The following is a 57,671-nucleotide window of genomic DNA, read 5'->3' on the forward strand; positions in this document are numbered from 1 at the left end:
GGTTCCGCGGCGAGCAGGGTCGCCGCCAACGGCGCGGGCAACGGTACCGAGTGCCCGCCGGTGCGCGCCGCGCGGGCGTCCCGCTCGGCCAGCTGTCGCGCACTGATCAGCGCGCGCACCAGGTCGTCGCTTCCGCGCAGCACGCACGAGCTGGTGCCGACCGCCGCCGCCGCTCCGTGCCGCCGCGTGAAGAGGGCCTTGAGTACCTCCAGGTGGTGGTCAAACGCAGGTCCGTCGTCGACGCCACCAGGTCCGGTGCCGCCGTCCATTGTGATCAGCGCGTATGCGCCGTCGTCGTGCGCTCCGGCCACGCACGTCCCGTCCGCGCGCAGCCCAAGATCCTGCAGCGCGGCGACGGCCGGCTCGGCGCGGAAGCCGGCAGGCTCTGCCGCCACGATGGCCACCGCCCGTATCCGGCTCCCGGGCTCCAGCCCGAGCGAATGCGCCCAGGGGTCGAGAGCCTCGGCAGCGACCGTGGCGGTGATCAGTTCGCGGACGAGCGCGTTCTCCGACTGCCGGCGTGCTGATCGGGCGACCTCGACGGCGTGGACGCAGGCATCGAGCCGTTCGGCGAGCCGGCGCACCAGTCGTACGTCCCACCCGGTGCGGCTCGGATTCGCGAGGACCATGGTGTGACCCGACGAGGGCAGCACCGTGTGGATTACGGCAGCGGACGCCGAGATCCGGTCGAGAGGAACCGGCGGCCGCGCCGTGGCCCTGGCGAGGAACTCCATGTCCACCGTCGGCGCTCTGGTGAGGACGCACCCCTGCATCACCAGCCATGCCCGGACGTCACCGCCCGCGACGAAGGCGTCGAGTGCGTCGCGGAGGGTGTCGGCATCGGTGTCCGCCGGCTTCGCCACGGAGCTCGCATTCGGATCGAGCACCGTCCCGAGTCGCGAGAACGGGAGCGAACTGGGCAGCACGAACACGGGAATCGACTGGCGAACACATTCCGTCAGGAACTCCGGAGGAAGGTCCCAGTCGTCGTTGTCGACGATCACCGCGACGGCGCCTTCTGCACGGAGCGCGCCTGCCGTCGACTCCGGCGACGAGAGGGACGCCCACACCGCGGACGGAAGGTAGGCGATGCTGGACTCGCCGCAGCTGATCGGTGCGCTCGGGTCGATCTGGCGCAGCGTCTTCACGGGAACGTTGCGCATGCGCGCGACGGCGTCGGGTGTGAGGGCACGAAGGCCCGCAAGATCAGCGATGTCGCCAACCGTGGTCATGCGCCTCCTTACCCGTTCCGAATCGTGAGCCGATTATCGTGCACCGCGGCAATTCCTTCGACCGCGCACCCTCGCGCGGCGCCTGCGGATCTGATTCGGCCAGCGGAACTGCACGGTGATCGCGCGCCTGGAGTCGGGCTGCGGGACGGTCGGCCGAGCGGCGTAGTGTTTGGCAGCCACGGCCGAATGGTCCTGGAGGTACGCAAGTCCCAGGTGTCGACCCTGGCGGATCTCCTGCCGGAACAACGCCGCGAGAGAGCGTCTCATCGGGTTGCTACGGCGAATCCCGTGCGGTCTCCCATTGGGCCGCAGTGTGCTTCCGGACACCGATCGATCGTGAAAAACTTGGCGATGAAACAGGTTCGACGTGGCAATTTCATGCAAACGTAACTGTGATCCGTCGCAACCTGCCGCTCGGCTGCCCCTCTGGCCTGCGTAGGGATCAATTCGGTTCTCAATTCGAGAATCGACAGCGTCCACCTTCAAAGGTGCCTCCGAATTCGCTCACACGGCAGCCGTGTCGAATTCGCTCCTGGGACAGGACACTCGACGATCCCCTACGCGTCCGGGCTCACAACGCTTCGCCGCAGCCGCCGAGGGCTCCGGGCGGGTGTCCACCGGCCACGGGACCTCACCGGCAGGACCGAATACCGCAGCAGCGTTCACTCCAGGGCTTGGTGACCGCGTCGCCCACGAGCTCGCAAGCGCGTTCACCGGGGCGCGCGGTGTATTTCCTGGGCAGCATTGCGCGGATGGTCCCAGGATTCGACCCCTGCCCTCACTACGTCGTCGGCCACCCCTGCTGTGTCCGATCGAGCATGGTGAGGTAGGTATCGAGCTGGGCCGCGCCGGCGAGAAGGTTGCGGCTGCGCGTGGTCAGCCGGTCCTGCCAGGAGCCGAGGAAGGCGGCCAACGCGTCCGCCCCGCCCGCCGTGCGCAGCGACTCGAGGAACCGGGCGACCTGGGACAGCGGGTAGCCGCCCTGGCGCAGTTGCCGTGCGATCTCGGCGTCGCGCACGCAGTCCGGTCCGTATTCGCGATAGCCCGTTGCCCGGTCGCGGTCGGGGCGCAGGATGCCCTGGGTCTCCCAGGTGCGCAGCGTGGCCGGGTGCACGCCGAGTCGGCGGGCGAGTTCGCCCACAGTCAGCGGTCCACCGCGGACAGCAGTCGGTGCCGTGGTGGACAGGGCGCCCAGGGCCGTTGCGACCTCGGTGCGGGTGCCGCGTTCGGCGAGCAGCGCGACGTGCGCGGCGTCGATCAGCCGGTAGGCGGACTCGGTGTCGCCGCGGTTGACTGAACGCATGATGTCTGTTGCCTGCCGGTGCCCGTGGCCGCCGCGCAACGCGAGGAAGGCGCGTAGAGCCTGCGCGTGCAGGGGCGTGTAGCGCCGGTAGCCGGTCTCGCTGCGCTCGGTCGGCGGGAGGATGCCCGCGTCGTCGTAGTTGCGGATCGCCTGTGCGGACAACCCGTGTTCCCGGGCGAGGTCGATGGGTCGCAACGTGCACCTCCGATTGAGGCTTCTACCTCCGGATTCCTGGTCGGAATCGCAGAAGTTTCACCCGATTCTTCAACGATATCGTCGAGGGCAGTTCCTTCCGACAAGGGGTGTTCATGTCTACTGCCGCAGCACTGCGTGGAATCGGCCGCCAACTCGACGACCCGGCAAGCCTGGGCCGCGCCCTCGACGAACTGCTCGCCACGCGGCCCGAGCCGCCGACCCTGCTCGCCCTCGGCGAGCCGACCCACGGGATCGAGGCGTTCCCGTTTCTGCGCAACGAACTCCTCGGTCACCTCGTCGAACGGGGGTACCGGTCGATCGTGCTGGAGACCGATGTCTTCGCCGCGTCCGTCGTCGACGACTACGTGGCCGGGGGAACGGCGGAGATCGACACGGTGCTCGCGACCGGGTTCAGCCACGGGTTCGGCGCGGTGCCGGGCAACCGCGAACTCGTCGAATGGCTCCGCGCGCACAATGCCGGCCGCGCGGAGCAGGATCGGGTTCGCTTCCACGGCTTCGACGCGCCGTTGGAGTTCTCCGGGGCGCCGAGCCCGCGACGCGCACTGTCCTCGGCCAACGACTACCTGCCCGCGGCGCTGCGGCCCGCATCGGTCCGCGACCTCGACGCGCTGCTCGGCGAGGACGCGGACTGGACGAACCAGGCGGCCATGTTCGACCCGGCAGCGTCCGTCGGCGACTCCGATCGCGCTCGCGCCCTGCGCATTGTCGCCGACGACCTCGCCAGCGCCCTGCGCCGCGCGGCACCCGGCCTGCGCTCCGCCGACCCGACCGGCTACGACCACGCCGTCGCGCACGCGCGCACCGCCCAGGGCCTGCTGCGCTATCACGCCGCCATGGCCAGTCCCGCACCCGATCGCATCGCGACCTTGCTCAGCCTGCGCGCCGAGATGATGGCCGAGAACCTGCTCGCGATCGTTGCCCAGGAGCAGCGACGCGGGCCGAGTCTGGTGTTCGCGCACAACGTTCACCTCCAGCGTGCGCAGTCCCACATGCCGGTCGGCGAGAGCGAGGTGAGCTGGGGGAGCGCCGGCGCGCTCGTCGGGCTCACCCTCGGCGAGCGCTATGTGTTCCTGGCCACCGACGCCAACCCCGACAGCGATCCGGGCACCCTCCAGGGCGTGTTGGCCGAGGCGACCACCCGCCGCGCCCTGTTCCCGGCACCGGCCCTGCGCGCCGCGCTTGCCCCGTCGATGGGCACGGGCGAACCGATCGTGCCCGGCCACATCCCGCTGGGCCCGGCAGACCTGGACGGCGCCGACGCGGTCATCTTCGTCGCCGACACCGACGGAAGACGGCATCAGTACTGGTAGCCGCACTCGACGCGCAGGCCAAGGTCCGCGGAAGCCCCTCACCGAACGAGGACCGTCGCTCGAGATATGCTGCGCAACAAGGAATCTGGTGCGCAGACCGATATAGCGGGTTCGAATGGTGCGCACCCGTCACTCCTGGTACCCGCTCACGTTCGCCCGGGCGGCGGTAGAACACCACCGGACGGTCACCCCGGTCACGGGAGTGGCACGCCGGCCTCGTCTATCGCCAGCCACAGGCCGCCGAACTCCTCGACCTTGTGGCACAGCACCTGTCCGGGCTCCTCGTCGGCATAGAAGTACAGCGGGTGCCCGGCGTAGGTGACCTGAGCGGTCCCGTCGGAGCGCGACGTGGTGCCCAGCAGCCCCTGGTCGGCGTCACCGGCCGCAACGGGAGCACCGACGGTGAGCACCGGCGGCCACGCCACGGCACAGTCCCCGTAGCAGTCGGGGACCGTGCCTGCCTCCCGGTCGAAGATGTAGATCGCCTGGTCCCTCCGGTCGAAGAGCATTTCACCGATGGGACCGTTCGCCGTGGTGATCACCGTCGGCTCGCCGGCCGTGGTCACCGCAGGTTCCGACGCCGGGACGACATCGTAGGAGCTCTCGCCCGTCGCCCCACAGCCGGTGGCGACGAGCACCACGAGCGGGAGGAGCGCGCACCACACGGCCCCCGGCCCCCGCTCGCCGATCTGTGCCGGCATCACCGATGCTCGGGGTTCTCGAACGACGGATGACACCCGGCGTCCCACAGCGATCGCTGGTTGCCACCCACCGGAAAGCCGCCGGCCCGCACGAGCAGTGCGGCGGTGTGCATGAGGTTGTAGGTCATGAACGTGGTGTTGCGATTGGTGAAGTCGTTCTCCGGGCCGCCCGACCCCGGATCGAGGTACGAGGGACCCGGGCCGGCCTCCCCGATCCAGCCGGCGTCGGCCTGCGGCGGGATCACGTATCCGAGGTGCTGGAGGCTGTAGAGGATGTTCATCGCGCAGTGCTTGACGCCGTCCTCGTTGCCGGTGATCAGGCAACCGCCCGCGCGGCCGTAGTACGCGTACTGGCCGTGCTCGTTGAGCAGCGAGGAACAGCCGTAGAGACGTTCGACGACCTTCTTGGTGACCGACGAATTGTCACCCAGCCAGATGGGCCCGGCGATGACGAGGATGTGCGCGGCGAGGATCCGGTCGAACAACTGCGGCCATTCGTCGCTCGGCCATCCGTGCTCCGTCATGTCGGGGTACACGCCCGTCGCGATGTCGTGGTCGACGGCCCGGATCTGGTCCACCTTGACACCTTCGCGTTCCATCAACGCCACACTGCGATCGATCAACCCCTGCGTGTTGCTGGTCTCGGGCGATCGTTTGAGCGTGCAGTTGACGAACATGGCACGCAGTCCCTCGAACTGCGGCGGTCCGCCCGCGCCCTGCGACTCCTCGAACACCGGTTCGGCCATGGGTCCTCCCATACGAGATCCGCACGCCTACGATAGGCCGCGACGACACCCCGCGGAGGCGGTTCCGTGTCTCCTCTGCTGCCGGAGACCTACGGTAACGTTCGGAACATCGTTGCCCGGGGAAGGGATCGGTACCCGTGACCGACGAACTCGCGCAGCGAGGACGCGTCGTGAGCGTGCGACTCGAACCCGCGGGACCGAGCGTCAGGCCGCCTGTGCGACCTCGGCTCGGACGTCCGTGGCCACCGGGACCGACTTCTGCTTCTCCGGCTGCGTGACCGTGGAGCGCGAGGGCGCACCGCAGTTCCCCGTGGCCCGGCACAGCAGGTGCGTGGCCGCGCAGAACGCCCCGCCGAGTGCCGCCCAGAGGAGCGAACCGAACATCCACATCCCCACCACGGCTACGGCCAGCACCAGCACGCCGTCCAGCACGAAAGCCACCACGGGGTGCGCGACCAGAGGCTCGTCGTTGCCGCCCTGTCGTTCCGTCTCCATCCGCCCGTCTCCTTTCCTGCCGACTCCGTATCCGATACCCAGCCCGGACGGAATTCACACCCTCGGTGCACGAACAGGGGACGAGAGGAGCACCGCGACGATCCGGATACGCGTTCGACTGGCGAAATCGTTTTGTGATGCGATACAAATGAGTGCATAATGTGAGAGCGATCACACTGTGGTACGGCAGGGGGTACATCAGTGGTCCATACATGCGAGGGTCGGCACCGGTTACGGACCGATATCGACGACGACGCCGGCGAGTCCTACTCGCGTCTCCGGCACACGTCCGGCACGGCGGCAGGTGCGTGCATGGTGGCGGCAGCCATGGCGGTCGCCGTCACCGGTTCGGTGCTTCTCGGGCTGGCAGTCGCAGCGTCCGTCCTGGTGGCCGTAGCCATCGCCGCCATCATGATCTGACGCGCGGACCCGGCTCCCCGTTCACGCCTCGACCACCAGGAGCCAATCCTGGTCGCCGTCGACGTTCGTCCCCGGGGTGGCCACGTATCCGTCCCGATCGATCTCCGCCGGCAGCGAAGGCGCGGCGGCATCGGCGGGATCGATCCAGCCGAGTGTCGCTCCCGGCGGAATCAGTGCACGGTCGAGCCGGATCGTGCGCTGCGTCGGCACATAGACGACGGCGAGCGAGCCGTCCGGGGTGCGTGCAGCGGTGACGTAGTCGTCGTCCAGGACGTCCACCATCTCGTCGTCCGTCGATCGGGTGCCTCGCCCGTCGAGCACGAACGGCTCGTCGACGTCCGGCACCAACTGCCACCAGGCCCACGAGGCCCACAGATCACGAATGGCCTCGAGCTGTGTGACGGCGGGTGTGTCGAGGCGCGATTCCCAGCCGTCTCGGAACTCCCAGTCGTCGGAGCCACGAAACTCCCCCGGTGATCCGGAGGTCAACGCCCACAGAGCCTGGCGCCGAAGGGTCTCGTCGGTTGTCGGCGCCGTGTCGGGCTGGTTGTTCTCGCCCTCGTAGTTTCCCTCCGAGAAGACGGCGGGACGCGGGTCCCTGGCGCCCGCCGGTCGCTGGTAACCGTCCAGCACTGCCTTGTACGTCGGCAGATATGTGTAGACGAAGTTCCAGTCCGCCAACGGTTCCCAGAAGGGGTTGTCCGTCGAGAGCGATTTCTGGGGTCCCAGCTGTATCGAGAACGGCTTGTCCGAGCCGGCCGCCCTGATCCCTTGGAGCATGCCGCGCAACACGTGGTCGGAGTCGGAACCCGCAGCGGGATCGTCTGTCTCGGGAGAATAGTCCCCGCCGGTCATCCAGACGATGTTCGGAAACCGAGCGTATCGCTGGGCGAACATCCGGCCGTAGACGGCGGCCTGTTCGGCAGTCGCCGATGCGAACACGTCGGAAATGTTCCACCCGTCCATCGGGTAGAGGAACAGCGTGTTCCCGTGCCGGCAGGCGATCCGCAGGTACTCGTCGACACGCGCCCAGTACCGCTCGTTCCACGCCGTGATGTCACCGTCGACGAACGGTCGGATGCCGTCGAAGGTCGCTCCCTCCTCGCTCGGCCCGCCGTTGTCGGGGACGGCGACCGCAGAGATTATCGATGCGTTGAACCCGTGGGCCTCACGATTCGCGAAGTACGATTCGGCCTGCTCGGGCGACCAGTCCGCCAGGCCGGACCACGGCGAGTCTCCGCGAATCAGGATCGGATCGCCATGCTGATCTTCGAAGTAGCGGCCGTCACGACCGACAGCGGAGATGTAGCGATGGCCGGCGCTCTCGGTGACGTCGCACGCTGCGGCCGCCGGGACGGTCGCGGGCGGCGACGGCCGAACCTGCGGCCCGCCGCCATCCGAACAACTCGCCAGGCAGAGCACTACCAGGAGGGACAGGCCGGCGGTTCTCTTCACATTTCTCCCACCCGGTGTCGGCTACGCGCCCCGGAGAAGTCCACGCCCCTCCGGGACTTCAGCCGTTCCACTGCCTTCGTCCTCACCCGGTTGCCGCATGCGCTCGCCGACACACGCGCACAGTCGAGCCTATCTCGTGACGTCACTTCCCGGACCGCCCGTTCCGCCTCGAAGGTCCCAGGTTCCGGCTTACCGTGAGCGTGCGGCCGAATGCTCGCGCCCGGACCGTCGCCGGCCGCACAGCACGGGGAGGGAGCACGATGAACGATCTCCTCCGGCAGGTCGCCGAACTGCGTACGGATCTACAGGCCCTGGACCGGCGCGTGCGCTCCCTCGCCGAGGCGTTCGACCTGGTGGATCCGGTACCGGACGACGACGCCGCCGAGGCCAACCTGCGGGAGGTCATCGATGGCCTCAGCGACGCCCACCTGGATCTGAGCACCGCGGACAAGCATCTCGAGACCGTCGCGTCGCACGCGGCCCGGCTCGGCGCCTGACCGCGTCGGCCGTCGCCGGGGGCCTTGCCGCGGTAGGCTCGGCCTCGCCACTGTTCGACCAGGACGGCCGGATTCGGACCGGCGCCGCAGGAGGGCAGCTATATGAACGGTGCCGTCGGCAGCGATCGGCGGATCGCCCACCACGCCGCCTCTCGGGGTGCGCCGGACACCGGGCATCTGCCGCAGCGGCCCCGAGTGGTGGTCGTCGGCGCGGGCATCGCGGGGCTGACCGCCGCCACCGCCCTCGCCGAGCGCGGCGTGGAGGTCGAGGTGCTCGAACGCGAGGCTCACCTCGGCGGGCGGGTCGGCGGGTGGCACGAGCGGCTCGACGACGGCACCGGGATCGCGATGAACCGCGGGTTCCACGCCTTCTTCCGGCAGTACTACAACCTGCGCCGGCTGCTGCGCCGCACCGACCCGGATCTGCAACGGCTGACGGCGGTCGACGACTATCCGCTCATCGACGGCGAGGGCCGGCGCGACACCTTTCGCGGGATCCCGAACACCCCTCCGTGGAACGCGCTGGTGTTCGCGTTGCGAAGCCCCACGTTCCGGCTGCAGGACCTGGTGCGCATCGACGTGCGGGCGGCGGCCCCGCTGGCGACCGTGTCCGTGCCGGAGATCTACGACCGGCTCGACGACGTCGATGCACAGACGTTCCTGCAGCGCATCCGCTTTCCGGAGGCGGCCAACCATCTGGCGTTCGAGGTGTTCTCGCGCAGCTTCTTCGCTCCCCCGGCCGGCATGTCGGCCGCCGAGCTGGCCACGATGTTCCACATCTACTTCCTCGGCTCCGCCGAGGGACTGCTCTTCGACGTGGCCACCGGCAACTTCGACACCACCCTGTGGGAGCCGCTCGGCCGGTACCTCGCGGGACACGGCGCGCGCATCCGGACGTCCACCGCGGTGACCGGCGTCGAACTCGGCGGTACCCGGACCTTCCGCGTCCACGACGGCACCGGCGGCAGCATCGACGCCGACGGCCTCGTCCTCGCGCTCGACGTGGCCGGGCTGCGCGCCCTCGTCGACGCCTCGCCGGATCTCGGCGATCCCGGATGGCGTTCCCGGGTGGACCGATTGCGTTCCGCGCCCCCGTTCCTGGTGCAGCGCCTGTGGCTGGACCGTCCCGTCGCCGCGGACCGCCCGGCATTTCTCGGCACCGGCGGCCTGCGCCCGCTCGACAATGTCAGCGTGCTCGACCGTTACGAGGAGGAGGCCCGGGCCTGGACTCGCCGCACCGGCGGCTCGGTCGTGGAACTGCACGCGTACGCCGCGACGGGAGATGCTGTCGGCGGGGCACATTCGCCCGACGACGTGCGCGCCCAGGTGCTCGCGCGCCTGCACGCGATCTATCCCGAGACCGCCGCGGCCCGCGTCGTCGAGGAACGCACCCTCTGGCGTCAGGACTGTCCGTTGTTCGGGGTGGGCGATTTCGCGCGACGGCCCACCGTCCGCACCCCGCACGAACGGTTGATGCTCGCCGGCGACGGCATCCGGATCGACCTGCCGGTGGCCCTCATGGAACGCGCGGCCACCACCGGGTGGCACGCCGCGAATTCCCTTCTCGCGCAATGGGGTGTGGCCGGACACGACCTGTATACGGTGCCCACGCAGGGCCGTTCACCCGTCCTGCGCCGGCTCGCCGCCCTGGAAAGGCACCCCGCATGAGCGTGCTCGATCCGCTGTACCGGCGCTGGCCCGACACCTGGCCCGTCCGGCCCATCGACCCGGACCGCTGGGCCGCGCAGCAACCCACCTACCGCGGTGCACGGCCCGAGCTGATCTCCGCCGTCCTCGACCGCGCCCAGCGCCGGCCGTCCGGCAACTGGTACGTCGTGGCGGCCAGCCGTGAGATCGGCGCGGACCGGCCCTTCGGCATCACGATCGCCGGCATCGAACTCGTCGCCTGGCGCGACGGCGACCGGGTGCTCGTCGGCCCCGGCGCCTGCCCCCACCTCGGCGCCCCGATGGCGCTGGCCGCGGTGGACTGCGGCGCGCTGGTCTGCCGCTGGCACGGGCTGCGCCTCGACGCCGACGGCGCCTACGGCTGGAAGCCCTTCCCCAGCCACGACGACGGGGTGCTCGTGTGGGTCCGTCTCGATCACGTCGGCGGCGAGGAGCCGACGGAACTGCCGATCGTCCCGACTCGCCCGACGGCCGGGTCCCGCATCGCCGCGGTGGCCACCCTCGTCGGTGTGTGCGAACCGGCCGACATCGTCGCCAACCGCCTCGACCCGTGGCACGGCGCCTGGTTCCACCCGTATTCGTTCGCCCGCCTGGAGGTGGTCGAGGCTCCCTCCACCCGCGGCACTGCGGACGGCGAGGACCGGTTCCTCGTCGACGTCACCTTCCGGGTCGCCGGCCGGATCGGTGTGCCGGTGCGCGCCGAATTCACCAGCCCGGACCCGCGCACCGTCGTCATGCGGATCGTGTCGGGCGAGGGCGTGGGCAGCGTGGTCGAGACCCACGCGACGCCCCTCGGTGCCGGACCGGACGGGCGGCCCCGGACCGCGATCGTCGAGGCCGTCGTCGCCGATTCCCCTCGCCCCGGGTTCGGCATCGCCACCCGGCGCGCCGCCGCCGCCCTCCGCCCCCTCATGCGGCACACGGCCACCCGGCTGTGGCGCGACGACCTGGACTACGCCGAACGGCGCTATCAACTCCGCACCGCGGCACAACCGGGCCGCGTCCCCGGCCGGTAGCCGCTGCGCGGCGGGCATCCCGCACGGATTCGGGACCGAGGACCCTGGCCCGCGGTGTGGCACGCGCGCACAGTCGAGGCATGCTCGACACCGTCCTCGACATCTTCCGGGTGCGCCAGTACTTCGACCTCCTCTCCCGCGGTCGTGACGTGGTCGAAGGCGTGCGCAGCGACGCCGGTTTTCTCGTCGACGTCGCGCGGGCGGCCCTGCAGCGGCCCTCGGCCACGCCGGACCGGGAACTGCACCCCTTTCCCCGGTTCGAGCCCTTCCGGGTCGGGCTGCAGGAGGGGGATCGGATCGCGATGGCCGCGACAGGGGGCAGCGGAGCACTCGCGTCTCTGGTCGGTGTGGCCCGGGCGATGGAGGAGGGTGGGATCCGGCCGGCGGTGATCTCCCTGTGCTCCGGTTCCGCGCTGTTCGGCTTCCCGATCGCAGCGGGAGTCCCCGCCGAGGAGGTCGCAGAGTTCACCCTCGCGCTGGATCCCGAGGACTATCTCGACGTCGACTGGCGTCGCCTGCTCGCCGTCGCACCGACGGTGGGCCGCGGATTCGCCGGCATCCTGCGCGGCGATGCGATCGAGGCCACGTACCGGCGCCTGCTCGGCGACATGACGCTCGCCGCGATGCCCGTACCCGCCTACGCGCCGATCTGGAACATCGAACAGAACCGGCTCGAATACCTCGGGCCACGAACGTATCCCGACCTGCCCGTGGCCCGGGCCGTGCACATGGCGGTCGCGCTGCCGCTGTTCGTCGCACCCGTCGAGCTCGGCGGATTCCACTGGTGTGACGGCGGGATCGTCGACATCTTCCCCGTCCACCCGCTGCTCGACCTCGAGCAGCCGTGCGAGGTCACCCTCGCCGTCAACGGCTTCTACCCACCCGGCTTCGAAGGCGAGGACGCCACCGGCTGGGCCGAGCGCCGCGCGAGCATCCTCTACATCGCCGGTCAGGTGCGCACGTCCCAGCAGGTCGAGCTGGCGCGGGAGAACCTGGCGCGGCTGCGCTCGGCGTCGCGGGTCACGATGATCGAGCCGGTTCCGTACGAGAAAGTGCGAGGCGTCGGCTTCTACCGGCAGTTCCTCGGCACCCGGGACTGGCCGGAGTTCATGCATGCCGGACGTGCCGATGCCCGGCGCGTCCTGGCGGCGTGACGAGTCGCTCGCCGGCAGCGGAACTTGTCGGTCCCCTCGGGCACTGTGTACAGCGTGCCCGCACGGGTACCACTCGACAGAACGGCTCGGGAGATTCCACGGGAGGTTCGACATGGCGAACGTAACGATGTTCCGTCGGGTGATCGCACCGGCTGCGGTGGCGTTCCCCTCCTCCGCGCTGGCGGACGCCCTGATCGCCGCGGCGGCCGCGGTGCCGCTGCACGGATCGGTGGCCGGCGCGGTGGAAGGCAGCGTGGACGACGCGGTGCGGGTGCTGACCGCCGACGAGGGCGGGTTGTTCCCGTCGCAGGCAGCAGCCATCGTCTACGAGTCCTTCGTGGCGGCGATACGGGGGCTCGACACGATCGAGACCGCGGTCGCCCTCGGCACCGTCTTCACCGCCTACCTGGACCGGCTCACCGCCGCGAATCCCGCCCCGACGGACGCCGCGGCAGCCTGACCACGCGGATCGGACCGGCCGCGACGTGCGGGTCCGCGTTTCCGGGCCCCGCCGTACCCGCCGGTCGTCGGTAGACTGGAAGACGACCCTGCCGTGCACGGCACCCAGGTATGACGAGAAGCAGGCTCGGTAGATCGTGAGTGAAGGACGGATTCGGCACGCGGTTGCGCCCGACCGGGTCGGGGCCCGGACCCACATATCCCCGTTGCGTCGGCTGAAGCAGCGGTGGCTCCGCTGGCGCCGGCGCATCGAGACGCGCCCGTCGCTGAATCTGACGTACCGCATCACCGTCGGTACCTTCGGAGCGCTCGTGTTGCTGGCCGGCGTCGTCGCCATCCCCTACCCCGGACCGGGCTGGCTGATCGTCTTCGCCGGCCTCGGGATCCTGGCCTCGGAGTTCGCCTGGGCTCACCGTCTGCTGCACTTCGCGCGGGGCCGCTACGACCGGTTCATGCACTGGTTCGGGCAGCAGTCGCTGGTGGTGCGGGGCGCGGGAGCACTCACGACCGGCGCGATCGTGGTCATGACGCTGTGGCTGCTGGGCACGCTCAGCCTGGCCGGCGGCTGGATCGGCGTCGACTACTCGTGGCTCGACAGCCCGCTCTAGCCGACTGCCGGACCGTCAGAGCATCCGGACCGTGTCGCCCGGATGCAGGCGTTCGACCCGGCCGCGGCATTCGATCTCGATCGGCCGCTGGATGCCCGCACCTGCACTGACCTCGACCTGCCGACCGGAGATTCGCACCTGCAGGTGGTGCCCCCGATAGAAGATCGGGAATTCGAGCGCGCCGAGTTCCTCCGGCCACTCCGGGCCGAAGACCAGGCGGTCCCCCCGCGCCTCGAGCCCGGAGAAGCAACGCTGCAGCAGGTCGACGCTGCCGGCCATGGCCGCGAGATGAATCCCCTCCGAGGTGGTGCCACCCTGGATGTCGGCGATGTCGGACGCCAGCACCCGGTCGAAGAACTCCATGGCCTGACCGCGATGCGCCCGGGCCAGAACCCACGAGTGGACCACCGCGCTCAGCGTCGACCCGTGTGACGTCCGCGCCATGTAGTAGTCGATCGTCCGCGGAATGGTTTCGCCCGTCAGCTGGTAGCCGAGCCGCTCGAACAGCTCCCGCAGTTCGTCCGCCGACAGCAGGTAGAACAGCATGAGCACGTCGGCCTGCTTCGACGCGCGGTAGCGGTTGACGTCGTCGCCCTCGGCCTCGAGGAGCCGGTCGAGACGCTGGATGTCGCCGTGCCGGCGCCGGTATCCCTCCCAGTCGAGTTCGGCCAGGTCCCCGTAGCCCTCGAACTGGCTGATGACCTGATCGTGGAAGGGCACGAACATGCGGCGGCTGACGTCCTCCCAACGCGCCGTCTCGCGAGCGGTCAGGCCGAGGGTATCGACCAGTTCGGTGCGGATCCGCAGCGGGATGATCTCCAGCGCCTCGAGCGCGCGCAGGATCACCCACACCGCCATGACGTTGGTGTAGGCGTTGTTGTCGATCCCGTCGAAGGGCGCGTCGGGATAGCCGGAGTGGAACTCGTCGGGGCCGATGACGCCGCGGATGACGTACCGATCACGGGCGCGGTCGTACGTGGCGAGATCGGCGAAGAACCGGGCGATCTCCACCAGCATCTCGGCCCCGTACTCCGCGAGGAACCCCAGATCCCCGGTCACCTGGTAGTACTGCCACACGTTGTGCGCGACCGCGACCCCGATGTGGTGCTGGCGCCAGCTCGCGTCGGGATTCCACCGTCCCGACTTCGGATTGAGGTGCACCTGCTGGCTCTCCTCGCGGCCGTCGCTGCCGGACTGCCACGGGAACATCGCGCCGCTGTGACCCGCCTCCCGCGCCGCGCGGCGGGCCTCGTCCAGGCGGCGGTGGCGGTAGCGCAGGAGCGAACGGGTCAACCCCGGCAACCTCAGGTTCAGCACCGGCAGCACGAACAGCTCGTCCCAGAAGATGTGTCCTCGATACGCCTCGCCGTGCAGGCCGCGCGCCGGTACGCCGACGTCGAGATCCGCGGTGTTCGGCGACAGCGTCTGCAGCATCTGCAGCAGGTGCAGCCGCACTATCCGCAGGCCTTCGCCGTCGCCCCCGAGGAAGATGTCCACGCGGTCCCACAGGTGCACCCAGGCGAGTACGTGCCCCTCGAGCGTTTCCTCGAAGCGCCCCGTGCGGGCCAGCCAGCGCGTGGCCTCCTCCGACGGCTCGGACACCGCCTGGTCACGCCCGGTGAACAGGGTGGCCATCTTCTCCAGGGTCACGGGCTCCCCGGCCGCGACATCGAGCGCGACGATGTGCCCGACCCGCCCTCCCGAGTCGAGGAGGGTGTACTCGGCGGGGATCCGTTCGTCGTCGCGCCAGAGCGTGCTGCGAGCCGCCACGGCGACGGGGATGCGGGACTGGTTGGTCTGCACCGTCAGGCACACCGAGTCCTCGGACAACCGGGCGGTGTGCAGCAATCGGAGATGATCGCCGGCCAGGTGCCGGTAGCGCTCGACGAGAGTGTTGCGGACCGCGCCGTCGACCTCCGACCGGATCTCGAGCCGCCCCGACCAGTCCTCCGGGACGATCGTCGTCTCGAGGCCGCACACGTGCGGCTGGTGCATCGCGACGAACCGGCGCTGCACGACCGTCGTCGTGCGGCCCGCACCGTCGCGGAATCGGAACCGCCGGGTGAGCACGGCCCGGCGCAGATCGAGATACTGGCAGTACTCCCGCACTTCGACGCAGTCGATGTCGAACCACTCGCCGCCGTCGATGCGGAAGGTGACCGGCAGCCAGTTCGGCAGGTTCACCATGCTCTCGTTGTCGATGGTGCGGCCCGCCACCTCGTCCGTCAGGCGGTTGAAGATCCCGGCGGCGTACGTGCCGGGGTAGTGCACGGCACCGGCGCGGGATTCGGGGGCGCAGCCACGAGTGGCGAAGTACCCGTTGCCGACCGTGCACACGGCCTCGCGCAGTTTCTCGGCCGGCGGATCGTAACCCTCGAAGTACAGGGTCCAGGCGTCGTGACGCGGGCCGACCTCCTGGTCCTCGCCCCACAGCTCGGCGAGCCGCTGCAGCAGCCGCCGGACCTGTTCGGGGCCGTCCACCGAGAACTGTGCCGCCGAGCGACGGTCGCCGTCCTCGGTGTGGCGCACCACGATTCCGAGTCCGGTGCCGGCCAGCGCGTCGAACGCGTCCTCGTCGGTGATGTCGTCACCGATGTAGACCGGGATCGGGTTGTCCTCGTCGCGCACGTGCTCGAGCACCCATTCGAGAGCCCGGCCCTTGTCCCAGTCGACGTCGGGGCGGATCTCGACGACCTTGCGACCGGTCGTGACCCGGAGGTGGTCCTCGGCGGCGGCGACCTCGTGCACCGCGGCGACGAGTCCCTCCTCGCGGTCCGGAGCGACGTTGCGGTAGTGCACGGCGACGGTGAACCGCTTGTGTTCGATCACCGCGCCCGGCACGTCGGCGAGCCGTTCCTGCAGAGCGGCGGCGGCCCGCTCGAGGTAGGGCACGGCGGCCAGGGCCGCGTCGTTCTGCTGGTGCTGCCCGTCGGGGCCGATCAGTTCGAAGCCGTGACTTCCCGCATACCACAGGCCCGGAAGACCGACCCGGGTCTGCACGTCGGCGAGGTCGCGTCCCGAAATGACGGCGACGGTGCATTCGCTCGCCAGGGAAGACAGCACCGCCGCCGCACCGTCGACCAGCGTGGCGGCCGCGGGATCGTTCACAATCTCGGACAGCGTGCCGTCGAAGTCGAGGAAGACGGCGGGCCGGCGTGTGCCGAGCAAGGCGGTCAGCTGCTGGAGCGACGCCAACGCGTCCGGGATCTCCGACATGCGCCGGTCGCCGGTGCGCACCGCCAGCTCGGCGAGGTCGTCGACCACCACGTCGGCGCCGCGGCGCCGCAGTTCGTCGGGATGATGGACCCGGTCCACGCCGACGACGAGACCGAACCCGCCGTGCCGGCCCGCGGCGACGCCCGCCTCCGCGTCCTCGACGACGACGGACCGGGCCGGGTGGACCCCGAGCCGGTGGGCGGCCTCGAGCATGGCCGCCGGATCGGGCTTGCCGGGCAACCCGAGTTCGTCGGAGACCACGCCGTCGACCCGGACGCCGAACAGGTCGGCGAGCCCGGCGGCCTCGAGCACGAGCGTGCAGTTGCGGCTCGAGGTGACGACCGCGGTGCCCAGCCCGAGGCTCTGGATCCGGCGCACGAGATCGACGCTGGACTCGAACACCGGGACACCGTCGCGGTGGATCCGCTCGCGGAACATCTCGTCCTTGCGGGCACCGAGCCCGCACACGGTCTCGACGTCCGGGCCGTCGTCGGGGTCCCCCCACGGCAGCGTGATTCCGCGCGAGGCAAGGAAATCGGCGACGCCGTCGACGCGCGGCTTGCCGTCGACGAATTTGCGGTAGTCCTCGTCGGTGAACTCGCGATGCTCCTCGCCGTCGCGTTCGGGACGACGCGAGAGATACCGGTCGAAGAGTTCCTTCCACGCCCCGGCGTGGACCGCCGCGGTGTCGGTGACCACCCCGTCGAGGTCGAAGATCACCGCGTCGTGACGGCGGGGGTCGATCACCGGTCCACTCATCGTCATCTCCCGGTCGATTCGTGCATGTGGGCCTGCTCCCTGTACTCGCTCGACAGGCCCACTATCCCACGGCGACCGGCATCGCTCCGGGCCGTTCACTCAGGCTCTTTCGGGTGGCAGGGCCGCGGCACGCAGCGATCGCCTCCCTCGGCAACGACGACCCCGACCTCCTGAACGAGGTGCGAGCGCTGCCCTGCCGAGGCTGCACGCCAATGGCATCCACGTCGACCGCACCGACGACTACACCCACGAACCGCAACCGCATCGCGCCATCGATAACCACCCCCGTCGCGTGCAGTCTCCGGACGTCGACCTTCGCGACGACGGTGTGGCCGATCATGCAGCGCCGAGGCCGACCAGGGCGATCGTCAAGGGCAGGAGAACGATGATCAGGATCGCCCCCACGATGTCGAAGACCACCCCGCTTCGAATCATCGTGGTGATCGGGACGGCCCCGGAGCCGTAGACCACGGCGTTCTGCGGCGTCGAGACCGGAAGCATGAAGCCGAACGACGCAGCGAACGTGGCCGCGAGCGCCGGCACGAAGGGGTTGACACCGGCCGCCACCGCCACCGGAATCACGATCGGCACCACGACCGCCGCCGACGCCGTGTTGCTCGTCGTCTCCGATACGGCGATGGCCAGCACGACGGCGAAGACCGTGATGGCGACGACGCTCGTCAAGCCCAGCGAGTCCGCGACGGATGTGCCGATCGTCTCGGCGAGGCCGGTGTCGGCGAGCAGGGAGCCGAAGATGATGCCGGTGCCGAACAGCACGATCGTGCCCCAGTCGATCTCCGCTGCGTCTCGCCAGCGCAGCGTGAACTCGCGATTCTCCCAATCGGTCGGCAGAAGGTAGAGCAACGCCGCCCCGAAGACCGCGACCATGCCCTCGTCGAGCCGGTCGCTGATCGTGCTGTAGAGGTCCGAGTCGTTGCCGGCGATCACCGCGACGACACCGGGCAGGATCCACAGCGTCACCGTGACTCCGAAGGCGATGAGCGTGTTCTTCTCGGCACGAGACAGCGGACCCATTTCCGCGCGCTGCTGCGCCAGGTAGTCGGCGACGCCCTCGATACGTCGGATCTCGGGCTTGTTCAGGCGCAGCAGGATGACGGCGAGCGCGATGAACATCGACAGACAGATCGGGATGGCGATCACCATCCACTGCCCGAAGCTGATCCGCTCTCCCGTGGCCTCCTCGATGAGCCCGCGTCCGATGAGGTTGGGTGGGCTCCCGACCGGCGTCAGCAGGCCGCCCACGCTTGCTCCGTACGCGAGCATCAGCATGATCGCGGCGCCCACCCGGACGCGAAGCGGGTCGAAGTCGGGTGCGACGACGCCGCGGTTCTGCATGAGCTTCGCGATGACGCCGAGGATGCCCAGCGCCGTGGGCAGCAGCATCGCGACGGTCGCGGTGTTGGATACGAAGGCCGAGAGCCCGCACGTGATCGCGCCGAAGGCGATGATCACCCCGGTGGTGGACTGGCCCACACGCGGCAGGGTCAGGATGCGGAACGCGAACCGACGCGCCACGCCGTGTTTGAGCATCGCCTGAGCGAGGATGAACGCTCCGATGAAAGTGAAGATCGTCGACGACCCGAACGCTGCGAGGACTTCGTCGGCCGGTGCCACCCCCAGAAAGACCACGACCGCCACACCGAGCAGTCCGGTGATCGGGATCGGCATCGCCTCGCTCACCCACAGCAGGATGACGCCGAGCAGCACACCGGCCAACGTCTGCTGTTGCGGCGGTATGTCGATCGGCAGGGCGAGGAAGACGATCGCGATCAGCGGCGCGAGAAACAGCCCAATCGTGCGGCGGCCCTTCTCGAACCGCTCTTCGGCGGGTGAGAGCCGCTGTTCGCCGAGGCTGCGATAGGTGGCGTGCCCGAGCAACGCCTTGTCGACGTCGGTTCGGTCGCCCTGGTTCTCAGCTGTCATGGCCCCTTCCCCACGACGTGGATCGGTACGGACGGAGTACCCATCTCCGAGCGCGCTAGTCGCAGCGCGGGATGTTTTTTCGGATACCGGCACCTCCTCGGGTGGTGGTCGGAGCGCAGTCGGATCACTGTGACCGTGACCTGGAGCGCGGCGTCACGCCGGGTGGAACCTCCCATGCGGCAGGGGTGCGCGCAGCATAGCGGCGTGCTTCGTCCATCAGGGTGCGTGCGGGTGGCGTGAGGTGCGTCCGCCGGGAGACGGCCGCGACGTGGAGATACGACTCGGGGATGATGCGGTGCACGCGCGCACCTGCTTGACGTGCCGAGGGGGCCCAGGAGGACGGCATCACGGCTTGACCGAACCCACTGAGGACCATGGGCATGATCGACGTGCGGTGCGCGACCTCGGCGACGATGGTGGCTTCGACGCCACTGGCGAGGACCTCGTCGACCAGGGTCCGCATCAACGATCCACGCTGCGAGACGATCAACCGGAATCCGGACAGCTCGGATCTGCGGATCTCGGGGCGGTCCGGGGTGTCCGCGTTCGGACCGGAGATCAGGATCAGCGGCTGGCTTTCGAGCGCGACGACGTCGAGTTCAGCAGCACGAACTTCCTCGGGGGATCCGAGAATGCCCACCTCACAGATACCGGTGCGGACCGCGTGCAGAACCTCGTCGGGCGTGAAGGCCGCCTCGGCGTTGATGATCACCGACGGATAGGTGTGGCTGAAGCTGGTCAGGATCGTGGTGAGCGGCTCGATCCCGGGCGACGGCATCGTGATCAGATCGACGCGGCCGCTGCGCAGCCCTTTCAACGCCTCGACGGAGGCTTTGGCGTCTTCGAGGTCTCGCAGGACCACGCGGGCCGGACCGATGAGCGTGCGGCCGGCGTCGCTGAGCACCAGCCGACGGCCGACTCGGTGGAACAGGGGAACGCCGAGTTCGCGCTCGAGTGCAGCGATGGACTGGGACAGGGACGGCTGGGCGATCAACAGGGTTTCCGCGGCACGGTTGATGCCACCCTCGTCGACCACCGCCAGGAAGTACCTCAGCTGCCGTGCGTCCATCCGAACCTCGTCTCCGATACCGACCCGGGTCGCCCCGTGGTGCGCATCCACTCACCGCACTCGTCCTACCTGCGAAGATACCCGCCAATTAGGCAAAACCTATAAGGCGGATCGAGTCTTCGTCATGGACGCCCCATTGCCGTGACGGGTTAATGGAGACATCACGCACTGTGATCAGCACAACACGATGGAGGCACCGGCATGGCACCGCAGACGTTCAAGATCGCATCGATCCCCGCCGATGGCGTCGGCAAGGAGGTCGTCGCAGCAGGACGGCGCGTGCTCGACGTCCTCGCCGAACAATCCGGCGGGCGATTCGCCTTCGAGTGGGAAGAATTCCCTTGGGGCTGCGAGTACTTCGCACAGACCGGAAAGATGATGGCCGACGACGGCCTGGAAACCCTGAAGGCATTCGACGCCATCTACTTCGGCGCGGTCGGATGGGAGAACGTCCCCGACCACATCAGCCTGTGGGGCCTGCGCCTGAACATCACCCAGAACTTCGATCAATGGGCCAACGTCCGGCCCGTCAAGTTCCTGCCCGGCGTGCAGTCTCCGTTGCGCAAGGCCGACGACACCGAACTCGACTGGGTCGTCGTCCGCGAGAACAGCGAGGGTGAGTACGCCGGCCTCGGCGGGCGCAACCTCAGCGGCCGCGGACCGGGCAACGAGGTCGCACTGCAGACCGCTCTGTTCACCGAGAAGGGTTGCGAGCGAATCATGCGATTCGCCTTCGATCTGGCCCGCACCCGCACGGTGAAGAAGGTATCGAGCGTGACCAAGTCCAATGCTCAGCAGTACGGCATGGTTCTGTGGGACGAGGTCTTCGACCGCGTTGCCGCCGACTACCCGGACGTGGCCACCGAGAGCGTCCTCGTCGACGCCATGAGCGCGAAGTTCATCCTGCACCCCGAGGACCTGTCCGTGGTCGTCGCGTCGAACCTCAACGCCGACATCCTCTCCGACCTCGGCTCCGCGCTCGCCGGCAGCCTCGGCGTGGCCTCGAGCGCGAACCTGAATCCCGAACGTCGCTTCCCGAGCATGTTCGAACCCGTTCACGGCTCCGCCCCCGACATCGCCGGCCAGGGCATCAGCAACCCGATCGGCGCGATCGCCAGCGCCGCCCTCATGCTCGACCATTTCGGACTGCACGACGAGGCCCGCCGCATCGAGGCCGCCATCGAAACAGCCACCGGCAGTGGCGCCCTCACCCGCGACATCGGTGGAACCGCGGACACCGGCACGGTCACCGAGGCCATCGTCACCGCCCTGCAGAGCGCGCTCGCCCCCGCCTGACAGCGCTTCTCCCGCAGCCACCCCGGTCCGGCACGCTCTGCCGGACCGGGGCCCCGGATCCGGCCGTGCCCACCCGACCTTCCGCCCGAAACTCTCACCCGAGGTGCATGTCATGCAAACACCCAGTAGCGCAGCGAGTTCCCCACCGGCGACTGTGAAGAAGCCTTGGTACAGACAACTGTACTTCTGGGTCCTGATCGCCATCGTGCTCGGCATTCTCGTCGGATGGCTCTGGCCTGACACCGGCGAGGCCATGGAACCGATCGGCACCACCTTCATCACCGCGATGAAGATGCTGATCTGCCCGATCGTGTTCCTCACCATCGTCGGCGGCATCGCGAGCGTCGCGGACCTGAAGAAGGTGGGGGTGACCGGAATCAAGGCACTGACCTACTTCCAGGTCGGCACCATCATCGCCATGATCACCGGCCTGGTGGCCATCAACATCTTCCGCCTCGGCGACGGTGTGAACGCCGACGCGGCCTCTCTCGAAACCACCGACTCCGCCGAGACGCTGATCAAGAGCGGCGAAGAGAAACAGTGGTGGGAGTTCATCACCCACCTGGTCCCGGACAGCGTCCTCGGTCCGTTCGTCGAGGGCGACATCCTCCAGGTCATCTTCCTCGCCGTCATCTTCGGCGTCGCGATCAACGCGGTCGGACAGGTCGCGGCACCGATCCGGGACGCCGTCGAACGCCTCACCGCGGTGATCTTCAAGGTGCTCGGTTTCATCATGAAGCTCGCTCCGCTCGGCGCATTCGGCGCGATGGCCTTCGCCATCGGAAAGTACGGCGTTTCCACCCTCACCAGCCTGGGCAGCCTGATCCTGCTGTTCTACGTCACCTCCGCGTTCTTCGTGATCGTGGTCCTCGGATCGGTCATGGCGTACCTGCGGCTCAACATCTTCCGCATGCTCGGATTCTTCAAGGAAGAACTCCTGCTCATCCTGGGCACCTCCACAGCCGAGCCCGCCCTGCCCGGCCTGATGCGGAAGATGGAGTATGCCGGCGTCAAGAAGACCACCGTCGGACTGGTCGTTCCCACCGGCTACAGCTTCAACCTCGACGGCGCCGCCATCTACCTCTCCCTCGCCGCCCTGTACATCGCGCAGGCCACCAACACCGACCTGTCGATCCCCCAGCAACTCGGACTGCTCGGTGTCATGCTGCTCACCTCGAAGGGCGCAGCGGGCGTAGCCGGAGGCGGATTCATCGCCCTGACCGCAACCTTGAGCACCCTCGGCACCATTCCCGCCGCCGGCATCATGCTGATCTTCGGCATCGACAAATTCATGTCCGAGTGCCGCGCCCTGGTCAACTTCATCGGCAACGCCGTCGCCACCCTGTTCGTCGCCAAGTGGAACCACGAACTCGATGTCGACCGGGCCCGCCGCGTCTTCGCCGGCGAGGTACTCCCCCCACCAGCCGGGGAGACCGAGAACGACTTCGACATGGAGATCCTCGAACAGGAACCCCGGGACAGGCACCGTCACGACCCACATCGCGACAATACCGCCCCCGCCCTCTTCGCCGAGGCCGACGCAGTCCGCATCGACCACGAACGCCTCGACGACGCGCACACCGCCCGGCACTGAACGACGCATACACCACACACCCGGAAAGGCTGACGATGAGGGTTCTGGTCGCCCCCGACAAGTTCAAGGGGTCACTTTCCGCGGCGGAGGTCGCCGAGCATCTGGCGACCGGACTTTCCGCGGCGGGCATCGACAGTCGGCGGCTTCCCCTCGCCGACGGCGGTGACGGAAGCGTCGACGCAGCGGTGGCCGGCGGGTTCACTCCCCATCCGGTGACCGTGGCCGGAGCAACCGGAACGCCGCACTATGGCCGAATCGGCGTCCACGACGGCACCGCTGTGGTCGAAGTCGCCGACACCTGCGGGCTCGCCACCCTCCCGAGCGGCCGAAGGGCCCCCCTCGACGCGTCGAGCCTCGGAATGGGGCAGGCGATCGGCCACGCCCTGCGCCACCACCCCGTCCGGTTGGTCCTCGCCCTGGGCGGCAGCGCCAGCACCGACGGTGGCATGGGAATGCTCGCGGCGCTGGGCTTCGTCTTCTACGACAGCAACGGCCGGCAGCTACGGGCCTGCGGGCGAACCCTGCGCCAGGTCCACACGGTCGACGCCTCCCGGGCGGTGAACCTGACCGGCATCGAGATCGTGGTCGCCGGTGATGTCACCAACCCGCTGACCGGCCCGACCGGCGCGGCGGCGGTGTACGGGCCCCAGAAGGGCGCCGACCCCGCCACCGTGCGCTACCTCGACGACGGCCTGGAGAACCTGGTCGACGCGTTCACCCGGAGCGGCTGTCCCCAGGCCAGGGCGGTGGCCGACTCCGCAGGGGCCGGCAGTGCCGGCGGCATCGGGTTCGCCGCCATGCTGCTCGGCGCCCGGATGGTGTCCGGCGCCGAGTTCTTCCTCGAACTGCTCGACTTCGACGGCTACCTTCCCGGCGCCGACCTGGTGATCACCGGCGAGGGCAGCATCGACGAGCAGACCGAACACGGCAAACTGCTGACCGTCCTGGCTCGCCGCGCCCACCCGGTCCCGGTGATCGCCGTTGCCGGCCGCAACAGCCTGCCCCGGTCACGCTGGCAGCAAGCGGGTTTCAGCCGAATCTGTGCACTCGGCGACTACACCGACCGGGATACCTCGACGGACCCCGCCCTGACGGGCCGGCTCCTCACTCGCATCGCGCGAGAGATCGCGCACACCTACGACACGCGGCTTCCCTCCGCCGCCGGCCCTCTCGTACCCGCCGCCGGCAATGCCCGCTACCGGCACACTGCCGAGAGCACGCGCTGAGCTCCCGCCCACCCCGACGGCGCCCCGACAAGGGCCGGCCCGGCGCCGAACCACTTCACCGCACCCGAATCGAAGGATCCCGATGACCGTCACCGACCACGTCCGCCCCGTCATCGCTGCGGCGTCCCCTCTCGATCTCGGCGCCCTGCTGTCGCCGCGGCGGGCGAAGATCGTCTGCACCCTCGGGCCCGCGGTCACCACGGACGACGGGCTGCTCGAGTTGGTGGAGTCGGGGATGGACATCGCCCGGCTGAACTTCAGCCATGGCGACCACAGCGATCACCAGGCCAACTACGACCGGGTCCGGGCGGCCGCGGAGGCCACCGGCCGATCGGTCGGGATCCTCGCGGACCTGCAGGGGCCGAAGATCCGTCTCGGCCGCTTCGCCGACGGCGCCACCGTGTGGGCGAGCGGGGAGACGGTACGGATCACCGTCGACGACTGTCCCGGGGACCACGACCGGGTCTCCACCACCTACAGTCGCCTCGCCGACGACGCACGCCCCGGCGACCACCTGCTCGTCGACGACGGCAAACTCCACCTCGTTGTCACCGCCGTCGAGGGCCCCGACGTGGTCTGCACCGTCCTCGAGGGCGGACCGGTGTCGAACAACAAGGGCCTGTCGCTGCCTGGGATGAACATCTCCGCTCCCGCGCTGTCCGACAAGGACGTCGACGACCTCGAATTCGCCCTCCGGCTCGGCGTGGACCTGGTCGCACTCTCCTTCGTGCGCGCCGCCGCCGACATCGACCGCGTCCACGAGGTGATGAACCGAGTCGGCCGCCACGTCCCGGTGATCGCGAAGATCGAAAAGCCGGAAGCCGTCGACAACCTGGAGACAATCGTGCTCGCGTTCGACGCGATCATGGTCGCCCGCGGCGACCTCGGAGTCGAAGTGCCCCTCGAACAGGTCCCGCTGGTGCAGAAGAAGGCCGTGCAACTCGCCCGCGAGAACGCGCGGCCGGTGATCGTGGCCACCCAAATGCTCGATTCGATGATCGAGAACTCCCGCCCCACCCGGGCCGAGGCCTCCGACGTCGCCAACGCCGTCCTCGACGGCGCCGACGCTGTCATGCTCTCCGGCGAAACCTCCGTCGGCAAGTACCCGATCGAGACGGTCCGCACCATGGCCCGCATCCTCGCCGCCGTCGAACGCGAAACCACCACCGTTCCTGCCCTCACGCACACACCCCGCACCAAGGGCGGGGTCCTGTCCTTCGCCGCCCGCGACATCGGGGAGCGATTGCACGCGAAAGCCCTCGTCGCGTTCACCCAATCCGGGGACACCGTCCGCCGCCTCGCCCGCCTGCACACCCCGCTGCCACTACTGGCCTTCACCCCGCTGCCCGAAGTGCGCAACCAACTCGCCCTGACGTGGGGCACCGAGACCTTCCTCGTCGACCCCGTCCGCACCACCGACGACATGATCCGCCAAGTCGACACCGCCCTCCTCCGACTCGACCGCTACCGGCACGGCGACCTCGTCGTCATCGTCGCCGGATCACCCCCGAACACCATCGGCTCGACCGACCTCATCCACGTCCACCGCATCGGCACCAACGACCACACCTCCCACTGACCATCGGGTCGGGGGGCAAGTGCACCAGTCCGGCCACGAGCACCGCGTAGCGCGTTCGACGGCTGGGGCCGCGGCCCGTGCGCGACCCCAGCGCGTCGACCAGGGTTCCTCAGCGGCTGACGGCCTTCTGGTAGCGACGGATCGCGAAGGGCACGAACACGATCAGCATCGCGGCCGTCCACAGCAGCGACGCCAGGATCGGGTTCTGCAGCGGCCACGCGTCCGACACGGGCATCGCCGGATTGGTGTTGCCGAACAACTCCCGCACAGCCTGCGTCAGGGCCGACACCGGGTTCCATTCCGCGATCGTCTGCAGCACCGGGGGCAGCGAGGAGATGTCGACGAACGTGTTGGCCACGAACGACAACGGGAAGATCACCATGAAGCTCGCATTGTTGAACACCTCCGGCGTGCGGATCCACATCCCCACCACCGCCATCACCCAGGACAGCGCGTAGGCGAACAACAACAGCAGCGCGTATCCGGCAAGGGCCTCCCCGAACGACGAGTGGATCCGCCACCCGACGAGCAGGCCCGTCAGCGACATCACCACCAGGCTGAGCACGTTGATGAGCACGTCGGTGGAGGTGCGGCCGACCAGCACCGCGGACGGCGCCATGGGCAGCGAGCGGAACCGGTCGATGATGCCCTTCTGCAGGTCCTCGACCATGCCCAGACCGGTCCAGGTCGCCCCGAAGATCACCGTCTGGGTGAAGATGCCGGCGATGAGGAACTCGCGGTAGGACATCCCCGGAACCTGGATCGCGCTGCCGAACACGTACGCGAACAGCAACACGAACATGATCGGCGAGAGCATCGTGAAGACGATGAGGTCGGGCACGCGCTTGATCTTGATGACGTTGCGCTTGGCGATGGTGACCCCGTCCGACACCATCATCTGAGCCGTGTTCATCCCACCGCCTCCTCGATCTTCTCGTCCGCCTCGTGCCCGGTGAGGGCGAGGAACACGTCGTCCAGTGTCGGTTTGCGCAACGCCACATCGGTGACGCGGATGCCCGCCGCGGACAGCCGGCCGAGCGCCGTGGCCAGCACATCGGCGCCGCTGCCTGTCGAGCCGGTGTCGCTGACCGGCACGGTGACGCGACCGGATCCCGCGTCGGCCTGGATCTCGCCGACCGCGAGGTCGTCGAGCTCGCGGCGCACGGTCGGGATCGTGGCGGCGTCCGCGACCCCCAGCTCGATGCGTTCCCCGCCCACGAGGCTCTTGAGTTCGTCGGCGGTGCCGCGGGCGATCACGACGCCCCGGTCGATCACCGCGATCCGGTCTGCGAGCCGCTCCGCCTCCTCCATGTACTGGGTGGTGAGCAGCAGCGTCGTCCCCTGCGCGACGAGCTGGTCGATGACCTCCCACAGCTGGAGCCGGGCCCGCGGGTCCAGCCCGGTGGTGGGTTCGTCCAGGAACAGCACGGGTGGCTGCGCCACCAGCGCACCGGCGAGGTCGAGCCGGCGCCGCATGCCGCCGGAGTAGCCCTTGACCGGACGGTCCCCGGCCTCGACCAGGTCGAACTGCTCGAGCAGCTCACGCGCCCGCTCGCGGCTGCGCTTGATACCCAGATGGTAGAGGCGACCGACCATTTCGAGATTCTCGAACCCGGTGAGATACTCGTCGACCGCGGCGTACTGGCCCGAGGCGCCGATGTGCGAACGCAGAGCGCGCGCGTCGGCGACGACGTCGAGTCCCGCCACGGTGGCCCGGCCCTCGTCCGGTACGAGCAGGGTGGTGAGCACCCGCACCGTGGTCGTCTTGCCGGCGCCATTGGGCCCGAGCAGCGCCGTCACCGTCCCTTCCGGGACTCGCAGATCGATTCCGTCGAGGGCCGTGACCCGTCCGTACCTCTTGATCAACCCCTCGGCGACTATGGCGTCGGCCATGAGTCCTCCCCGTCGTCGGATGTGCGCCCCAGTGTGCTACAGACCTCCGACAGGTTTCGAGCGGTTTTCCCGGCTCGTCAGATACCGGCCAGCAGTCGTTCCTGATAGCGCCGCATTCCGGTGAGCCAGCGGTCGTAGTCGGCGCCCTTCATCCGGTACATGTCGAGGACCTCGGGGTGCGGCAGGATCAGGAACTGCTCGGCCTCGACCCCCGCGAGCACCACCTCCGCGACGTCGGCCGGTTCGAGGACCGCCCCCGCGGAGGTGACGGCCCGCGCGGCCGCCATGCCCAGCCCCTCGCCGGAGGTCTCCCCCTCGTGCAGCAGCTGGGTGTTCACCCCCATGGGGCACACGCAACTGACGCGGATTCCCTTGTCGCCGTAGGTGACCGACAGCCATTCGGCGAATCCGACGGCGGCGTGCTTGGTGGCCGAGTAGGTGGCCGAACCGATCTGGGTGAGCAGCCCGGCGGCGGAGGCGGTGCTCACGAAGTAGCCCTCGCCGCGCTCGAGCCATCGCGGCACCATCAGCTGCGCGGCCCGCACGTGCGCGCGCAGGTTCACGTCGAGCGCGAGGTCCCAGGCCGACTCGTCGGCGCCGAGCCCCGCTGCCCCGGCGACTCCGGCGTTGGCGAAGTACAGCGCGACGGGACCGAGGTCGGCCTCGGCGCGGTCGACGATCTCCCGGATCCGGTCGGGGTCGGCGACGTCGGCGCCGACGCCCACGGCCAGACCGGCGCCGTCGGGATCGAGCTCGCGGGCCACGCGCTGCGCGGCGTCGCCGTCGAGATCGGCGACGAGCACTCGCGCTCCCGCGGCGACGAGCCGGGCAGCGAGTGCGGCGCCGATCCCGTTACCGGCTCCGGTGACAACGGCGACCTTGCCTTCGACGTGCACTGGCGTTCCTCTCGTCGGGGATGATGCCTCTCTGTTTAGTTGAATCAAACCTCGAGTTCAAGTGGTTGCCGTGGCGGCGCGCTCCGGGATCCGCAGCGCATTGGCCCACAGCCGCGTCAGGGTGGTCACCAGGACGTCGAAATCCACCGGCTCGGCGTCGCCGAGGGCGAGCGTCGAGTAGGCCAGGCGGCTGACCATGCCCGACAGCGCGCGCGAGGCGAGCATCGGATCGAGTTCCGGATCGGCGATGCCGCGCTTCTGCAGCTCCGCGATGCTGCGCGCGTTGCGCCGGATGAAGGTCTCGCCGCGCCGGCGCCGCAGCTCGCGGAAGCGCGGATCGATGCTCGCGACCTGCTCGAGCAGCACCATGAGGCGGGCGTTGCGGCGGTACGCCTCGAGGTACGCCCGGTTGCTGGCCTCGAGCACCGCGTACGGGTCGTCGGTGCCCGCGGCCCGGCCCATCCCCGGGTGCAGCATGTCCTCCTGGGCCTCCTGGAGGACGGCCGCGAACACCTCCTCCTTGTTGTTGAAGTAGGTGTAGAAGGACCCCGTCGAGCACTTCGCCTCACGCGTGATGTCGGTGAGCTTGCTGTCGAGGAACCCGGACCGCTCGAAGACGACCCGGGCCGCCGCGATCAGCTCGGCGCGGCGGCGCGCCCCGCGCTGGGTGACCGGCGGGTCGTGCAGCAGGTCCGCCGGCGCCATGGACGGCGCCGGTCCGTCCCAGTCGGCGTCGCGGCCCGCGTCGCCGCGGCCTGAGTGTGAGGCGGAATTCATGTCCTACTTATACCGTCCCGGTCGGCTCCCGGCCGTGATGTCCGGCCGGATCCTCCCGGGTCCGGGCGGACACCGGCGCCCTCAGCTCCTCGCCAGCACCAGTCCCGACGTCGGCACGCCGGTGCCCGCGGTGACCAGTACGTTCTCCACGTCGGGAACCTGATTGACGGATGTGCCGCGCAGCTGGCGCACCCCCTCGGCGATGCCGTTCATCCCGTGGATGTACGCCTCGCCGAGCTGGCCGCCGTGGGTGTTGAGGGGCAGCCGGCCGCCGAGCTCGATCGCCCCGTCGGCGACGAAGTCCTTCGCCTCGCCGGGCCCACAGAACCCGAGTTCCTCGAGCTGCATGAGCACGTACGGCGTGAAGTGGTCGTAGAGCACCGCCGTCTGCACGTCCTGCGGGCCGAGGCCGGACTGCTCCCACAGTTGGCGGCCGACGATGCCCATCTCGGGCAGCCCCGTCAGGCCGTCACGGTAGTAGCTGGCCATGATGTACTGGTCCGGTCCGCTGCCCTGGGCGGCCCCCGCCACCACGGCCGGCGGCTGGGGCAGGTCCCGCGCCCGTTCGGTCGTGGTGACGACGAGCGCGACGCCGCCGTCGGACTCCTGGCAGCAGTCGAGCAGGTGCAGCGGTTCCGCGATCCACCGCGAATTCTGGTGGTCGTCGAGGGTGATCGGCCTGCCGTGGAAGAAGGCATGCGGATTCGTCGCGGCGTGCCTGCGGGCCGCGACGGCGACCTTCCCGAAGTCCGCGCTGGTGGCCCCGGTGACGTGCATGTAGCGCCGGGCGGCCATCGCCACGAACGAAGCGGGGGTGCCCAGGCCGTGCGGATAGGAGAAGGCGTAGTCGGTGCCGGAGGAGTTGACCTGCGCGGACAGCGCGGTGTTGACCTGACCGTACCGCGCCCCGGAGCGCTCGTTGAAGGCCCGGTACACCACCACCACGTCCGCGACGCCGGTGGCGACGGCCATCGCCGCCTGCTGCACGGTGGCACATGCCGCGCCGCCGCCGTAGTGGACGCGGGAGAAGAACTTCAGGCTCGGGATCCCCACCGCACGTGCGACGGCGATCTCGGTGTTGGTGTCCATCGTGAAGGAGGTCAGGCCGTCGACGTCCGCCGGGCGCAGGCCGGCGTCGGCCAGCGCCGCCCGCACCGCCTCCGCGGCCAGGCGCAGTTCGCTGCGGCCGGAGTCCTTGGAGAAGTCGGTGGCACCGATGCCGGCGATGGCGGCGCGGCGGGACAGGTCGCTCATGCGGAGCCTCCGATCTCGAGGACGGCCTTCGCGGTGATGTGGTCGCCCAGACCGTTCTTGCCGACGATGTCGACGGTGATGCGCCCGTCGGCCTCGACGGCGGCGACGGTCCCGGTCAGGGTCAGCGAGTCGTACGCGTACCAGGGCACCCCCAGCCGCAGCGAGACCGACTTCAGCACCGCGCGCGGACCGGCCCAGTCGGTGACATAGCGCTGCACCAGCCCGGTGTCGGTGAGGATGTTGACGAAGATGTCCTTCGACCCGCGCTGCTGCGCCTTGTCGCGGTCGTGGTGCACGTCCTGGAAGTCCCTGGTGGCCAAGGCCGTCGAGACGACGAACGTCGGATCGGCCCGGATCGTCAACGGCGGCAAGGATTGTCCGACGGTGACCGTTCCCGCGTTCATGCGCGCTCCTCGCTCGGCTGCCAGGCGTACAGGGTCCAGGGGTCGCCGCCGGTCTCGTCGTCGCCCGGGAAATCGAGAAAGATCGCCTCGACCGGCGTCCCGATGCGCACGTCGCCGGGGTCCACCCCGCGCAGTTCGCCGAGCATACGAACGCCTTCCTCGAGTTCGACGAGGGCGACGACGTACGGCACCGTCCGCCCCGGCACCTTCGGCGCGTGGTGCACCACGTAGCTGAAGACGGTGCCGCGGCCCGACGCGACGACGTAGTCGGTCGTCTCGTCCTTGGCCAGCCACAGCGCCGGCACCGGCGGGTGCTGCAGCGTGCCGTCGGGCCGCCGCTGGATACGCAGTTCGTGCGCGGCGACACCGTCCCAGAAGAACCGCGTGTCCTGCGACGCGGACGGCCGCAGCATGCGGGTGGGGTCGAGGTCCGCCGGAACCGCCGGGGCCGAATGTGACACCGGTTCGGTTGAATCGACAGAATGTGACATTCGGCCGGTCTCGCGGAGGGGCGGCGCGAACTTGAGGATGCGGAAGAGCATTTCGGCGACCACCTCGTCGCCGACCTTCCACACGCTGCGGGTGGTGAAGAACCAGCCCTCGCCGAGGCCGGTCTTCTTCGGTCCGGCGAGGTCTTCGAGGGTGGACTCGATGGTCACCTCCTCGCCGTGGCGCAGATAGCGGTGGTAGACCTGATCGCAGTTCGTGGCGACGACCGACGTGTAGCCCGCCTCGTCGAGGATCTCCGTCATCCGGCGGAGCGGATCGTCCTCCTCGCGCTTGGCGCCGAGGCCGCGCATGGTCCACACCTGCGCCATCGCGGGTGGCGCGACGAGGCCGCCGTGCCCGGCCGCGATCGCGGCGGATTCGTCTGTGTAGATCGGGTTCTCGTCGCCGATCGCCTCGAGCCAGTTGCGGATCAGCGGCAGGTTCACCCGGTCGCGGCCCGCACGCGGCTTGGACGGCCCGTCGGCGCGGACGCGTTCGGCGGCCGCGCGGATCTCGTCGTGGGGGCCCGGCACGGCGGCGCTCATCGACACGTCCCCCTTCACCGCGGGACCCGGGGCATGGCCAGGCCCGCCGTCGCGATCAGTTCCCGCATCACCTCGTTGACACCGCCGCCGAAGGTGATCACCAGGTTCCGCTTGACCTGCATGTCGAGCCAGCGCAGCAGGTCCGCGGTCTCCGGGTCGCCGGGATCCCCGAACCGGCCGACCATCTCCTCCGCGAGCCGGCCGACACGCTGGATGCGTTCGGTGGCGAACACCTTGGTGGCCGACGCGTCCGCGATGTCGACCGCCTCGGATTCGCTGGCGGCGACCTGCCAGTTGAGCAGTTCGTTGAGCCGGAACGTCGCGTGGATCTCGCCGAGCCCGCGCCGCACGTCGGGTTCGCCGAGCAGGTCCCGGGAACGGGCCCAGGCGAACACCCGGTCGTAGAGCCCGCCCACGCGGCCGGCGGGGCCGAGCATGACGCGTTCGTGATTGAGCTGGGTGGTGATCAGCCTCCAGCCCTCGTTCTCCTCGCCGACGAGCATCTCGACCGGGACGCGCACGTCGCTGTAGTACGTGGCGTTGACGTGGTGCGCGCCGTCGCAGGTGATGATGGGGGTCCAGCCGAAGCCGGGGTCCTTGGTGTCGACGATGAGGATCGAGATGCCGCGGTGCCTCGAGCCGGCGCTGCCGGTGCGCACCGCAAGCCAGACGTAGTCGGCGTCGTGGCCGCCGGTGGTGAAGATCTTCTGCCCGTTCACGACGTAGTGGTCGCCGTCGCGCACGGCCGTGGTGCGCAGTGCGGCGAGGTCGGTCCCGGCGTCGGGCTCGGAGTAGCCGATCGCGAAGTGGACCTCGCCGGCGAGGATGGCGGGCAGGAACTTCCGCTTCTGTTCCTCGGTTCCGTAGACCTGCAGGGTCGGCCCGACCGTCTGCAGGGTGACACTGGGCAGCGGCACGTCGGCGCGCACGGCCTCGTTGACGAAGATCTGCTGCTCGACCTCACCGAAGCCGCGGCCGCCGAATTCGACGGGCCAGCCGACGCCGAGCCAGCCGTCCTTGCCCATCCGGCGCACGACCTCCCGGTAGGTGGGGCCGTGGCGCTCGGTGCGCATGATCGCGGCCTCCTCGGGGGAGATCAGGTCCCCGAAGTACCGTCGCAGTTCCGCCTGCAGCGCACGCTGCTCGTCGGTCAGATCGATGAACACCGGGCCCCCACGAGGTCGAGTCGGTACGAGGCGCCGCCGAGCAGACGCGCCAGATCCTTTGCGGTCGAGGAATAGCGATGCAGCGGATAGGTCTCGTCCACACCGAGACCGCCGTGCAGGTGGTGCAGCACGCGCACGGCGGGCGGCAGCTCCGTGGCGATCCAGTACGCCGCGACGTCGAGGTCGTCGTCCGCGGCGGCGCTGCGGGCGTCCTGCGCGACCCGCCAGGCCGCGGCGAGCGCGGCGACGTGCAGGGTGCGGGAGGTGACGTAGACGTCGGCGATCTGCTGGGCCACCGCCTGGAAGGCGGCGAGCGGCTTGCCGAACTGGTGCCGGGTGCTCACGTGCTGTGCGGTGAGCTGCGTTGCGCCCGAAAGCAGTCCGTCCGCGTAGGCGCCGACCGCCGCGAGGGCGAGGCGGTACAGGACGGCGACGTCGGCGGCCGGGTCGGCGCCGTCGCCGAGGAGCAGGCCCGGCGCGGACTCGAGCCGCACGGAGCACTCGGGGGTGTGCGCCGACGACGGGCTCTCGGTCAGGGTCACGCCCGGCGCCGTGGGTTCGACGGCGATCACACCGGCGTCGGTGGGCACCAGGATCTTTCGCGACGTCGCCGCGTAGGGCACGCCGACGAAGTGCCCGGTGACGGCGTGGCGTTCGCCGTCGGGTACCGCCGTGGCGGCGGGGGACGCCGGGAAGGCGCGGCCGACCTCGGCGAGGGCGGCGGTGAGGACGGCGCCGTCGGCGACGCCCGCGAGCAGCTCGTCCTGCTGCGTGTCGGCGGCGAGGATCCGGACGGGCAGCACACCGAAGCCGAGGGTGGCCAGGGCGGGGACGGGTGCGGCACGTCGCCCGATCTCGGTGAGCAGTGCGGTGACCTCGGCGACGCCGAGGTCGTCGCCGCCGAGCCGCGCGGGCAGGGCGAGGGAGAGGAGGTCGGCGTCGGCGAGGGCGCGCCACAGTTCGTCCGGCCTCAGGTCGCGGGCGAGCAGGTCGACGGCGACCTGGGCCACGGCCTCCTGCGTGTCGTCACGAGCGAAGTCCACGTTTCCACCTTCGATTAGAACGTGTTCTAGTTGTATCACCTCGGCAGGGCGGGTGGAAGCACCCGTCAGCCGCGCGGCAGGCCCAGCAGGCGCTCCGCCGCGAGGGTGAGCAGGATCTGCTCGGTGCCGCCGGCGATCGTCAGGCAGCGCGTGTTGAGGAACTCGCGCGCGAGGGGGCCCTCGACCCAGCCGGCCGCACCGGCGAGATCCATCGCGAGCTCCGCGGTGTCCTGGCGCTGCCGCACGCCGATCAGCTTGCGCACGCTCGACGCCGGGCCGGGGTCCTGACCGTCGAGCTGCGCGAGGGTGGTCCGCAGCTCGAGCAGCGACCCGGCCGTGGCCTCGGCGACGAGCCCGCCGATCCGGTCCTCGGCGACCGAGTCGCCGGGTGCCACCAGGTCCAGCAGTTGCTCGACCGCCTTCCCCAGCGAGGATCCGCCGCTCATCGCGACTCGTTCGTTGGCGAGCGTGGTGCGGGCGAGCTTCCACCCGCAGCCGAGCGGGCCGACGACGCACTCGTCGGGGACGAACACGCCGTCGAGGAACACCTCGTTGAAGAGCGCGTCGCCGGTGATCTCCCGAAGCGGCGAGACGGTGATGCCCGCGGACTTCATGTCGACGAGGAAGTAGGTGATGCCCTTGTGCTTCGGGGCGTCGCGGTCGGTGCGGGCCAGGCAGATCGCCCAGTCGGCCTCCTGGGCCAGCGAGGTCCACACCTTCTGCCCCTGCAGGCGCCAGCCCCCGTCGACCTTCTCCGCGGCGGTGCGCAGCGACGCCAGGTCGGATCCGGCGCCCGGCTCCGAGAACAGCTGACACCAGACGATCTCACCGCGCAGGGTCGGCAGGGCGAAGCGGTCGATCTGCTCGGCGGTGCCGTGCTCGAGGATGGTGGGCACGGCCCACCACCCGATCACCAGATCGGGCCGGTCCACGCCGGCGGCCGCGAGTTCCTCCTCGATGAGGATCTGCTGCGCGGCGTGCGCGCCCCGGCCGTACGGCGGCGGCCAGTGCGGGGCCAGGAACCCGGCCTCGGCGAGCGCGGCCCGCCGCTGCGGTCCGGGCCGGTCGAGGAGCTGCGCGATCTCGGCACGGATGCGCACGCGTTCGTCGTCGAAGGCGCTCAGGTCGACGGTGAGGTGACGGCGGGCGCCGGAGCGGGCGAGGCCGGCGACCCGGGCCCGCCAGGCGGCGGAGCCGCCGAGCAACTGACGGGTGACGACGGCGCGGCGCAGGTACAGGTGGGCGTCGTGCTCCCACGTGAAGCCGATACCACCGAGCACCTGGATGGCATCCTTGGCGTTCTGCACGGCGGCGTCGAGGGCGACGGCGGTCGCGACGGCCGCGGCCAGGGGCAGTTCGTGCGGGGCCGCGTCGGCCGCCACGGCGGCGTCCCAGGCCGCCGCGCGGATCTTCTCGGTACGGCAGAGCATCTCGGCACACAGGTGCTTGATCGCCTGGAACGAGCCTATGGGCTTGCCGAACTGTTCGCGGATCTTGGCGTACTCGACGGCCGTGGCCAGGGCCCAGCCGGCGACGCCGGCGAGTTCGGCGGCGGCGAGCGTGGCGGCGAGGTCGCGCACCAGGCCTACCGGGACGCAGACGACCCGGTCGGTGGTGACGGCGACGCCGGCGAGCCGCACGCGGGCGAGCGCCCGCGACTTGTCGAGGGTGTCGAGGGGTTCGAGGTTCAGTCCGGGGGTGTCGGCGTCGAGCAGCGCCCAGCGTTCGGTCCCGCCGTCGGTGCCGATGCGGACCAGGACCGCGACGCCCGGCTCGCCGCCGAGCGCCGGGCCCGCGTCGCCGTCGAGGTCGTACCCGCCCTCCCGGGTCGTCGCGGTGAGCGCGCCGTCCAATGCGACGGCGGTCGGCAGGGCGCCCTCGGCCAGGAGTTCCGTCCACTTGGCGCCGTCGGTGCCGGCGGCGCGGCCGAAGACGAGCGCGGCCAGGGCGGTGGGAAGGACGGGGCCCGTCGCGAGGTGGTGCGCAGCCTGTTCGAGCATCGTCGCCAGGTCGACGACGCCGGCGCCGGCGCCGCCCGCGGCCTCGGGCACGGCGACGGCGAAGATTCCGAGGTCGGCGAGCGATTCCCACCCCGGCCGCCACATGGTCGCCGGTCGTTCGCGTAGGTTCTGGATCGGCGCTGTGGCGCGCGCCCAGGCCTGTACAGAGGCCTGCGCGGCCTGCTGTTCCTCGGTGGTGGCAATGCTCACAGCGGGTTTCCGCCTTTCGGGAATGACACGATGCCTAGAACGTGTTCTAATATGACAGCCGGTTCAGAGTCAAGGCAGAGGAAGACATCTCGATGACGACATCGTCCCGCTCACGTTCCACCGGCGGCGGAACTCTGACCGCCCTCACCGAGGACGATCTCAGTTCCAACGCCCAGAAGGAACGGCGCAAGCGGATACTCGACGCCACCCTGGCGCTCGCCTCCAAGGGTGGGTACGAGGCCGTACAGATGCGCTCCGTCGCCGAGAAGGCCGACGTGGCCGTCGGCACCCTGTACCGGTACTTCCCCTCGAAGGTGCACCTGCTCGTCTCGGCCCTCGGCCGCGAGTTCGCGCGCATCGAGGGCAAGGGCAAGATCCCCCCGGGCCACACGCCGCTCGAGCGGATGCAACTGATCCTGAGCCTGATCACGAAGGCGATGCAACGTGACCCGCTGCTCACCGAAGCCATGACCCGGGCGTTCATGTTCGCCGACGCCTCGGCCGCCGCCGAGGTCGATCAGGTCGGCCTGCTCATGGACCGGCTCTTCGCCCGCGCGATGAACGAGGGCGAGCCCACCGAGGAGGAACTGGCGATCGCCCGCGTCATCAGCGACGTGTGGTTGTCGAACCTCGTGGCGTGGCTGACGCGGCGCTCGTCCGCGACCGACGTCGCGCGCCGGCTGGAGCTGACCGTCGAACTGCTGCTCGGCGACGGATCGCAGCGTCCGGCCTCGATTCCGGTCCAGGAAGGCTGACCTGCGCCGCGAGGAGCGGAACTGTAACGGGAAACACGTCCCGAACCGGACAGGGGAGACGACGCCGGGCGCCGGATCACCTACCTTTGAGTGAGTGAGCGCCCAAGACCTCCCGATCGACCTGCGCCGCGCCCTCGTCGCGCTGGCGCGGACCCCGCGGCTCCTCGTGGCCTCCGACTACGACGGTACCGTCGCGCCGATCGTCTCGGATCCGGACAAGGCGTTCCCGAACGCCGAGTCGGTCCGCGCCCTGCGCGCGCTCGCCGGCCTGCCGTCCACGGCCGCAGCCGTGATCTCCGGTCGCGCCCTGAAGGATCTCGCGGCCCTGTCCCGCCTGCCCGCCGAGGTGCAGCTCGTCGGCAGCCACGGCTCGGAGTTCGACATCGGCTTCGTCCACGCCATCGACAGCGACGCCCGGCAGCTGCTGCGCGATATCGTCGCCGAGCTCGAGGCGATCGCCGCCCGCTACGACGGCGTGCACGTCGAGGCGAAGCCGGCCAGTGCCGCGCTGCACGTGCGCAACGCCGACCCGGCCGACGCCGAGCTGGCACTGTCGCTGGTCCGCGGCGACCTCGCCCGGCACCCGGGTGTGCAGGTCACCGAGGGCAAGGCCGTCATCGAGCTGGCGGTCGTGCCCACCGACAAGGGCCACGCGCTGGACATCATCCGGCACCAGGAATCGGCGAGCGCCGCGGTCTTCTTCGGCGACGACGTGACGGACGAGAAGGCCTTCGCCTCCCTCCACGGCCCGGACGTGGGCGTCAAGGTCGGGGACGGCGAGACCGCCGCCCAGTACCGGATCGGCACGGTCGAGGACGTCGCGGCCGCGCTGGCGTTCCTGCTCGACCAGCGCCGCACGTGGCTCTCGGGCGCGGAGGCCTGCCCGATCGAGCGGCTGACGATGCTGGCGAGCCCGCGCTCGAAGGCGCTGCTGACGCCGGACGGAACGGTGACGTGGCTGTGTCACCCCGAGCCGGATTCCGCGGCGGTGTTCGCGCATCTGCTCGGCGGCGAACCGGCCGGGCACTTCACCATCGGTCCGAGCCGGGAGGCCCTGCCCCTGAGCCAGCGCTACATCGACGGCACCATGACGGCGGTGACCCGCTGGGCGAGCCTCGCGGTGATCGACTACCTTCCGCACGACGTCGAACCGGGCCGCACCGACCTGACCCGGGTCATCACCGGCAAGGCCAAGGCGGTGGTCACGTTCGCGCCGCGCCCCGAGTTCGGACAGGGCCAGGTCGGGCTCGAACCCGTGGCCGACGGCCTGCGGGTACTCGGATTCAACGAGCCGTACGTGCTGCGCTCCCCCGGCGTCGAGTGGAACATCACCACCGACGGCGCCCATCAGACCGCGCACGCCGTCGTCGATCCGTCCGACAGCGACATCATCCTCGAATTCCGTTGCGGCACCGATGATATCGGCCCACACCCCGTCGCGGAGGTGCAGCGGCGCGCGTCCGCGGAGGAGTACTGGTGGAAGTGGGCGGCGGGCCTGGACCTGCCGCCGCTCAAGCGGGACCTGATGAAGCGGTCGGCGCTGACTCTGCGCGGCCTCGTGCACGCACCGACGGGATCCATCATGGCGGCCGCGACCACGTCGCTGCCCGAGGAGATGGGCGGCGTCCGCAACTGGGACTACCGCTACTGCTGGCTCCGTGACGCCGCCCTGACCGCGCATGCCCTGGTGAGCGTCGGGTCGCTCGCCGAGGCGGATGCCTATCTGGACTGGGTGCACCGGGTGCTCGACACCGTGCCGGGTCCCGAGCGCCTGCACCCGCTGTACACGCTGGCCGGCGGCGCGCTGCCGCCCGAGGCCGTCATCGACACGCTGCCCGGCTACGCCGGCTCCCGGCCCGTCCGGGTCGGCAACGCCGCGAGCCAGCAGGTCCAGCTCGACGTGTTCGGTCCGATCGTGGACCTGATCTCGGCGCTGGCGCACCGCCGCGAGGAGCGCGGCGTCCCGCACGATCAGGCCCTCACCGACCGGGACTGGGAGCTGGTGTGCGCCATGGTCACCGCCGTGGAATGCCGCTGGTTCGAGCCCGACCACGGCATCTGGGAGATCCGCGACAACCCGCGCCACCACGTGTACTCGAAGGTCATGGGCTGGCTGACCGTGGACCGCGCGCTGACGCTGGCCGAGAAGTTCGGGCGCACCGCCGGCGACAACTGGGCCGGGCTGCGCGCCGAGATCGCGGAGGAGGTGCTGGAGAAGGGCTGGAACGAGGACGTCTGCTCCTACACCGCGGCCTACGACGGCACCGATCTCGACGCGGCGACGCTGTTCATCGGCCTGTCCGGGCTCATCGACCCCGAGGACCCGCGGTTCCACGCGACGGTCGTCGCGACGGAGGCGGAGCTGCGCAGCGGTTCGACGGTGTACCGCTACCTGCACGACGACGGCCTGCCCGGAACCGAGGGCGGCTTCCACCTGTGCGCGGCGTGGCTGGTGGAGGCATATCTCCTCGTCGGCGCCCGTCCGCAGGCGGAGGCGCTGTTCGCACAGCTCGTCGACGCGGCGGGGCCCACGGGGCTGCTCAGCGAGGAGTACGACCCGGTGGCGGAGCGGTCACTCGGCAACCATCCCCAGGCGTACAGCCACCTCGGGCTGCTGCGGTGCGCCCAGCTGCTCGCGGCGGCGCCGGCGGAGGCGGATCGGACGCTGTCGGTCGTCGATCACTCGGCGTAGATCGACGTCTCGTCGTGCACGCCGGTGGTCTGGCCGATGAGCAGTTCCGTCGCAAGGGTTTCCACCGTCGCGACCCCGGAGTGTGACGGCGCGGCCATGAGCAGGGCGCCGGTGCGCCGGCCCTTCTCCTCCTGAGGCTGGCGCACGGTGGTCACCCCCTCGCGCAGGGCCTCGCCGATCCCGTCGAAGCCGGTGATCGACAACCGTCCGGGGACCTCCAGGCCGGCGCTGCGTGCCCACGCCAGCGCGCCGAGCGCGAGGACGTCGGTGGTGCACATCAGGGCGGTGATCGCCGGGTTCGCCGCCAGCGCCTGCGCGGCGGCGGACGCGCCGTCCTCCGCGGTGTGCGCGTAGCGCTCGACGACCGTGAGGCTCGCGGGGTCGAGGCCGGCCACGCGCAGGGCCTCCTGCACGCCCAGGATCCGCTCGTGCTGCACGTGGAAGCGGTCGGACTCGAAGCGGGCGGGGTCGACGACACCGTCGTGCCGGTCGCGGCCGAGTCGCATGCACAGCACCCCGATCCGGCGGTGGCCGAGGGCGATGAGGTGCTCGGCGAGCCGGCGCATCGCGCCTCGGTCGTCGATGCCGACCAGGGGCGCGCTCGCGATGCCGCGGGGCTGGTCGCACACCACCAGGGGCAGGTTCCGTTCGAGGACGGCGGCGAGATACAGATCGTCGGACGGAACCGAGTAGACGACGAAGCCGTCGACCGCCGCGCCGTGCACGACCTGCGCTGCCTCCTCCTCGTCGCGTTCCGGTCCGGCGGGAATGAGCAGAAGGCCCTCGCCGGCGGCCTCGCAGGATTCGGAGAGGCCGGACAGGAAGCTCATCGCGGCCGGGTCCCGGAACGAATAGCTCAGCGCCTCGGTGAGCAGCACGCCCACGGCCCCGGCCCGGCGGGTGCGCAGGGATCGGGCCATCGGGTCCGGACCTGCGTAGCCGCGACGCTTGGCGACCTCGAGGATCTGCTCGCGAAGCTCGGCGGACAGCTGGTCCGGCCGGTTGTAGGCGTTGGAGACGGTGGTGCGGGAGATCTTCAGCTCGGCAGCGATCGACGCCAGGGTGGCCTGGGGACGCGGCTGACGAGACCTGGGCATGAACGGACGGTAGCGGGTCCGCGCCGCGGCGACGAATCGGGCCGGATGGGCGCAGATCCGGACATCCGCTAAAGTGGAACGGTAACGGTTTCCAATAAGGTGGGAACCGCGACCTCCCCGGCCCTCCGGCCGAACGTGATCACAGGAGATGGAACCGTGCGACTGCCCCGCCGAATGCGCGCCGCCACCGCGACCGTGGGCTTGACCTGCGCCGCCGCGCTCACCCTCGCCGCCTGCGGCAGCGACTCGGGGGACGGGGCGGGCACCGGCTCCGGCGAGATCCGCATCGTCGCGTCCACCAACGTGTGGGGCTCGGTCGCGCAGGCCGTCGCCGGGGACCGCGCCCAGGTGCAGTCGCTGATCACCGAGCCCTCCGCCGACCCGCACTCGTACGAGGCCAGCCCCGCCGACGCCGCCGCCATCAGCGACGCCACCCTCGTCGTCTACAACGGCGGCGGCTACGACCAGTTCGTCGACGACATCCTCGAGTCCACCGGAACCGACACCGCCACGGTCGACGCCCTCGCGTTGTTCGAGTCCGGCACCGGAAGCGACCTCGAGGACGGCCACGACCACTCGGGCGGCACCGCACCCGAGGGCGACACCCACGAGGGTGAGACCCATGCCGCCGAGGAAGGCGACGCGCACGCCGGGCACGACCACAGCGGCATCAACGAGCACGTCTGGTACGACCTGGCCGCCGCCGACGCCGTCGCGCACACCGTCGCCGACCGGCTGGCCGAACTGGATCCGGCCGGGGCCGACACCTACCGCGCCAACGCCGAGGCCTTCCACTCGCAGCTGCACGAGGTCACCGACGTGACCGCCGAGATCGCCGCCGCGCACGCGAACACCCCCGTCGCGCAGACCGAATCCATCGGCTACTACCTCGTCACGTCCGCGAAGCTCGAGGACCGGACGCCCGCCGACTTCACCAACGCCGTCGAGAACGGCACCGACCCGTCGCCCGCCGCGATCGCCGCGACCCGCCAGCTGCTCCTCGACAAGCAGGTCGCCGTCCTGCTCCACAACCCGCAGACCGAGGACAAGGTCAGCCGCGACATGCGGGCGACCGCGGAATCCGCGGGCATCCCCGTCGTCGAAGTTGTGGAGACCCTGCCCGCGGGCGTGGACTACATTCAGTGGCAGAAGCAGACGGCCGAGGCGCTCGCCGCCGCCCTCGACGCCGCCCGCTGACCCTTCGAGCAGGGCAAGGACATCACTCCCGTGACCACACCGGCCGACGTCACACCGGGCGGCACCGCCGCGGCACCGAGCGCGCCCGCGACGCCCGCCGGCCGCACCGCCGCGGTCGAGCTCCGCGACGCCCGCATGGCCTTCGGCGACCGCGTCCTGTGGCGGGGCCTCGATCTCACCGTCGAGCCCGGCGAGTTCGTCGCGGTGCTCGGCCCCAACGGGGCGGGCAAGTCGACGCTGCTGAAGGTCCTGCTCGGTCAGCTACCCCTCAGCGGTGGCACCGCCACGATCGCCGGCGCGCCCGCCCGCACGGGCAACTCGCACGTCGGCTACGTGCCGCAGCAGAAGTCGCTCGACGAGGGCGTGCCCCTGCGCGGCCGCGACCTCGTCGGGCTCGGCGTGGACGGCCATCGCTGGGGCACCGGCCTGCGCTACTGGAAGACCCGCCGCAGCGCCGTCGACGCCGCGATCCGGCAGGTCGGCGCCGAAACCTACGCCAACGCCCCGATCGGATCCCTCTCCGGCGGCGAACAGCAGCGGCTGCGCATCGCGCAGGCCCTCGTCGGCGACCCGCGGGTCATGCTCTGCGACGAACCGCTGCTCAGTCTCGACCTGGCCAACCAGCACCTCGTGTCGTCCCTCATCGACCGTCGTCGCCGCGAACACGGCACCGCCGTCCTGTTCGTCACCCACGAGATCAACCCGATCCTGCCTCTGGTGGACCGCGTGCTGTATCTCGTCGACGGGCAGTTCCGCATCGGCACCCCCGCCGAGGTGATGACCTCCGAGGTGCTCTCCGAGCTGTACCGCACCGACGTCGAGGTCCTCGAGATCCGCGGCCGTCTCGTCGTCGTCGGCACCGGCGACGCCATCGACGCGCTCGGCAGCGCCGGCGGGCTGCGCCCCGGCGAGGGCGTCCACCACGACCATCACGAGGATCAGCATTGAGCAGCAAGTTCACCGACGCGATGGGCCGGATGTTCGACGTGCAGGCCACCGTCGACCTGCTCCAGTACGACTTCGTGCAGCAGGCCCTGCTGGCCGGCGCGATCCTCGGCCTGCTCGCGGGCGTGATCGGGCCGCTGGTGATCAGCCGTCAGATGGCATTCTCCGTGCACGGCACCTCCGAGCTCTCGCTCACCGGTGCCGCCGCGGCCCTGATCATCGGCGTCTCCGTCGGACTCGGCGCCGTGCTGGGGGCGGTGGTGGCGGCCATCCTCTTCGGTGTCCTCGGCACCCGCGCCCGTGAACGCGATTCCGTCATCGGCGTCGTCATGGCGTTCGGGCTCGGTCTGGCCGTGCTGTTGCTGTGGGCCTACGACGGCCGCACCGGCGCCGCGTTCTCCCTCCTCACCGGCCAGATCGTCGCGCCGGGTGGCACGGGCATCGCGCTGCTCGCCGCCTGCGCCGTCGGCGTCATCGGCACCATGCTGGTCATCTACCGCCCGCTGCTGTTCGCCAGCACCGACCCCGAGGTCGCCGCCGCGCGCGGGGTGCCGGTGCGGGCGCTGTCCATCGTCTTCGCCGTGCTGGTCGGAATCACCGCCGCCCTCGGCGTGCAGATCGTCGGGGCCCTGCTGGTGATGGCGCTGCTCATCACCCCGGCCGCCGCGGCGTCCCGGGTGGCCGGCGGCCCGCTCGCCGCGACGGTGCTGGCCGTGATCTTCGCGGAGGTCTCCGCGGTCGGTGGGATCCTGCTCGCCCTCGCGCCCGGCGTGCCGGTCTCGGCGTTCATCACGGCGATCGCGTTCGTCATCTATCTCGTGTGCCGCGGAATCGGCGCGGCCCGCACCCGGCGCGGCACCGGACGCAGAGCGCCCGCGCCGGCCCCGGACAGGGCCGCGGCCGTCACCGCCTGAGCCCGGGTGCGGCGGTCTGGGCCGTCCCGCACGCGGTGGCTAACCTGCTGTCATGGCGACAGCGGAGCAGGCGAGCGAACGAGACCGGACACCCGGGCGCTGGGAGTTCTGGGTGGACCGCGGCGGCACCTTCACCGATGTCGTCGCCCGCCGGCCCGACGGTGCCCTGGTCACCCACAAGCTGTTGTCGGAGAACCCGTCCCGGTACCGGGACGCGGCCGTCGCCGGGATCCGGGAGCTGCTCGGGGTGCCCGCCGGCGAACCCGTCACCACCGACCTCGTCGAGCAGGTGCGCATGGGCACCACCGTCGCGACCAACGCACTGCTCGAGCGCAAGGGCGACCGGACCGCCCTGGTGATCACCGCCGGTTTCCGGGACGCGCTGCGCATCGGCTACCAGAACCGGCCGCGGATCTTCGAGCGCAACATCGTGCTGCCCGAGCTGCTGTACGAGCGGGTGCTCGAGGTCGACGAACGCATCCGGGCCGACGGCACGGTGCTGCGTGCCCCCGACCTCGACCGGCTCGAGCGGGACCTGAGGCAGGTGCGCGACGACGGCATCGACTCCGTCGCCGTGGTGTGCATGCACAGCCATCTGTACCCGCAGCACGAGCACGCGATCGGTGAGCTCGCCGAGCGTCTCGGCTTCGGGCAGATCTCGCTGTCCGCGGTCGCCAGCCCGCTGATGAAGCTGGTGCCGCGCGGCGACACCACCGTCGTCGACGCGTACCTCTCGCCCGTGCTCCGCCACTACGTGGACCGCGTGGCCGAGGAACTGCCGGGCGTGCGGCTGATGTTCATGCAGTCCAACGGCGGGCTCACCGAGGCGATGCACTTCCGCGGCAAGGACGCGATCCTCTCCGGTCCTGCCGGGGGCATCGTCGGCATGAGCCGGATGTCGGCGCTGGCCGGGTTCGACAAGGTGATCGGGTTCGACATGGGCGGCACGTCGACGGACGTGTCGCACTTCGCCGGGGAATACGAGCGCGTCTTCCACACCGTCGTCGCCGGGGTGCGGTTGCGCGCCCCCATGATGGACATCCACACCGTCGCCGCCGGCGGCGGCTCGATCCTGCACTTCGACGGCAGCCGGTACCGGGTGGGGCCCGATTCCGCCGGCGCCGACCCCGGGCCGGCCTGCTACCGCGGCGGCGGCCCGCTCACCGTCACCGACGCCAACGTCATGCTCGGCCGCGTGCAGCCCGCGCACTTCCCGCACGTGTTCGGTCCCGGCGGCGACCAACCGCTGGACGACGAGACGGTGCGGGCCCGGTTCGCCGCCCTGGCCGCCGAGATCCGCGAGGCGACCGGCGACGACCGCAGCCCCGAGGAGGTCGCCGCCGGCTTCCTGCAGATCGCGGTGGCGAACATGGCCAACGCCGTCAAGCGCATCTCGGTGCAGAAGGGACACGACGTCACCGAGTACGCGTTGACGACCTTCGGCGGCGCCGGCGGGCAGCACGCCTGCGCGGTGGCCGACTCGCTCGGCATCCGGACCGTCCTCGTGCCGCCGCTGGCCGGTGTCCTGTCCGCGCTCGGCATGGGTCTCGCGGACACCACCGCGATGCGCGAGCAGTCCGTCGTCGTCGAACTGAACGCCGAGGCGATGCCGCGGCTGCGCGACGTCGCCGCCGAACTCGAGGCCGCGGCGCGCGCGGAACTGCTCGACGAGGACGTGCCCCCCGAACGCATCGACGTGGCCTTCCGGGCGCACCTGCGCTACGACGGCACCGACACGTCCGTGCCCGTCGCGCTCGCCGACCCGGCGACGATGACCGCGGAGTTCGAGGCCGTGCACCGGCGCACCTACTCCTTCCTCATGGACCGTCCGCTGATCGTCGATGCCGTCGCGGTCGAGGCCGTCGGGGCGACGCGCCGGCCCGACCTGTCCGGGCTCGGACGCGGCCGCAGCGACGACAGCGGCGCACCCGAGCCCACCCGCCCGCCGCGCGGCACCGTCCGGATGTTCGTCGACGGCGCGTGGCGCGATGCCCCCCTGCACCGCCGCGAACACCTCTCCCCCGGCGACGCCGTGGCCGGCCCGGCAATCGTCGCGGAGGACAACTCGACCACCGTCGTCGAGGCCGGCTGGGCGGCGACGATGTCGGAGCAGGGCCATCTCGTGCTCACCCGGGTGCACGCCCACGACGACACCGCGGTGAGCACCCACGCCGACCCGGTGATGCTCGAGATCTTCAACAACCTGTTCATGTCGATCGCCGAGCAGATGGGCACCACCCTCGAATCCACCGCGCAGTCGGTGAACATCAAGGAGCGCCTGGACTTCTCGTGCGCGCTGTTCGATCCGGACGGAAACCTGATCGCGAACGCGCCGCACATCCCCGTCCATCTCGGCTCGATGGGCACGAGCGTGCAGGAGGTGGTGCGCCGCCGGCACGGGTCGATGAAGCCGGGTGACGTGTACGCGGTCAACGACCCGTACCACGGCGGTACCCACCTGCCGGACGTCACGGTGATCACGCCGGTCTTCGGCCCCGGGCCGGACGGGTCCGGCGAGCACATCCTCTTCTTCGTCGCCTCCCGCGGTCACCACGCCGAAATAGGCGGATCGACACCGGGTTCCATGCCCTCCGGCAGCCACGACATCCGCGAGGAGGGCGTGCTGTTCGACAACTGGCTGCTCGTCGAGAACGGAACCTTCCGGGAGGCCGACACCCGCGCGCTGCTCACCGGCGGCCCGTACCCGTCCCGGAACCCGGACACCAACCTCGCGGACCTGCGCGCACAGATCGCGGCCAACGCCCGCGGGGTGGTCGAGGTGGGCCGGATGATCGACCACTTCGGTCTCGACGTCGTCCAGGCCTACATGCGCCACGTGCAGGACAACGCCGAGGAGGAGGTGCGCCGCGTCGTCGACCGCCTCCACGACGGCGAGTACCGCTACGAGATGGACTCCGGTGCGGTGATCGCGGTGCGGGTCACCGTCGACCGGCGGGCGCGCTCGGCGACGATCGACTTCACCGGCACGTCACCGCAACTCGCGTCGAACTTCAACGCGCCCTCGTCCGTCACGCGGGCCGCGGCGCTGTACGTCTTCCGCACGCTCGTCGCCGACGACATCCCCCTCAACGACGGGTGCCTGCGTCCGTTGCACATCGTCGTCCCCGACGGGTCGATGCTCGCCCCCGAGTTCCCCGCCGCCGTCGTCGCGGGCAACGTCGAGACGTCGCAGGCCGTCACCGGCGCGCTCTACGCGGCGCTGCGGGTGCAGGCCGAGGGCGCCGGCACGATGAACAACGTCACCTTCGGCAACGCGCGATACCAGTACTACGAGACGCTCGGCTCCGGGTCGGGCGCCGGCGAGGGGTTCGACGGGACGTCGGTGGTGCAGACCCACATGACGAACTCGCGGCTCACCGATCCGGAGGTACTGGAGTGGCGCCTTCCGGTGTTGCTGGAGGCCTTCACGATTCGTCACGGCAGCGGGGGCGGCGGCCGGTGGCGCGGCGGCGACGGCGCCGTGCGCCGGCTCCGGTTCCTCGAGCCGATGACCGTCAGCACACTCTCCGGGCACCGGCGCGTGCCGCCGTACGGGATGGCCGGGGGCGAGCCGGGAGCGCTGGGCAGCAACCGCATCGAGCGCGCCGACGGCGCCGTCACCCACATGGCCGGCTGCGACTCCGTCGAGGTCGGGATCGGTGACGTGCTCGTGGTCGAGACGCCGGGCGGGGGCGGCTACGGCCGGTAGGCCGCACGGGACTCCGGGGTGGGATCCAGTTCCCGCAGGACGGGCAGCGCGAAACACACCGCGGCGACGAACATCATCGGCACGGCCAACGCGAAGAACGTCGTCCGCACACCCGCCGCGTCGATCAGGGGCCCGGCGACCAGGATCCCGACCGGGCCCGCCGCGTACGCGGTCGAGGTCATCACGCCGACGACGCGGCCGCGCATGTGCTCCGGGCTGCGGGTCTGCATGGCCCAGTTCCCGATCGGCCCCACCGGGCCGAACACCAGGCCGATGAGGATGCCCAGCAGCACGAGGACCCCCAGCGGCGGCAGGAACGCCATGCCGGTCGTCGCCGCGCCCAGCACCGTGACCGCGACGAGCATCAGGGTGCGGCGCCGCAGGCGCGGTGCGAAGGCGCCGTAGGCCAGGGCACCCACCAGGCCACCGATGCTCAGCGACATCAGCACCCAGCCGAGCTGAGCGGGTGCGTCCAGGCCGGTGAAGTAGGCGGGCAGCAGCACCGACTCGATCGGCAGGAACAGCGCCATGATGACCATGTCGACCAGCGCGAGCGTGCGCAGCAACCGGTCGCGCCACACAAACCGCAGCCCCTCGAGGGTGCCGGCCCACAGCGAGGCGGGCCGGGTGGCCCGGTCGGGCCGGCCGGCGTGCTCGAGCCGGAGGAAGGCGACGGTGACGAGGGAGAGCACGAAGCACGCCGACGTCACCCACAGGGTGTTCTCGGGACCGACCGCCGCGATGAGGACACCGCCGACACCCGGTCCGATCAGGTAGGCGAGGTTGTAGTTCGCCTCGTAGAGGCTGTTGACACGGTCCAGCGACCACCCGGCGGCGCGGGTCGCCGCCGGCAGCATCGACTCCCGCGCCGAGATGCCCGCCGGGTCGAACACGGCACCGAGCGCCGCGAGTGCGGCGAGCAGGGGCACCGAGAGTCCGACGGTGGCCGCGAGCACGGGGATCGTCGCGACCGACAGCGCCGAGAGGGCATCCGAGACCACGGCGGTGCGCCGCCGGCCGAACCGGTCGACGACGGTGCCGGTGAGCAGGCTTGCCAGCAGCAGCGGCACGGTGGCCGCGCCCGCGACGATCGCCGCGTCGGTGGCCCGGCCGGTCTGCTCGAGCACCAGCCACGGCAGCGCGACGACTACGATGCCGTTGCCGGTGGCGGACAGCAGGGTGGCGACGTTGAGGAGGATCAGCGGCGCGAAGCGGCGGGTGGTCAGGTCGAGGGTGGTCACGGCGGTCGGCATTCACTCGGGAGGAGGCGGTGCCGCGACGCTAGCAGGAGCACGGCGGCCGGCACGAGCGATTTTCGGGCGGCGAAGCGGCCGGTTCCGCGCAGTCCGGTCCCCTCCTCTGCCAGGCCTTTCCCGTCTCCGTTATCTCATCGCTATCTTTTCGAGATCATTTCGCTATGGAGCGCGGTCCTGGGCCGTTATCGAACTGCGACATGCTTGCTTTTGCGAAACAGCGTCGGATCCACGGCGTCGAGACATCCCGAGCGAAAGGTTCGTGCCGATGATCGACCCCACTACTCCCGAGACTCCGTCCGATTCCCCCGCACCGTCGCCGGCCTTCGGAGCCACCCTGTCGGAACGTGCCGGATACGCCGTGCTCTCGGTCGCCGGCGAGATCGACATGACCACCGCGCACCTGCTGCGCTCCGCGCTCGACAACGCCCATCGCGGCCGTGCCCTCGTCGCCGACATGGGCGGCGTCACCTTCTTCGGCGCGGTGGGCCTCACGATCCTCCTGCGCGCGACCTCCGCCCATCCCGGCACCGTCGCCGTCGTCGCCCCGGCAGGACGCGTCCGCCGGACGATCGCCGCGGCCGGGGTCCGCTCCCGCCTGAATCTGCACGACAACCTCGATTCGGCCGTCGGCTCCCTGGTTCCGGCCGGCGGCCCGCTGGTCACCGCCGTCGAACCGCCCTGCTCCGCGGCGAGCTGATTCGCGAAGACGCTCCCGGCACCCCCGCGGTTCCGGGGACAATTTCCCCATGCAGGGGCTCGAAGTCGTCCACAGCGGGATGTTCACCACCGTCCAGGACCGCGGCCGGCCGGAACACGGGGACCACGGGCTGGGCACGTCCGGCGCCGCCGACCGCGCGGCGCACGACGCCGCCAACCGGCTGGTCGGCAACGAGCCCGCCGCCGCGACCCTCGAGGTCGCCGCCGGCGGGCTGACCGTGCGCAGCATCGGCGAGAACGTCGTCGCGGTGACGGGCGCCCGCGTGCCGGTGACCGTCGACGGCCACCCCGAGGCCGACTACGCGATGCTGAAGCTGGACGACGGTGACGTGCTGGCGCTGGGCAGCCCGTCGAGGGGGCTGCGCTCGTACCTGGCGGTGCGCGGCGGAATCGACGTGCCCGAGACCCACGGCAGCCGATCCACCGACACCCTGACCGGGACCGGCCCCGCCCCGATCAGGGACGGCGACCGGCTCCCGGTCGGCACCCTGGCGGGCGAGCTGCCCATCGAGGAGCAGATCCCGCCGCCGGCCCCGATCGAGGATCCGGCGATGCTGCGTGTGCGTCTGAGCCGGCACTCCGAGGTGTTCAGCGCCGGTTCGGTGCACGCGCTGCTGCACGAGACGTGGACCGTGACGCCGCAACTGGACCGCGTCGGGATCCGGTTGCACGGCCCGGGCAGGCTGCATCTCGCGCGGGGCGGGACCGACCGCCCGGAGCCGACCGTCGCGGGCTCGGTGCAGGTTCCCCCGGACGGCAACCCCATCCTGTTCCTGGCCGACCACCCCGTCGTCGGCGACCACCCGGTGATCGCCGTCGTCGTGCCCGCCGATCTTCCCGTCGCCGCGCAGCTCGAGCCGGGGCACCGGGTGCGGTTCGTCGCCACCCTCACGCGGTGACCCCGCGACCGGTCAGGACACCGCCGCATCGCTCGACGACCGGACCGCGAGGCCCGGGCCCGCAACGAGGTGTTCCTCGACGCGATTGTCCCGCACGGTGATTCGTCGCAACGTGCCGGCCGGCGTGCGGACGTCGACCGTGCCGTCGAGCACGTGGTCGAACGTGAAACCCGTGCATCCGGCCGGGACCGTCGCACGCGGGCCCCGCGACGCGCGGCGCAACCGCGCCCGGCGCGAGAGGAAGGTGTCGATCAGGTAGGCCAGCCACTCCGTGTAGAAGTAGAAGCAGTCGCCGCCGTTCCAGCCGAGTGCGGTGCCGTCGGCGGTGGGCACCCACTGGCACCACGACAGCGGGCGCCCCCGCCTGGGCAGTCCGTCGGCGGGCGACCGGTGCGGGCCACTCGCCGGGCCGGCGAACGCGACGAGAAAGTCGATCTCCTGCCGGTTCAGCGGAGGATCGATCTCGATCCGTCCGGTGAATTCGGTTCGATGTGCCATGTGTCCCCCGTCCGCGGTCGATCGCTCTACCCGATTCGACGCAGTCGGGGACGGAACCGTTCCCCGGAACATCCGGCCGCGTGGTCCCCGGTCGGCCGCCACCTCGATGGGTGTCGCGGCCGACCGTCGGCGCGGATCCGGGACTACTGCAGGCGGCGCTGACGCGCGATGTCCGCGAGGACGACGCCGGCGGCGACGGACGCGTTGAGCGACTCCACGTCGCCGGCCATCGGGATCGACAGGATCGAGTCGCACGTCTCGCGGACCAGGCGCGACAGTCCCTTGCCCTCGGAGCCGACGACGATCACCACCGGATCGGTGCCGTCGAACTCGTCGAGGCTGGTGTCGCCCCCCGCATCCAGCCCGACGACCCGGACGCCCCGGGACTGCCACTCCTTGAGGGTGCGCGTCAGGTTCGTCGCCCGGGCGACGGGGAGGCGCGCCGCGGCACCCGCGCTGGTCCGCCACGCCACCGCCGTGACCGCGGCGCTGCGCCGCTGCGGGATCAGCACGCCGTGCCCGCCGAACGCGGCCACCGACCGGATCACCGCGCCGAGGTTCCGCGGATCGGTGATGTTGTCGAGGGCCACCAGCAGCGGCCGCTCGTGGTGGTCGTGGGCGACGGCCAGCAGGTCGTCCGGATGGGCGTAGCGGTACGGCGGGACCTGCAACCCGATGCCCTGGTGCATGCCGTTGGCGGTGAGACGGTCGAGCTCGCCGCGCGGAACCTCGAGGATCGAGATGCCCGCGTCCCCGGCCCGCTGCACGGCCTCCTTGAGGCGTTCGTCCGCCTCGGCGCCGACCGCGACGTACAGCGCCGTCGCGGGAACATCCGCGCGCAGGCACTCCACGACCGGGTTGCGGCCGAGCACCATCTCCGGCCCGTCCTCGCCCTTGCGGCCGGCGGTGCTGCGGCCGCGCTTGTCGGCGGCCTTCGCCGCGGCGCGGGCGCGCCGCGCGGCGGGATGGTACGGCCGGTCCTCGGCCTTGGGGGTGGCACCGCGGCCCTCGAGGCCGCGGCGGCGCTGCCCGCCGGACCCGACGACCTGGCCCTTCTTGGTGCCGCCCTTGCGGACCGCACCTCGTCGCTGAGAATTTCCAGCCATCACTGCCCTGCTTTCAGGGACCACTCGGGTCCGTTCGGCGTATCGGTCACCTCGATGCCCGCCGCCGTCAATCGATCGCGCACCTCGTCGGCGAGCGCCCAGTTCTTCGCGGCCCGCGCCGCCTGCCGGCGGTCGAGTTCGGCAGCCACCAGCACCTCGAGGGCCTCGAGGGCCGCCGAGTCGCGGCCGGCCACCTCGGCCCAGTGCGGGTCGAGCGGGTCCACCCCCAGGATGCCGAGCATGGCGCGTACCTGCGCGGCGATGTGCACCGCGGTGTCCAGGTCGCCGGCGTCGAGCGCCTTGTTGCCCTCGCTGCGCCGGCCGTGGATCTCGGCGAGCGCCTTCGGGACGCCGAGATCGTCGTCGAGCGCCGCGGCGAACTCCTCGGTCCACGTTCCTACCGGGATGTCGCCGGCCCGGTCCCGGGTCTTGAGGACGAACGCCTCGAGGCCGCGGTACCCGGCCGCCGCCTCGTGCAGCGCGGCGTCGGAGTATTCGAGCATGGACCGGTAGTGGGCACTGCCCAGGTAGTACCGCAGCTCCTGGGGCCGCACCCGGGCGAGCACGTTCGGGATGGACAGCACGTTGCCGAGCGACTTGGACATCTTCTCGCCGCCCATCGTGACCCAGCCGTTGTGCAGCCAGTACCGCGCGAACCCGTCGCCGGCGGCCTTGGCCTGGGCGATCTCGTTCTCGTGGTGCGGGAAGACGAGATCCATTCCGCCGCAGTGGATGTCGAAGGACTCGCCGAGGTAGTACTCGGCCATCGCGGAGCACTCGAGGTGCCAGCCCGGGCGGCCGCGGCCCCACGGCGTCGGCCACGACGGCTCGCCCGGCTTCGCCGCCTTCCACAGGGTGAAGTCCCGCGGATCCCGCTTGCCGCTGCCCGCGCTCTCCCCCTGATGGACGTCGTCGATCCGGTGGCCCGACAGCCGGCCGTACTCGGGGTAGCTGAGCACGTCGAAATAGACGTTCCCGTCGGCCGCGTAGGCATGCCCGGCGTCGATCAGGCGCTGCATCAGCTCGACCATCTGGGTGACGTGACCCGTCGCGCGAGGCTCCACCGACGGCGGCAGCACACCGAGCTGGTCGTAGGCGCGGGCGAAGGCCCGCTCGTAGGTCGTCTTCCACTCCCACCAGGGCCGGCCCGCCTCGGTGGCCTTGCGCAGAATCTTGTCGTCGATGTCTGTGACGTTTCTCACAAAGGCGACATCCAGGCCCTTCGCCATGAGCCAGCGCCGCAGCACGTCGAAGGCGACGCCGCTGCGCACATGACCGATGTGGGGCTCACCCTGGACCGTCGCGCCACAGAGGTACACCGAAGCCCGGCCGGGGACCAGCGGAACGAAATCCCGCACGGCCCGCGATTCGGTGTCGAACAAGCGCAAGGTCACGACCGGCCATCCTACCGGTCGTCGTCGCGCGAAAATACGAGTGCCGTCGCGACGGCCGCGACGCCCTCGCCGCGCCCGGTCAGGCCGAGGCCGTCCGTCGTCGTCGCCGACACCGACACCGGCGCCCCGAGCGCCTCGGACAGCACCCGCTGCGCCTCGTCGCGGCGGGGACCGATCCTGGGCCTGTTCCCGATCACCTGGACGGCGGCATTCCCGATCGCGAAGCCCCCGCCGTCGAGCAGGCGCCGCACCTCGGCGAGCATGGCCGCACCGCTCGCGCCGTGCATCTCCGGCCGGCCGGTGCCGAAGACGGAACCGAGGTCGCCGAGGCCGGCCGCGGAGAGCAGGGCGTCGCACAGCGCGTGGGCCGCGACGTCACCGTCCGAATGCCCCGCACACCCGTCGGCGTCCTCGAACAGCAGACCGGCCAGCCAGCACGGCCGTCCGGGCTCGATCGGATGGACATCGGTTCCGATCCCGACGCGCACTCAGCTCTCCTGTCCGACGGGGGCCCCGGCCGCGAGCACGGCACGGGCCAGGACCAGATCGAGCGGTGTGGTGATCTTGAAGGCGAGCGGTTCGCCCGGGACGGTGTACACGCCCTCGCCGAGGCGCTCGACGAGACCGGCGTCGTCGGTCGCGTCCCCGGCGCCGGCGTTGGCGCGGCGCAGCAGGCCGGCCTCGAATCCCTGCGGGGTCTGTACCGCCCGGAGGACGGACCGGTCGGGGGTGCCGGTGACACGGCCGTCGCGGTCGACGCTCTTGACGGTGTCCGCGACCGGCAGCACGGGGATCACCGCGGACCGTCCGCCGCGCAGTTCCACCACGATCCGGGCGAACAACCGCGGCGGAGTGAGGGCGCGTGCGGCGTCGTGCACCAGGACGTAGGCGGCGTCCTCCGCCGCCGCCAGCCCGGCGCGCACCGAATCGGTGCGCTCCGCGCCGCCCGCCACCACGCACACCCGCGCCGGCGCCGTGGCCGCGACGGACGCCACCAGCTCCGGCGGCACCACCACGACCACGCGGTCGACCACCGCCGAGGCCAGCATGGCCTCCACTGCCCGGTCCAGCATCGTGCGCCCGTCGAGTTCGACGAACGCCTTGGGCAGCGATTCGCCCAGACGTACACCACGGCCGGCCGCCGGAATGATTCCGACGACCGGCCCGTTGCGATCGCTCATCTGTAATTCTGCAGTTCGCGCGGCCGCTCAGGAAGCGGCGGCGAGCACCTCGTCGAGCAGGCTGTCGGCCTTGACGTCGTCCGTGCCCTCCGCGAGCGCGAGCTCGCCGACGAGGATCTGCCGCGCCTTGGCCAGCATCCGCTTCTCACCTGCGGACAGGCCGCGGTCCTGCTCCCGCCGCCACAGGTCACGCACGACCTCGGCGACCTTGTTCACGTCTCCGGAGGCCAACTTCTCGAGGTTGGCCTTGTACCGCCGCGACCAGTTGGTCGGCTCTTCGGTGTGCGGTGCGCGCAGCACCTGGAAAACCTTGTCGAGGCCTTCTTGCCCGACCACGTCGCGAACGCCGACGTATTCTGCATTATCCGCAGGTACCCGAACCGTCAGGTCGCCCTGGGCGACTTTCAGAACCAGATATTCCTTCTGCTCACCCTTGATGGTGCGCGTTTCGATAGCTTCGATCAGCGCCGCACCGTGATGGGGGTATACGACGGTATCTCCGACCTTGAAAATCATGTGTCCCGTGCCCCTTTCGATTCTTCGAGTTTAACACGTGCTTACGTCCGGCTCTCATCAACGGCGCAGGTCAGGGGCACAGACGCGTGCGCGTAGGACTTGACAGCCAACCGGTTACGTGCATCCGGTGATGTTCGACACACCACCCGGAGCGGCCCTTCGCGGCCCCGCGGACGCGGCCCGAGCGGGACGAAAGCCCCGACTTCTGCCCCCGGCGCAGACTCGGCGCCCTTCGACTACTACTCTGCCTAGTGGATTGCGAGCCTTACTCGAGTGGAGGACAACCCGTGACTGCTCCCAAAGCGCCGACTCGCCGAGTCGCGACCGCTCTCGCCCTGGCCGCGGGTGCGGCGCTCACGCTGTCCGCCTGCGGCGCCGGTCAGATCAGCCAGACCGCCACCCAGGTGGCCGCGGTCAACGGCAACAGCGCCGAGCTCGGAAACATCGCGCTGCGCAACGTGCACGTGATCTACCCGGACTCCGAGGAGTACAGCCTCGAACCCGGCGGCAAGGCCGCGCTCGGCTTCACCGTGGTCAACCTGAGCGAGACCACCCCCGACGAGCTGACCCGCATCACCACCGACTTCGCGTCCTCCGCCACCGGCGTGTCCGGCCTGCGCATCGAGCCGCAGGCCTCGATCTCGGCCGGCCTGACCGGCGAAACCCTCGCCGAGGACGCGACCGCCGAGGCCGCGACCGACGAGTCCCCGCGTCCCGCCGAGGCCGCCGAGTCCTCCGACACCCCGTCCGTGGCCCAGGTCGAGCTCACCGGACTGAAGGAGGGCGTGCGCCCCGGCCTGACCATCCCGGTCACGTTCACCTTCGCCGAGGCCGGCGACGTCACCATGCAGGTCCCGGTCGACGCCGGCACGGACGTCGAGCGCAACGTCTCCGAGAAGTCGCCGGTCGAGGGCGAGGGTCACTGACCGGCACCCCCGACGCACCCGGGGCCCGGGGCGAGCACTCCGCTCGCCCCGGGCCCCGTTCTCGTGTCGGCCCCCGGCCCTAGGCTGACGTGGTGGCAAAGACGAAGTCGATCTACCGCTGCACCGACTGCGGGCACACCGTCGCGAAATGGGTCGGCCGCTGCCCCGACTGCGGGACGTGGGGTTCGATGGACGAGGCGCCGGCCCTGCCTGCCGCGGTGGCGTCGCGGCCCGGCACCTCCCTCGCCCGCGCCGGGGCCGCGGCACTTCTCCCCACGACCCCGGCCACGCCGCTGACCCTCGTCGACAGCCGGACCACCCACGCGAAGCCCACCGGCATCGAGGAACTCGACCGGGTGCTCGGCGGCGGCGTCGTTCCCGGCTCGGTGGTGCTGCTCGCCGGGGAGCCCGGCGTCGGCAAGTCCACCCTGCTGCTCGAGGTGGTCCACCGCTGGGCGCGGCGCGGCAGCGACGACCGGGCCCTCTACGTCACCGGGGAGGAATCGGCGGGACAGGTACGGTTGCGCGCCGACCGCACGGGTTCGGTGCACGAACGCGTCTTCCTCGCCGCCGAGTCGGATCTGGCGACCATCTTCGGACACATCGAGCAGGTCAAGCCGACGCTGCTGGTGGTGGACTCCGTGCAGACGATGCTCGCCGCCGACGTGGAGGGCGTGTCCGGCGGCGTCACCCAGGTCCGGGCGGTGACCAGCGCGCTGACCTCGCTCGCCAAGGCCAGCGGCGTCCCGGTGCTGCTCATCGGGCACGTCACCAAGGACGGTGCGGTGGCGGGTCCGCGTTCGCTCGAGCATCTGGTCGACGTGGTGCTGCACTTCGAGGGCGACAAGCACTCCACCCTGCGCATGGTGCGGGGGGTGAAGAACCGCTTCGGTGCCGCCGACGAGGTGGGCTGCTTCGAACTGACCGAGGGCGGCATCGTCGGTGTCAGCGACCCGTCGGGCCTGTTCCTGCACCATCGGACCGAGGAAGTGGCCGGCACGGCCGTCACCGTCACCATGGACGGCAAGCGGCCGCTGCTCGGCGAACTGCAGGCGCTGGTGGTGCCGACGCAGAACCCCGCACCCCGGCGCGCGGTCAGCGGCCTGGATGCGGCACGGGTCGCGATGGTGCTGGCGGTACTCGAGCGGCGATGCCGGCTGCCGCTCGGCAAGTGCGACGTCTACGCCTCGACCGTCGGCGGCATGCGCATC

The 57,671-nt window shown here is 70.6% G+C and carries 48 protein-coding genes (2 of these 48 cut by a window edge); 21 read left to right on the forward strand and 27 right to left on the reverse strand.

The annotated features are described in order from the left end of the window. On the reverse strand, positions 1-1,232 hold the 5' portion of the coding sequence (locus OCS65_RS25425) for a PucR family transcriptional regulator (protein ID WP_231772031.1). It extends 274 nt beyond the left edge of the window; only the first 1,232 of its 1,506 coding nucleotides appear in the window; the start codon lies at positions 1,230-1,232; the stop codon falls past the left edge of the window. A 781-nt stretch (positions 1,233-2,013) separates the two neighbouring features. Beyond that, positions 2,014-2,730, reverse strand: coding sequence for a MerR family transcriptional regulator (locus OCS65_RS25430; protein ID WP_050034547.1), 717 nt, complete (start codon positions 2,728-2,730; stop codon positions 2,014-2,016). A gap of 113 nt (positions 2,731-2,843) precedes the next feature. Between OCS65_RS25430 and OCS65_RS25435 the strand changes: the two genes are divergently transcribed. Next, positions 2,844-4,061 carry an erythromycin esterase family protein gene (locus tag OCS65_RS25435; RefSeq protein WP_043797661.1) on the forward strand — a complete coding sequence of 406 codons (1,218 nt, stop codon included), beginning with the start codon at positions 2,844-2,846 and terminating at the stop codon, positions 4,059-4,061. Positions 4,062-4,255: 194 nt separating this feature from the next. Here OCS65_RS25435 and OCS65_RS25440 read toward each other — a convergent pair whose 3' ends face one another. From OCS65_RS25440 to OCS65_RS25455, 4 genes are all read right to left on the reverse strand, one after another. Continuing rightward, complete coding sequence (locus OCS65_RS25440) at positions 4,256-4,762, reverse strand: COG4315 family predicted lipoprotein (protein WP_006943359.1); 507 nt, start codon at positions 4,760-4,762, stop codon at positions 4,256-4,258. After that, complete coding sequence (locus OCS65_RS25445) at positions 4,762-5,508, reverse strand: flavodoxin family protein (RefSeq protein ID WP_043797557.1); 747 nt, start codon at positions 5,506-5,508, stop codon at positions 4,762-4,764. The genes OCS65_RS25440 and OCS65_RS25445 overlap by 1 nt, the downstream gene beginning before the upstream one ends. Positions 5,509-5,712: 204 nt before the next feature. Continuing rightward, positions 5,713-6,003: a hypothetical protein gene (locus tag OCS65_RS25450; protein ID WP_043797559.1), complete on the reverse strand. Its 291-nt coding sequence runs from the start codon at positions 6,001-6,003 to the stop codon at positions 5,713-5,715. Between the two features lie 441 nt (positions 6,004-6,444). Further along, positions 6,445-7,878 carry a glycoside hydrolase family 140 protein gene (locus OCS65_RS25455; RefSeq protein WP_231772032.1) on the reverse strand — a complete coding sequence of 478 codons (1,434 nt, stop codon included), beginning with the start codon at positions 7,876-7,878 and terminating at the stop codon, positions 6,445-6,447. A gap of 260 nt (positions 7,879-8,138) precedes the next feature. Between OCS65_RS25455 and OCS65_RS25460 the strand changes: the two genes are divergently transcribed. From OCS65_RS25460 to OCS65_RS25485, 6 genes are all read left to right on the forward strand, one after another. Then, positions 8,139-8,375 carry a hypothetical protein gene (locus tag OCS65_RS25460; protein ID WP_006943364.1) on the forward strand — a complete coding sequence of 79 codons (237 nt, stop codon included), beginning with the start codon at positions 8,139-8,141 and terminating at the stop codon, positions 8,373-8,375. 102 nt (positions 8,376-8,477) lie between these two features. Then, positions 8,478-10,043: an FAD-dependent oxidoreductase gene (locus OCS65_RS25465; protein ID WP_006943365.1), complete on the forward strand. Its 1,566-nt coding sequence runs from the start codon at positions 8,478-8,480 to the stop codon at positions 10,041-10,043. Continuing rightward, positions 10,040-11,077, forward strand: a complete 1,038-nt coding sequence (locus OCS65_RS25470) for a DUF5914 domain-containing protein (RefSeq protein WP_029540827.1) — start codon at positions 10,040-10,042, stop codon at positions 11,075-11,077. The genes OCS65_RS25465 and OCS65_RS25470 overlap by 4 nt, the downstream gene beginning before the upstream one ends. Positions 11,078-11,157: 80 nt before the next feature. Continuing rightward, complete coding sequence (locus OCS65_RS25475) at positions 11,158-12,231, forward strand: patatin-like phospholipase family protein (RefSeq protein WP_263508024.1); 1,074 nt, start codon at positions 11,158-11,160, stop codon at positions 12,229-12,231. A 112-nt stretch (positions 12,232-12,343) separates the two neighbouring features. After that, complete coding sequence (locus tag OCS65_RS25480) at positions 12,344-12,691, forward strand: hypothetical protein (protein WP_006943375.1); 348 nt, start codon at positions 12,344-12,346, stop codon at positions 12,689-12,691. Between the two features lie 205 nt (positions 12,692-12,896). After that, a complete protein-coding gene (locus tag OCS65_RS25485; RefSeq protein WP_006943381.1) occupies positions 12,897-13,298 on the forward strand; it encodes a TIGR02611 family protein in 402 nt (133 codons plus the stop codon). Positions 13,299-13,313: 15 nt separating this feature from the next. On the opposite strand, the gene otsB (OCS65_RS25490) is transcribed toward OCS65_RS25485, so the two are convergent. From otsB (OCS65_RS25490) to OCS65_RS25500, 3 genes are all read right to left on the reverse strand, one after another. Continuing rightward, entirely contained in the window at positions 13,314-17,273 is a 3,960-nt protein-coding gene (otsB, locus tag OCS65_RS25490; RefSeq protein WP_263508027.1) for a trehalose-phosphatase, read from the reverse strand. A 336-nt stretch (positions 17,274-17,609) separates the two neighbouring features. Next, positions 17,610-19,217 (reverse strand): SLC13 family permease, encoded by a 1,608-nt coding sequence (locus OCS65_RS25495; protein WP_072634247.1) that lies wholly within the window; start codon positions 19,215-19,217, stop codon positions 17,610-17,612. A 124-nt stretch (positions 19,218-19,341) separates the two neighbouring features. Next, positions 19,342-20,286, reverse strand: a complete 945-nt coding sequence (locus OCS65_RS25500) for a LysR family transcriptional regulator (protein WP_029540818.1) — start codon at positions 20,284-20,286, stop codon at positions 19,342-19,344. 201 nt (positions 20,287-20,487) lie between these two features. Between OCS65_RS25500 and OCS65_RS25505 the strand changes: the two genes are divergently transcribed. The 4 genes from OCS65_RS25505 to pyk all read left to right on the forward strand — a co-directional run bounded on the left by OCS65_RS25505 (position 20,488) and on the right by pyk (position 25,981). Next, positions 20,488-21,582: a tartrate dehydrogenase gene (locus OCS65_RS25505; protein WP_006943389.1), complete on the forward strand. Its 1,095-nt coding sequence runs from the start codon at positions 20,488-20,490 to the stop codon at positions 21,580-21,582. Between the two features lie 112 nt (positions 21,583-21,694). Beyond that, a complete protein-coding gene (dctA, locus tag OCS65_RS25510; RefSeq protein ID WP_037200455.1) occupies positions 21,695-23,176 on the forward strand; it encodes a C4-dicarboxylate transporter DctA in 1,482 nt (493 codons plus the stop codon). A 35-nt stretch (positions 23,177-23,211) separates the two neighbouring features. Then, positions 23,212-24,402, forward strand: a complete 1,191-nt coding sequence (locus OCS65_RS25515; RefSeq protein ID WP_043797583.1) for a glycerate kinase — start codon at positions 23,212-23,214, stop codon at positions 24,400-24,402. 82 nt (positions 24,403-24,484) lie between these two features. Next, entirely contained in the window at positions 24,485-25,981 is a 1,497-nt protein-coding gene (pyk, locus tag OCS65_RS25520; RefSeq protein WP_263508031.1) for a pyruvate kinase, read from the forward strand. Positions 25,982-26,090: 109 nt separating this feature from the next. On the opposite strand, the gene OCS65_RS25525 is transcribed toward pyk, so the two are convergent. The 10 genes from OCS65_RS25525 to OCS65_RS25570 form a co-directional block, all read right to left on the reverse strand. After that, a complete protein-coding gene (locus OCS65_RS25525; protein WP_006943393.1) occupies positions 26,091-26,894 on the reverse strand; it encodes an ABC transporter permease in 804 nt (267 codons plus the stop codon). Next, entirely contained in the window at positions 26,891-27,874 is a 984-nt protein-coding gene (locus tag OCS65_RS25530; protein ID WP_006943394.1) for a daunorubicin resistance protein DrrA family ABC transporter ATP-binding protein, read from the reverse strand. Before OCS65_RS25530 ends, OCS65_RS25525 begins: the two co-directional genes overlap by 4 nt. Before the next feature lie 77 nt (positions 27,875-27,951). Further along, positions 27,952-28,770: an SDR family oxidoreductase gene (locus tag OCS65_RS25535; protein WP_006943395.1), complete on the reverse strand. Its 819-nt coding sequence runs from the start codon at positions 28,768-28,770 to the stop codon at positions 27,952-27,954. Positions 28,771-28,827: 57 nt separating this feature from the next. After that, a complete protein-coding gene (locus OCS65_RS25540; protein ID WP_043797593.1) occupies positions 28,828-29,547 on the reverse strand; it encodes a TetR/AcrR family transcriptional regulator in 720 nt (239 codons plus the stop codon). A gap of 81 nt (positions 29,548-29,628) precedes the next feature. Beyond that, positions 29,629-30,801, reverse strand: a complete 1,173-nt coding sequence (locus OCS65_RS25545) for a lipid-transfer protein (RefSeq protein WP_006943399.1) — start codon at positions 30,799-30,801, stop codon at positions 29,629-29,631. Beyond that, positions 30,798-31,205, reverse strand: a complete 408-nt coding sequence (locus tag OCS65_RS25550) for a MaoC family dehydratase (protein ID WP_006943405.1) — start codon at positions 31,203-31,205, stop codon at positions 30,798-30,800. The genes OCS65_RS25545 and OCS65_RS25550 overlap by 4 nt, the downstream gene beginning before the upstream one ends. Beyond that, entirely contained in the window at positions 31,202-32,239 is a 1,038-nt protein-coding gene (locus OCS65_RS25555; protein ID WP_269151803.1) for a bifunctional MaoC family dehydratase N-terminal/OB-fold nucleic acid binding domain-containing protein, read from the reverse strand. Before OCS65_RS25555 ends, OCS65_RS25550 begins: the two co-directional genes overlap by 4 nt. 14 nt (positions 32,240-32,253) lie before the next feature. Next, a complete protein-coding gene (locus tag OCS65_RS25560; RefSeq protein ID WP_263508035.1) occupies positions 32,254-33,405 on the reverse strand; it encodes an acyl-CoA dehydrogenase family protein in 1,152 nt (383 codons plus the stop codon). Next, on the reverse strand, positions 33,390-34,448 hold the full coding sequence (locus OCS65_RS25565; RefSeq protein ID WP_231772038.1) for an acyl-CoA dehydrogenase family protein: 1,059 nt from the start codon (positions 34,446-34,448) through the stop codon (positions 33,390-33,392). The genes OCS65_RS25560 and OCS65_RS25565 overlap by 16 nt, the downstream gene beginning before the upstream one ends. A 65-nt stretch (positions 34,449-34,513) precedes the next feature. Beyond that, positions 34,514-36,658 carry an acyl-CoA dehydrogenase family protein gene (locus tag OCS65_RS25570; protein ID WP_231772039.1) on the reverse strand — a complete coding sequence of 715 codons (2,145 nt, stop codon included), beginning with the start codon at positions 36,656-36,658 and terminating at the stop codon, positions 34,514-34,516. A 92-nt stretch (positions 36,659-36,750) separates the two neighbouring features. Between OCS65_RS25570 and kstR the strand changes: the two genes are divergently transcribed. Both kstR and otsB (OCS65_RS25580) read left to right on the forward strand, forming a co-directional pair. Beyond that, on the forward strand, positions 36,751-37,413 hold the full coding sequence (kstR, locus tag OCS65_RS25575) for a cholesterol catabolism transcriptional regulator KstR (protein ID WP_100057622.1): 663 nt from the start codon (positions 36,751-36,753) through the stop codon (positions 37,411-37,413). Positions 37,414-37,507: 94 nt separating this feature from the next. Beyond that, entirely contained in the window at positions 37,508-40,105 is a 2,598-nt protein-coding gene (otsB, locus tag OCS65_RS25580; protein WP_043797602.1) for a trehalose-phosphatase, read from the forward strand. On the opposite strand, the gene OCS65_RS25585 is transcribed toward otsB (OCS65_RS25580), so the two are convergent. Next, on the reverse strand, positions 40,093-41,202 hold the full coding sequence (locus OCS65_RS25585) for a LacI family DNA-binding transcriptional regulator (protein WP_263508040.1): 1,110 nt from the start codon (positions 41,200-41,202) through the stop codon (positions 40,093-40,095). The two genes, otsB (OCS65_RS25580) and OCS65_RS25585, sit on opposite strands and share 13 nt — an antisense overlap. 156 nt (positions 41,203-41,358) lie before the next feature. On the opposite strand from OCS65_RS25585, the gene OCS65_RS25590 reads away from it, so the two are divergent. The 4 genes from OCS65_RS25590 (at position 41,359) to OCS65_RS25605 (ending at position 47,967) form a co-directional block, all read left to right on the forward strand. Beyond that, on the forward strand, positions 41,359-42,399 hold the full coding sequence (locus OCS65_RS25590) for a metal ABC transporter solute-binding protein, Zn/Mn family (RefSeq protein ID WP_029540796.1): 1,041 nt from the start codon (positions 41,359-41,361) through the stop codon (positions 42,397-42,399). Between the two features lie 135 nt (positions 42,400-42,534). Next, positions 42,535-43,347, forward strand: a complete 813-nt coding sequence (locus tag OCS65_RS25595; protein WP_202917110.1) for a metal ABC transporter ATP-binding protein — start codon at positions 42,535-42,537, stop codon at positions 43,345-43,347. Beyond that, positions 43,344-44,258 carry a metal ABC transporter permease gene (locus OCS65_RS25600; RefSeq protein WP_006943426.1) on the forward strand — a complete coding sequence of 305 codons (915 nt, stop codon included), beginning with the start codon at positions 43,344-43,346 and terminating at the stop codon, positions 44,256-44,258. Before OCS65_RS25595 ends, OCS65_RS25600 begins: the two co-directional genes overlap by 4 nt. Positions 44,259-44,310: 52 nt before the next feature. Then, entirely contained in the window at positions 44,311-47,967 is a 3,657-nt protein-coding gene (locus tag OCS65_RS25605) for a hydantoinase B/oxoprolinase family protein (protein WP_263508042.1), read from the forward strand. On the opposite strand, the gene OCS65_RS25610 is transcribed toward OCS65_RS25605, so the two are convergent. Then, the gene (locus tag OCS65_RS25610; protein ID WP_168579035.1) at positions 47,955-49,220 is read right to left on the reverse strand and encodes an MFS transporter; all 1,266 of its coding nucleotides are present in this window, start codon (positions 49,218-49,220) and stop codon (positions 47,955-47,957) included. The genes OCS65_RS25605 and OCS65_RS25610 overlap by 13 nt on opposite strands. A 268-nt stretch (positions 49,221-49,488) precedes the next feature. Here OCS65_RS25610 and OCS65_RS25615 point away from each other — a divergent pair, with 268 nt between their 5' ends. Both OCS65_RS25615 and OCS65_RS25620 read left to right on the forward strand, forming a co-directional pair. After that, the gene (locus tag OCS65_RS25615; RefSeq protein ID WP_029540784.1) at positions 49,489-49,920 is read left to right on the forward strand and encodes an STAS domain-containing protein; all 432 of its coding nucleotides are present in this window, start codon (positions 49,489-49,491) and stop codon (positions 49,918-49,920) included. A gap of 49 nt (positions 49,921-49,969) precedes the next feature. Beyond that, positions 49,970-50,839, forward strand: coding sequence for a 5-oxoprolinase subunit C family protein (locus OCS65_RS25620; RefSeq protein ID WP_029540782.1), 870 nt, complete (start codon positions 49,970-49,972; stop codon positions 50,837-50,839). Positions 50,840-50,851: 12 nt separating this feature from the next. On the opposite strand, the gene OCS65_RS25625 is transcribed toward OCS65_RS25620, so the two are convergent. The 6 genes from OCS65_RS25625 to carD all read right to left on the reverse strand — a co-directional run bounded on the left by OCS65_RS25625 (position 50,852) and on the right by carD (position 55,534). Next, complete coding sequence (locus tag OCS65_RS25625) at positions 50,852-51,337, reverse strand: hypothetical protein (RefSeq protein ID WP_029540778.1); 486 nt, start codon at positions 51,335-51,337, stop codon at positions 50,852-50,854. Positions 51,338-51,480: 143 nt separating this feature from the next. Beyond that, positions 51,481-52,443: a 23S rRNA (guanosine(2251)-2'-O)-methyltransferase RlmB gene (gene rlmB, locus OCS65_RS25630; protein WP_029540775.1), complete on the reverse strand. Its 963-nt coding sequence runs from the start codon at positions 52,441-52,443 to the stop codon at positions 51,481-51,483. After that, positions 52,443-53,837 (reverse strand): cysteine--tRNA ligase, encoded by a 1,395-nt coding sequence (gene cysS, locus OCS65_RS25635; RefSeq protein ID WP_029540772.1) that lies wholly within the window; start codon positions 53,835-53,837, stop codon positions 52,443-52,445. The genes rlmB and cysS overlap by 1 nt, the downstream gene beginning before the upstream one ends. An 11-nt stretch (positions 53,838-53,848) precedes the next feature. After that, positions 53,849-54,325: a 2-C-methyl-D-erythritol 2,4-cyclodiphosphate synthase gene (gene ispF, locus OCS65_RS25640; protein ID WP_029540770.1), complete on the reverse strand. Its 477-nt coding sequence runs from the start codon at positions 54,323-54,325 to the stop codon at positions 53,849-53,851. Then, entirely contained in the window at positions 54,326-55,018 is a 693-nt protein-coding gene (gene ispD / locus OCS65_RS25645; RefSeq protein ID WP_006947915.1) for a 2-C-methyl-D-erythritol 4-phosphate cytidylyltransferase, read from the reverse strand. Positions 55,019-55,045: 27 nt separating this feature from the next. After that, a complete protein-coding gene (carD, locus tag OCS65_RS25650; protein ID WP_003935974.1) occupies positions 55,046-55,534 on the reverse strand; it encodes an RNA polymerase-binding transcription factor CarD in 489 nt (162 codons plus the stop codon). 287 nt (positions 55,535-55,821) lie between these two features. Between carD and OCS65_RS25655 the strand changes: the two genes are divergently transcribed. Next, entirely contained in the window at positions 55,822-56,460 is a 639-nt protein-coding gene (locus tag OCS65_RS25655; protein ID WP_006947912.1) for a copper chaperone PCu(A)C domain-containing protein, read from the forward strand. A 92-nt stretch (positions 56,461-56,552) separates the two neighbouring features. Next, positions 56,553-57,671, forward strand: partial view of a DNA repair protein RadA gene (gene radA, locus OCS65_RS25660; protein WP_043797668.1) — the 5' portion only. 300 nt of this gene lie beyond the right edge of the window; the window shows 1,119 of its 1,419 coding nt (coding positions 1-1,119); its start codon is at positions 56,553-56,555; its stop codon lies beyond the right edge, outside the window.

The organism is Rhodococcus aetherivorans (genome assembly GCF_025722975.1).
In the GTDB taxonomy this organism is placed as follows: Bacteria; Actinomycetota; Actinomycetes; order Mycobacteriales; family Mycobacteriaceae; genus Rhodococcus; species Rhodococcus aetherivorans.

Coding starts and splice junctions, on each gene's coding strand:
- OCS65_RS25615 (WP_029540784.1), top strand. CDS start 49,489: ATGATCGACCCCACTACTCCCGAGACTCCGTCCGATTCCCCCGCACCG.
- OCS65_RS25610 (WP_168579035.1), bottom strand. CDS start 49,220: ATGCCGACCGCCGTGACCACCCTCGACCTGACCACCCGCCGCTTCGCG.
- OCS65_RS25440 (WP_006943359.1), bottom strand. CDS start 4,762: ATGCCGGCACAGATCGGCGAGCGGGGGCCGGGGGCCGTGTGGTGCGCG.
- OCS65_RS25475 (WP_263508024.1), top strand. CDS start 11,158: ATGCTCGACACCGTCCTCGACATCTTCCGGGTGCGCCAGTACTTCGAC.
- OCS65_RS25450 (WP_043797559.1), bottom strand. CDS start 6,003: ATGGAGACGGAACGACAGGGCGGCAACGACGAGCCTCTGGTCGCGCAC.
- OCS65_RS25515 (WP_043797583.1), top strand. CDS start 23,212: ATGAGGGTTCTGGTCGCCCCCGACAAGTTCAAGGGGTCACTTTCCGCG.
- OCS65_RS25505 (WP_006943389.1), top strand. CDS start 20,488: ATGGCACCGCAGACGTTCAAGATCGCATCGATCCCCGCCGATGGCGTC.
- OCS65_RS25500 (WP_029540818.1), bottom strand. CDS start 20,286: ATGGACGCACGGCAGCTGAGGTACTTCCTGGCGGTGGTCGACGAGGGT.
- OCS65_RS25480 (WP_006943375.1), top strand. CDS start 12,344: ATGGCGAACGTAACGATGTTCCGTCGGGTGATCGCACCGGCTGCGGTG.
- rlmB (WP_029540775.1), bottom strand. CDS start 52,443: ATGGCTGGAAATTCTCAGCGACGAGGTGCGGTCCGCAAGGGCGGCACC.
- OCS65_RS25555 (WP_269151803.1), bottom strand. CDS start 32,239: ATGAGCGCCGCCGTGCCGGGCCCCCACGACGAGATCCGCGCGGCCGCC.
- OCS65_RS25435 (WP_043797661.1), top strand. CDS start 2,844: ATGTCTACTGCCGCAGCACTGCGTGGAATCGGCCGCCAACTCGACGAC.
- OCS65_RS25540 (WP_043797593.1), bottom strand. CDS start 29,547: ATGAATTCCGCCTCACACTCAGGCCGCGGCGACGCGGGCCGCGACGCC.
- OCS65_RS25530 (WP_006943394.1), bottom strand. CDS start 27,874: ATGGCCGACGCCATAGTCGCCGAGGGGTTGATCAAGAGGTACGGACGG.
- OCS65_RS25550 (WP_006943405.1), bottom strand. CDS start 31,205: ATGAACGCGGGAACGGTCACCGTCGGACAATCCTTGCCGCCGTTGACG.
- OCS65_RS25465 (WP_006943365.1), top strand. CDS start 8,478: ATGAACGGTGCCGTCGGCAGCGATCGGCGGATCGCCCACCACGCCGCC.
- OCS65_RS25620 (WP_029540782.1), top strand. CDS start 49,970: ATGCAGGGGCTCGAAGTCGTCCACAGCGGGATGTTCACCACCGTCCAG.
- OCS65_RS25605 (WP_263508042.1), top strand. CDS start 44,311: ATGGCGACAGCGGAGCAGGCGAGCGAACGAGACCGGACACCCGGGCGC.
- OCS65_RS25460 (WP_006943364.1), top strand. CDS start 8,139: ATGAACGATCTCCTCCGGCAGGTCGCCGAACTGCGTACGGATCTACAG.
- OCS65_RS25470 (WP_029540827.1), top strand. CDS start 10,040: ATGAGCGTGCTCGATCCGCTGTACCGGCGCTGGCCCGACACCTGGCCC.
- otsB (WP_263508027.1), bottom strand. CDS start 17,273: ATGAGTGGACCGGTGATCGACCCCCGCCGTCACGACGCGGTGATCTTC.
- kstR (WP_100057622.1), top strand. CDS start 36,751: ATGACGACATCGTCCCGCTCACGTTCCACCGGCGGCGGAACTCTGACC.
- ispD (WP_006947915.1), bottom strand. CDS start 55,018: ATGAGCGATCGCAACGGGCCGGTCGTCGGAATCATTCCGGCGGCCGGC.
- OCS65_RS25525 (WP_006943393.1), bottom strand. CDS start 26,894: ATGAACACGGCTCAGATGATGGTGTCGGACGGGGTCACCATCGCCAAG.
- OCS65_RS25625 (WP_029540778.1), bottom strand. CDS start 51,337: ATGGCACATCGAACCGAATTCACCGGACGGATCGAGATCGATCCTCCG.
- carD (WP_003935974.1), bottom strand. CDS start 55,534: ATGATTTTCAAGGTCGGAGATACCGTCGTATACCCCCATCACGGTGCG.
- OCS65_RS25585 (WP_263508040.1), bottom strand. CDS start 41,202: ATGCCCAGGTCTCGTCAGCCGCGTCCCCAGGCCACCCTGGCGTCGATC.
- pyk (WP_263508031.1), top strand. CDS start 24,485: ATGACCGTCACCGACCACGTCCGCCCCGTCATCGCTGCGGCGTCCCCT.
- OCS65_RS25595 (WP_202917110.1), top strand. CDS start 42,535: ATGGCCTTCGGCGACCGCGTCCTGTGGCGGGGCCTCGATCTCACCGTC.
- OCS65_RS25495 (WP_072634247.1), bottom strand. CDS start 19,217: ATGACAGCTGAGAACCAGGGCGACCGAACCGACGTCGACAAGGCGTTG.
- OCS65_RS25445 (WP_043797557.1), bottom strand. CDS start 5,508: ATGGCCGAACCGGTGTTCGAGGAGTCGCAGGGCGCGGGCGGACCGCCG.
- OCS65_RS25545 (WP_006943399.1), bottom strand. CDS start 30,801: ATGAGCGACCTGTCCCGCCGCGCCGCCATCGCCGGCATCGGTGCCACC.
- dctA (WP_037200455.1), top strand. CDS start 21,695: ATGCAAACACCCAGTAGCGCAGCGAGTTCCCCACCGGCGACTGTGAAG.